At 59.2% G+C, this 56,228-nt stretch carries 57 protein-coding genes and 3 tRNA genes (2 of these 60 running past the window's edge); 27 read left to right on the forward strand and 33 right to left on the reverse strand.

Annotated features, from left to right (window positions below; translation table 11 throughout):
* The 3 genes in view from bioD to GOB81_RS01700 are tightly spaced (each overlapping or abutting the next) and all read right to left on the reverse strand, a layout consistent with a single transcriptional unit that may run on beyond the window.
* Nucleotides 1–166 carry the 5' end (the start) of a dethiobiotin synthase gene (gene bioD / locus GOB81_RS01690; protein WP_173568621.1) on the reverse strand. It extends 1,307 nt beyond the left edge of the window, so 166 of the gene's 1,473 nt are visible here — the first part of the coding sequence; its start codon is at nt 164–166; the stop codon falls past the left edge of the window.
* Complete coding sequence (locus GOB81_RS01695) at nt 159–788, reverse strand: alpha/beta fold hydrolase (RefSeq protein ID WP_173568622.1); 630 nt, start codon at nt 786–788, stop codon at nt 159–161. Before GOB81_RS01695 ends, bioD begins: the two co-directional genes overlap by 8 nt.
* Nucleotides 788–1,978, reverse strand: a complete 1,191-nt coding sequence (locus GOB81_RS01700; RefSeq protein WP_173568726.1) for an aminotransferase class I/II-fold pyridoxal phosphate-dependent enzyme — start codon at nt 1,976–1,978, stop codon at nt 788–790. The genes GOB81_RS01695 and GOB81_RS01700 overlap by 1 nt, the downstream gene beginning before the upstream one ends.
* A gap of 119 nt (nt 1,979–2,097) precedes the next feature.
* Between GOB81_RS01700 and GOB81_RS01705 the strand changes: the two genes are divergently transcribed.
* A complete protein-coding gene (locus tag GOB81_RS01705; protein ID WP_173568623.1) occupies nt 2,098–3,372 on the forward strand; it encodes an adenosylmethionine--8-amino-7-oxononanoate transaminase in 1,275 nt (424 codons plus the stop codon).
* Between the two features lie 37 nt (nt 3,373–3,409).
* On the opposite strand, the gene GOB81_RS01710 is transcribed toward GOB81_RS01705, so the two are convergent.
* The 6 genes from GOB81_RS01710 to GOB81_RS01735 form a co-directional block, all read right to left on the reverse strand.
* Nucleotides 3,410–3,880, reverse strand: coding sequence for a molybdenum cofactor biosynthesis protein MoaE (locus GOB81_RS01710; protein ID WP_173568624.1), 471 nt, complete (start codon nt 3,878–3,880; stop codon nt 3,410–3,412).
* A gap of 4 nt (nt 3,881–3,884) precedes the next feature.
* The gene (locus GOB81_RS01715) at nt 3,885–4,148 is read right to left on the reverse strand and encodes a MoaD/ThiS family protein (RefSeq protein ID WP_173568625.1); all 264 of its coding nucleotides are present in this window, start codon (nt 4,146–4,148) and stop codon (nt 3,885–3,887) included.
* 166 nt (nt 4,149–4,314) lie between these two features.
* Entirely contained in the window at nt 4,315–4,941 is a 627-nt protein-coding gene (locus GOB81_RS01720) for a hypothetical protein (protein WP_173568626.1), read from the reverse strand.
* 143 nt (nt 4,942–5,084) lie between these two features.
* Complete coding sequence (pgsA, locus tag GOB81_RS01725; RefSeq protein WP_173568627.1) at nt 5,085–5,693, reverse strand: CDP-diacylglycerol--glycerol-3-phosphate 3-phosphatidyltransferase; 609 nt, start codon at nt 5,691–5,693, stop codon at nt 5,085–5,087.
* A 116-nt stretch (nt 5,694–5,809) separates the two neighbouring features.
* Nucleotides 5,810–7,717, reverse strand: coding sequence for an excinuclease ABC subunit UvrC (gene uvrC / locus GOB81_RS01730; RefSeq protein WP_173568628.1), 1,908 nt, complete (start codon nt 7,715–7,717; stop codon nt 5,810–5,812).
* Between the two features lie 294 nt (nt 7,718–8,011).
* On the reverse strand, nt 8,012–9,073 hold the full coding sequence (locus tag GOB81_RS01735; protein WP_173568629.1) for a dipeptidase: 1,062 nt from the start codon (nt 9,071–9,073) through the stop codon (nt 8,012–8,014).
* Nucleotides 9,074–9,201: 128 nt separating this feature from the next.
* Here GOB81_RS01735 and GOB81_RS01740 point away from each other — a divergent pair, with 128 nt between their 5' ends.
* The gene (locus GOB81_RS01740; protein WP_173568630.1) at nt 9,202–9,996 is read left to right on the forward strand and encodes an exodeoxyribonuclease III; all 795 of its coding nucleotides are present in this window, start codon (nt 9,202–9,204) and stop codon (nt 9,994–9,996) included.
* Nucleotides 9,997–10,884: 888 nt separating this feature from the next.
* Here the strand turns inward: GOB81_RS01740 and GOB81_RS01745 are convergent.
* Nucleotides 10,885–11,601 (reverse strand): response regulator transcription factor, encoded by a 717-nt coding sequence (locus GOB81_RS01745; protein ID WP_173568631.1) that lies wholly within the window; start codon nt 11,599–11,601, stop codon nt 10,885–10,887.
* A 300-nt stretch (nt 11,602–11,901) separates the two neighbouring features.
* Between GOB81_RS01745 and GOB81_RS01750 the strand changes: the two genes are divergently transcribed.
* Entirely contained in the window at nt 11,902–12,438 is a 537-nt protein-coding gene (locus GOB81_RS01750; protein WP_173568632.1) for a L,D-transpeptidase family protein, read from the forward strand.
* Here GOB81_RS01750 and GOB81_RS01755 read toward each other — a convergent pair.
* Nucleotides 12,416–14,245 carry a cation:proton antiporter gene (locus tag GOB81_RS01755; RefSeq protein ID WP_173568633.1) on the reverse strand — a complete coding sequence of 610 codons (1,830 nt, stop codon included), beginning with the start codon at nt 14,243–14,245 and terminating at the stop codon, nt 12,416–12,418. The genes GOB81_RS01750 and GOB81_RS01755 overlap by 23 nt on opposite strands.
* A 210-nt stretch (nt 14,246–14,455) precedes the next feature.
* Between GOB81_RS01755 and GOB81_RS01760 the strand changes: the two genes are divergently transcribed.
* Nucleotides 14,456–14,746: a putative quinol monooxygenase gene (locus tag GOB81_RS01760; RefSeq protein ID WP_173568634.1), complete on the forward strand. Its 291-nt coding sequence runs from the start codon at nt 14,456–14,458 to the stop codon at nt 14,744–14,746.
* Nucleotides 14,747–14,799: 53 nt separating this feature from the next.
* Here the strand turns inward: GOB81_RS01760 and GOB81_RS01765 are convergent, their stop codons facing one another.
* The 3 genes from GOB81_RS01765 to GOB81_RS01775 all read right to left on the reverse strand — a co-directional run bounded on the left by GOB81_RS01765 (nt 14,800) and on the right by GOB81_RS01775 (nt 17,535).
* Nucleotides 14,800–15,027: a hypothetical protein gene (locus tag GOB81_RS01765; RefSeq protein ID WP_173568635.1), complete on the reverse strand. Its 228-nt coding sequence runs from the start codon at nt 15,025–15,027 to the stop codon at nt 14,800–14,802.
* A gap of 41 nt (nt 15,028–15,068) precedes the next feature.
* The gene (locus GOB81_RS01770; protein WP_173568636.1) at nt 15,069–15,704 is read right to left on the reverse strand and encodes a D-sedoheptulose 7-phosphate isomerase; all 636 of its coding nucleotides are present in this window, start codon (nt 15,702–15,704) and stop codon (nt 15,069–15,071) included.
* Nucleotides 15,705–15,786: 82 nt separating this feature from the next.
* Nucleotides 15,787–17,535 carry a glycosyltransferase family 2 protein gene (locus GOB81_RS01775; protein ID WP_338421287.1) on the reverse strand — a complete coding sequence of 583 codons (1,749 nt, stop codon included), beginning with the start codon at nt 17,533–17,535 and terminating at the stop codon, nt 15,787–15,789.
* Between the two features lie 466 nt (nt 17,536–18,001).
* Here GOB81_RS01775 and GOB81_RS01780 point away from each other — a divergent pair, with 466 nt between their 5' ends.
* A complete protein-coding gene (locus tag GOB81_RS01780; protein ID WP_173568638.1) occupies nt 18,002–19,465 on the forward strand; it encodes a glycosyltransferase family 4 protein in 1,464 nt (487 codons plus the stop codon).
* On the forward strand, nt 19,465–20,835 hold the full coding sequence (locus GOB81_RS01785) for a glycosyltransferase family 4 protein (protein ID WP_173568639.1): 1,371 nt from the start codon (nt 19,465–19,467) through the stop codon (nt 20,833–20,835). The genes GOB81_RS01780 and GOB81_RS01785 overlap by 1 nt, the downstream gene beginning before the upstream one ends.
* 48 nt (nt 20,836–20,883) lie before the next feature.
* Here GOB81_RS01785 and GOB81_RS01790 read toward each other — a convergent pair whose 3' ends face one another.
* Entirely contained in the window at nt 20,884–21,873 is a 990-nt protein-coding gene (locus GOB81_RS01790; RefSeq protein ID WP_194299738.1) for an adenosine kinase, read from the reverse strand.
* Nucleotides 21,874–21,944: 71 nt separating this feature from the next.
* On the reverse strand, nt 21,945–22,397 hold the full coding sequence (locus tag GOB81_RS17945) for a hypothetical protein (protein WP_173568640.1): 453 nt from the start codon (nt 22,395–22,397) through the stop codon (nt 21,945–21,947).
* A gap of 4 nt (nt 22,398–22,401) precedes the next feature.
* On the opposite strand from GOB81_RS17945, the gene GOB81_RS01800 reads away from it, so the two are divergent.
* Entirely contained in the window at nt 22,402–22,905 is a 504-nt protein-coding gene (locus GOB81_RS01800) for a bactofilin family protein (protein ID WP_173568641.1), read from the forward strand.
* A 128-nt stretch (nt 22,906–23,033) separates the two neighbouring features.
* Here GOB81_RS01800 and GOB81_RS01805 read toward each other — a convergent pair whose 3' ends face one another.
* Together GOB81_RS01805 and rnd are read right to left on the reverse strand one after the other, a co-directional pair.
* Nucleotides 23,034–23,765 carry a GcrA family cell cycle regulator gene (locus GOB81_RS01805; RefSeq protein WP_173568642.1) on the reverse strand — a complete coding sequence of 244 codons (732 nt, stop codon included), beginning with the start codon at nt 23,763–23,765 and terminating at the stop codon, nt 23,034–23,036.
* Between the two features lie 135 nt (nt 23,766–23,900).
* The gene (gene rnd, locus GOB81_RS01810; protein WP_173568643.1) at nt 23,901–25,097 is read right to left on the reverse strand and encodes a ribonuclease D; all 1,197 of its coding nucleotides are present in this window, start codon (nt 25,095–25,097) and stop codon (nt 23,901–23,903) included.
* Nucleotides 25,098–25,200: 103 nt separating this feature from the next.
* Here rnd and queF point away from each other — a divergent pair, with 103 nt between their 5' ends.
* The gene (gene queF / locus GOB81_RS01815; protein ID WP_173568644.1) at nt 25,201–25,671 is read left to right on the forward strand and encodes a preQ(1) synthase; all 471 of its coding nucleotides are present in this window, start codon (nt 25,201–25,203) and stop codon (nt 25,669–25,671) included.
* Nucleotides 25,672–25,906: 235 nt separating this feature from the next.
* Here queF and atpC read toward each other — a convergent pair whose 3' ends face one another.
* From atpC to GOB81_RS01850, 7 genes are all read right to left on the reverse strand, one after another.
* The gene (gene atpC / locus GOB81_RS01820; RefSeq protein ID WP_173568645.1) at nt 25,907–26,314 is read right to left on the reverse strand and encodes an ATP synthase F1 subunit epsilon; all 408 of its coding nucleotides are present in this window, start codon (nt 26,312–26,314) and stop codon (nt 25,907–25,909) included.
* Between the two features lie 28 nt (nt 26,315–26,342).
* Nucleotides 26,343–27,821, reverse strand: coding sequence for a F0F1 ATP synthase subunit beta (gene atpD, locus GOB81_RS01825; RefSeq protein ID WP_173568646.1), 1,479 nt, complete (start codon nt 27,819–27,821; stop codon nt 26,343–26,345).
* Nucleotides 27,822–27,880: 59 nt separating this feature from the next.
* Nucleotides 27,881–28,762, reverse strand: coding sequence for a F0F1 ATP synthase subunit gamma (locus GOB81_RS01830; RefSeq protein ID WP_173568647.1), 882 nt, complete (start codon nt 28,760–28,762; stop codon nt 27,881–27,883).
* 16 nt (nt 28,763–28,778) lie between these two features.
* Nucleotides 28,779–30,314 (reverse strand): F0F1 ATP synthase subunit alpha, encoded by a 1,536-nt coding sequence (gene atpA, locus GOB81_RS01835; protein ID WP_173568648.1) that lies wholly within the window; start codon nt 30,312–30,314, stop codon nt 28,779–28,781.
* Nucleotides 30,314–30,904, reverse strand: a complete 591-nt coding sequence (locus GOB81_RS01840) for a F0F1 ATP synthase subunit delta (RefSeq protein WP_338421288.1) — start codon at nt 30,902–30,904, stop codon at nt 30,314–30,316. Before GOB81_RS01840 ends, atpA begins: the two co-directional genes overlap by 1 nt.
* A gap of 222 nt (nt 30,905–31,126) precedes the next feature.
* Entirely contained in the window at nt 31,127–32,557 is a 1,431-nt protein-coding gene (locus GOB81_RS01845; RefSeq protein ID WP_173568649.1) for an MFS transporter, read from the reverse strand.
* Between the two features lie 100 nt (nt 32,558–32,657).
* A tRNA-Gly gene (locus GOB81_RS01850) sits at nt 32,658–32,731 on the reverse strand.
* 285 nt (nt 32,732–33,016) lie between these two features.
* Here GOB81_RS01850 and GOB81_RS01855 point away from each other — a divergent pair.
* The 3 genes from GOB81_RS01855 (at nt 33,017) to nusG (ending at nt 33,983) form a co-directional block, all read left to right on the forward strand.
* A tRNA-Trp gene (locus GOB81_RS01855) sits at nt 33,017–33,093 on the forward strand.
* A gap of 155 nt (nt 33,094–33,248) precedes the next feature.
* Nucleotides 33,249–33,443: a preprotein translocase subunit SecE gene (gene secE, locus GOB81_RS01860; protein ID WP_173568650.1), complete on the forward strand. Its 195-nt coding sequence runs from the start codon at nt 33,249–33,251 to the stop codon at nt 33,441–33,443.
* 9 nt (nt 33,444–33,452) lie between these two features.
* Nucleotides 33,453–33,983, forward strand: coding sequence for a transcription termination/antitermination protein NusG (gene nusG, locus GOB81_RS01865; protein ID WP_173568651.1), 531 nt, complete (start codon nt 33,453–33,455; stop codon nt 33,981–33,983).
* Between the two features lie 165 nt (nt 33,984–34,148).
* Here the strand turns inward: nusG and GOB81_RS01870 are convergent, their stop codons facing one another.
* Nucleotides 34,149–34,616, reverse strand: a complete 468-nt coding sequence (locus GOB81_RS01870; protein WP_173568652.1) for a DUF2501 domain-containing protein — start codon at nt 34,614–34,616, stop codon at nt 34,149–34,151.
* Nucleotides 34,617–35,141: 525 nt separating this feature from the next.
* Here GOB81_RS01870 and GOB81_RS01875 point away from each other — a divergent pair.
* The 6 genes from GOB81_RS01875 (at nt 35,142) to GOB81_RS01900 (ending at nt 41,327) form a co-directional block, all read left to right on the forward strand.
* Entirely contained in the window at nt 35,142–36,164 is a 1,023-nt protein-coding gene (locus tag GOB81_RS01875) for an aspartate-semialdehyde dehydrogenase (RefSeq protein ID WP_173568653.1), read from the forward strand.
* 267 nt (nt 36,165–36,431) lie between these two features.
* The gene (gene sdhC / locus GOB81_RS01880; RefSeq protein ID WP_173568654.1) at nt 36,432–36,908 is read left to right on the forward strand and encodes a succinate dehydrogenase, cytochrome b556 subunit; all 477 of its coding nucleotides are present in this window, start codon (nt 36,432–36,434) and stop codon (nt 36,906–36,908) included.
* Between the two features lies 1 nt (nt 36,909).
* A complete protein-coding gene (gene sdhD / locus GOB81_RS01885; protein WP_173568655.1) occupies nt 36,910–37,329 on the forward strand; it encodes a succinate dehydrogenase, hydrophobic membrane anchor protein in 420 nt (139 codons plus the stop codon).
* 85 nt (nt 37,330–37,414) lie between these two features.
* Nucleotides 37,415–39,226, forward strand: a complete 1,812-nt coding sequence (gene sdhA / locus GOB81_RS01890; RefSeq protein ID WP_173568656.1) for a succinate dehydrogenase flavoprotein subunit — start codon at nt 37,415–37,417, stop codon at nt 39,224–39,226.
* 27 nt (nt 39,227–39,253) lie between these two features.
* Nucleotides 39,254–40,036 carry a succinate dehydrogenase iron-sulfur subunit gene (locus GOB81_RS01895; RefSeq protein ID WP_173568657.1) on the forward strand — a complete coding sequence of 261 codons (783 nt, stop codon included), beginning with the start codon at nt 39,254–39,256 and terminating at the stop codon, nt 40,034–40,036.
* 166 nt (nt 40,037–40,202) lie between these two features.
* Nucleotides 40,203–41,327, forward strand: a complete 1,125-nt coding sequence (locus GOB81_RS01900) for an acyltransferase family protein (protein ID WP_173568658.1) — start codon at nt 40,203–40,205, stop codon at nt 41,325–41,327.
* Nucleotides 41,328–41,420: 93 nt separating this feature from the next.
* Here GOB81_RS01900 and GOB81_RS01905 read toward each other — a convergent pair whose 3' ends face one another.
* A complete protein-coding gene (locus GOB81_RS01905; RefSeq protein ID WP_173568659.1) occupies nt 41,421–41,768 on the reverse strand; it encodes a zinc ribbon domain-containing protein YjdM in 348 nt (115 codons plus the stop codon).
* A 96-nt stretch (nt 41,769–41,864) separates the two neighbouring features.
* Nucleotides 41,865–42,983, reverse strand: coding sequence for a THUMP domain-containing class I SAM-dependent RNA methyltransferase (locus GOB81_RS01910; RefSeq protein ID WP_173568660.1), 1,119 nt, complete (start codon nt 42,981–42,983; stop codon nt 41,865–41,867).
* 320 nt (nt 42,984–43,303) lie between these two features.
* On the opposite strand from GOB81_RS01910, the gene GOB81_RS01915 reads away from it, so the two are divergent.
* Together GOB81_RS01915 and GOB81_RS01920 are read left to right on the forward strand one after the other, a co-directional pair.
* Nucleotides 43,304–44,668: a sensor histidine kinase gene (locus GOB81_RS01915; protein ID WP_173568661.1), complete on the forward strand. Its 1,365-nt coding sequence runs from the start codon at nt 43,304–43,306 to the stop codon at nt 44,666–44,668.
* Nucleotides 44,669–44,739: 71 nt separating this feature from the next.
* Nucleotides 44,740–45,402 carry a protein-tyrosine phosphatase family protein gene (locus tag GOB81_RS01920; protein WP_173568662.1) on the forward strand — a complete coding sequence of 221 codons (663 nt, stop codon included), beginning with the start codon at nt 44,740–44,742 and terminating at the stop codon, nt 45,400–45,402.
* A gap of 15 nt (nt 45,403–45,417) precedes the next feature.
* Here GOB81_RS01920 and GOB81_RS01925 read toward each other — a convergent pair whose 3' ends face one another.
* Nucleotides 45,418–47,040, reverse strand: a complete 1,623-nt coding sequence (locus GOB81_RS01925; protein ID WP_173568663.1) for an ABC-F family ATP-binding cassette domain-containing protein — start codon at nt 47,038–47,040, stop codon at nt 45,418–45,420.
* Nucleotides 47,041–47,306: 266 nt separating this feature from the next.
* On the opposite strand from GOB81_RS01925, the gene GOB81_RS01930 reads away from it, so the two are divergent.
* Both GOB81_RS01930 and GOB81_RS01935 read left to right on the forward strand, forming a co-directional pair.
* On the forward strand, nt 47,307–48,689 hold the full coding sequence (locus GOB81_RS01930; protein WP_173568664.1) for a TadE/TadG family type IV pilus assembly protein: 1,383 nt from the start codon (nt 47,307–47,309) through the stop codon (nt 48,687–48,689).
* Between the two features lie 185 nt (nt 48,690–48,874).
* On the forward strand, nt 48,875–49,063 hold the full coding sequence (locus GOB81_RS01935) for a hypothetical protein (RefSeq protein WP_173568665.1): 189 nt from the start codon (nt 48,875–48,877) through the stop codon (nt 49,061–49,063).
* A 93-nt stretch (nt 49,064–49,156) separates the two neighbouring features.
* Here GOB81_RS01935 and GOB81_RS01940 read toward each other — a convergent pair whose 3' ends face one another.
* The 3 genes from GOB81_RS01940 to GOB81_RS01950 all read right to left on the reverse strand — a co-directional run bounded on the left by GOB81_RS01940 (nt 49,157) and on the right by GOB81_RS01950 (nt 51,658).
* Nucleotides 49,157–49,468 carry a hypothetical protein gene (locus GOB81_RS01940; protein ID WP_173568666.1) on the reverse strand — a complete coding sequence of 104 codons (312 nt, stop codon included), beginning with the start codon at nt 49,466–49,468 and terminating at the stop codon, nt 49,157–49,159.
* A 120-nt stretch (nt 49,469–49,588) separates the two neighbouring features.
* Complete coding sequence (locus GOB81_RS01945; RefSeq protein WP_242009994.1) at nt 49,589–50,719, reverse strand: AI-2E family transporter; 1,131 nt, start codon at nt 50,717–50,719, stop codon at nt 49,589–49,591.
* Nucleotides 50,720–51,052: 333 nt separating this feature from the next.
* A complete protein-coding gene (locus GOB81_RS01950) occupies nt 51,053–51,658 on the reverse strand; it encodes an NUDIX domain-containing protein (protein WP_173568667.1) in 606 nt (201 codons plus the stop codon).
* A gap of 121 nt (nt 51,659–51,779) precedes the next feature.
* On the opposite strand from GOB81_RS01950, the gene GOB81_RS01955 reads away from it, so the two are divergent.
* From GOB81_RS01955 to GOB81_RS01965, 3 genes are all read left to right on the forward strand, one after another.
* Nucleotides 51,780–52,979 carry an MFS transporter gene (locus tag GOB81_RS01955; protein ID WP_173568668.1) on the forward strand — a complete coding sequence of 400 codons (1,200 nt, stop codon included), beginning with the start codon at nt 51,780–51,782 and terminating at the stop codon, nt 52,977–52,979.
* Nucleotides 52,980–53,112: 133 nt separating this feature from the next.
* On the forward strand, nt 53,113–53,709 hold the full coding sequence (locus GOB81_RS01960) for an LOG family protein (RefSeq protein WP_173568669.1): 597 nt from the start codon (nt 53,113–53,115) through the stop codon (nt 53,707–53,709).
* 101 nt (nt 53,710–53,810) lie between these two features.
* Nucleotides 53,811–53,887: transfer RNA gene (locus GOB81_RS01965), tRNA-Pro, on the forward strand.
* 197 nt (nt 53,888–54,084) lie between these two features.
* Here GOB81_RS01965 and GOB81_RS01970 read toward each other — a convergent pair.
* Complete coding sequence (locus tag GOB81_RS01970) at nt 54,085–54,291, reverse strand: hypothetical protein (RefSeq protein ID WP_173568670.1); 207 nt, start codon at nt 54,289–54,291, stop codon at nt 54,085–54,087.
* A gap of 291 nt (nt 54,292–54,582) precedes the next feature.
* Between GOB81_RS01970 and GOB81_RS01975 the strand changes: the two genes are divergently transcribed.
* The 3 genes from GOB81_RS01975 to GOB81_RS01985 all read left to right on the forward strand — a co-directional run.
* Nucleotides 54,583–54,744 carry a hypothetical protein gene (locus tag GOB81_RS01975; protein ID WP_173568671.1) on the forward strand — a complete coding sequence of 54 codons (162 nt, stop codon included), beginning with the start codon at nt 54,583–54,585 and terminating at the stop codon, nt 54,742–54,744.
* A gap of 292 nt (nt 54,745–55,036) precedes the next feature.
* Entirely contained in the window at nt 55,037–55,267 is a 231-nt protein-coding gene (locus GOB81_RS01980; protein ID WP_173568672.1) for a hypothetical protein, read from the forward strand.
* A 220-nt stretch (nt 55,268–55,487) separates the two neighbouring features.
* Nucleotides 55,488–56,228, forward strand: the 5' portion of a protein-coding gene (locus GOB81_RS01985) for an FkbM family methyltransferase (RefSeq protein WP_173568673.1). Its footprint extends 72 nt past the window's final position; only the first 741 of its 813 coding nucleotides appear in the window; it begins with the start codon at nt 55,488–55,490; its stop codon lies off the right edge, out of view.

Raw genomic sequence — 56,228 nt, forward strand, 5'->3', positions numbered from 1 at the left:
CGTGCCCTTCCAGAGCGGCCGAGATGCGTTCGATCAGCCTTCGGCCCACAAGCCTCTGAACAGTCGCGGCGCTGTCGTAATCCTGCGCCGCATTGAAACGGGCCGCGATAACCGCCCTCTCACGGGCAGTCTGTTCGTGCCTGCTGCGGAAACCTGGATCAGACATCCGCCATCTCACTGATAAAACGCGCACACAGCGCGGGATTGCTTAACGGCAACAGATGACCGCCCTTCTCCGACCAGCGTATCCGACCGGATGGCATGGAAGCCGCCGTCATGTCAGGTGTGACGATGGCGTCATCGCGGCTCGCCAGAAACGCGTGGATACGGCCCTTTTCGACGCGACCATCGCCATCCCGCAGGAGCTGCAATCCCTGAGCCAGCCGTTCCACAGAGAGATCGTCTTCCGGTAACGGATCTTCAACGGGCACACCGCAATTCGCCCTGAACTGCCGGAGAACATCTTCCGCATTACGCTCCAGTCCGGCGAGCATCCGGTCAAGGACACGCGGCGCAACGCCTGCGGGGAAATCAGTGGCCCGACTGAAGCGTGTGAAACCGTTGATACCCAGAATCCGGCTTCCCATGGGGAGAGGTTTCTGCATGAGCAGCCACAGCAGGCCCAGCGAATGACCGACAGCCAGCAACGGCTCGTCCTCCGGGAGCGTGATTGCCGGAGGCCCGAAAAAACCAAGATCGAGTGCCAGTGTCTCATGAGGCAGTTCGTCCCGGACGGCATCCCACATCGCAGGCGAGAAAGCCCATCCATGCACAAGAACGATCCGCATCACTCCGCTCCGGTCACGCGCAGGATCGCCTCGGCCAGATGCTCCACCTCCGCGGCCGTATGCGCGGCGGACAGAGTCACGCGCAGCCGGCTTTCCCCTTTCGGAACGGTGGGGGGGCGAATGGCGACGGCGAGCATCCCTTCCGCTTCCATCCGGGCGGCGGCCTCCAGCGCCACAGCCGCTTCTCCCATCATGACCGGCACGATCTGAGTGGCTGAAGCACCGGGGTCGAGGCCAGCGGCTTTCAGACGGGCGCGGAGAGCCTCGCCATGCTGTGCGACCCGGACACGCTCATCATCCAGCGTCGGCAGCAGGTCCAGCGCAGCATCTGCTGCCCCCAGAACGGCAGGCGGAAGAGCCGTGGAATAAATGAAGCCGGAGGCCGTGTTGATCAGCCAGTCGCACAGGGCGCGCGAACCCGCGATATAGGCTCCCATGCCGCCGAGCGCCTTACTGAACGTACCCATGATGAGAGGTACATGCCCCTCGGCTTCGCTGGCCAGTCCCGCGCCGTGGGGACCGAGCACACCGGTGGCGTGTGCCTCGTCGAGACAGAGAAACGCTCCGAACCGGTCGGCCAGAGCCGCAAGGCCGGGCACGTCCGCACGGTCGCCATCCATGCTGAACACACTTTCGGTCAGGATCAGCTTCAGGCCCGGCTCATTTGCCCGCGCCAGCAACAGACTTTCCAGATGCGTCAGATCGTTATGACGGAAACGGATCTGCCGCACGCCAGCCGCCAGACAACCCTGATGCAGGCTGGCATGGTTCAGCCGGTCCGTGAACACGAGCGGCGGGGCGCCGGACTGCTCCACCGACAGCCGCGCCAGCGCCGGAACCAGCGAGGCATTGGCCTGCCAGCCGGAAGCGAAGAGCAGGGCCGCTTCCGTCCCTTTCAGTCGCGCCACCTTCGCCTCGACCTGTTCATGCAACGGACGTGTGCCGGTGACGAGGCGAGAGGCCCCGCTGCCCGCGCCGAAGCGTTCGGCCCATTCGGCGGCGCGGCTCCGCAACAGCGGATGCCCGGACAGGCCGAGATAATCGTTTGAGGAAAAATCGATGACGACGGAACCGTCAGGGCGCTGGAAACGCGCTGGACCCACGGAAATAAGAGGGCGCAGTACACGCCTGCGATCCTCTGTCTGAAGAGTGGCGAGGGCCTGCCGGAAAAGAGTGTCGAAGCGCGTCATGGGACGAGTGTGGTGCCGGACGGCGGGCATGGGGTCAATCATTCACATGCCGCTTCCGGTCCCCGCCCGATCAGGCGATACTTCCGGGAAAGACATCCGCCCGTTTCAAGGATCATCGCGTGCCCGAATCCGACCCGCTTAATCCAGACTGGTATCAAACCGGCCTGTCCCATATCTGGCTTCCCTATTCCCAGATGAAGACAGCGCCGAAGCCGCTTCTGGCCCGTTCGACGGCAGGCAGCCGCATCACGCTGCAGGATGGCCGATCCCTTGTGGATGGGGTGGCGGCATGGTGGACGGCCTGTCACGGCTACAATCATCCCCACATCCGGTCCTGCGCGGAAGATCAGCTGGCGCACATGCCCCACGTCATGTTCGGCGGCATGGTGCATGAACCGGCCCTGCGCCTGTCCAGCCGCCTTGCGGCCATGCTTCCGGGCGATCTGGACCACGTGTTTTACACGGATTCCGGCTCCGTCGCCGTCGAGGTGGCGATGAAGATGGCGATCCAGTATCGCCTCAACCGCGGAGAGTCGGAACGGACAAAACTGCTGGCGTTCCGGGGCGGCTATCATGGCGACACGCTGGCCACGATGGCGATCTGCGACCCGGAAGAGGGCATGCATCACCTCTTTGCGGGCGTGATGCCGACGCAATATGTGATCGATCTGCCGCAGGACACTGCGACAATTGCCGCGTTCGAGACGTTCCTCGACGCCCATGCCCATGAAATCACCGCCATCGTCGTCGAACCGCTTGTTCAGGGCGCGGGGGGCATGCTGTTCCACAGGCCGGAAGTTCTGCGTCGCCTGCGCGACGCCGCCGACCGGCGTGGAGTGCTGCTGATTCTGGACGAGATCTTCACCGGCTTTGGGCGGACGGGAACGATGTTCGCCTGCGAACAGGCCGGGATCGTGCCGGACATCATCACGCTGTCAAAGGCCCTGACCGGCGGCACCCTGGCGCTGGCCGCCACCGTGGCGCGGCGTCACGTCTATGAGGCGTTCCTGTCGGACAATCCGGAACATGCGCTGATGCACGGACCGACCTTCATGGCGAACCCTCTGGCCTGTGCCTGCGCCAACGCCTCGCTGGACCTGTTCGAGCAAGAGCCGCGGCTGGAGCAGGTCGCCGCCATTGAAAGCGCCCTGCACGAGCAACTGGAGCCCTGCCGCGCCTTGCCCGGCGTGAAGGATGTGCGCGTCATGGGCGCGATCGGCGTGGTGGAAATGGACAGGATCGCCGACCCGGCGGCTCTGCGGACACGCTTCATTGCGGAAAATGTTTGGATCAGGCCATTCCGCAATATCGTTTATCTGACACCGGCCTTTACCATTCAACCGGAGGAGCTTCAGACGCTTACGAGAGCCATTTACCGGGTAATCAAAGGATAACTCTGCTCATGGCAAGAGGATGCGCTGCGTACGCGGCTTACCAGCCCGCTGCCGCTGCCTCATCCTCGCTGCGGCTTTCAACCCACAGGCGCTGACCATCGGTGAATTCCTCCGCCTTCCAGAACGGGGCGCCTGTCTTGAGACGATCAATCAGGAAATGCGTGGCGTCCAGAGCCGCCGCGCGGTGAGCCGCGGCCGCCAGCACGAGGACAATCGGCTCGCCCACCAGCAATCGTCCCACCCGATGGATGACCGTGCAGCCGATGAGGGCGAAACGGCTGAACGCTTCTTCGGCAAGAACCGTAAGCGCGTCCTCGCACATGCCCGGATAATGTTCGAGTTCGAGTGCGACGAGACCATTGCCTCCGCGCACGATCCCCATGAAGGAAGAGATGCCGCCAGTGCCGTCTTCCAGACCGAGCAATCGCGCGGTTTCATGACCGACATCGAACGGATCAGACTGCACCCGCACCTGAATCCGTCCTGCCGTGTGCGCGGCTCCTGTCATGGCTTTATCCCCCTGTCATGGGCGGGAAGAAAGCCACCTCGTCGCCTGCATGAACGGGTGTCGACAAATCGCCCAGCACCCTGTTGACGGCGACCCGCACGCGGCCCGGCTGGGCAAACACGTCTTCCAGCGTCTCATCCTGACGACGACGCTCAGCAAGCAGGTCTCCGACCGTGCTGACATCAGCTGTCAGCGGCACAGTTTCGCTGCCGCGACCGATCCGCTCCCGCAAAGCGGCAAAGTAAAGGATCGTCGCTGTCCCGCTCATTGTGGGTCATCCTTGCATTGTAGAAGGGGTCACGCAGGCAGGCGTCCCGTGCCTGAGACACGCATACCGCTCCAAGCGGTCACCGGGAACGGAAAATCGTCAGCAATATGCGCTGCTGATCCGCACGTTCCGGATTATTGGCGGCAGATGGGCCACCTGTGGTCCCTTACTGACCGGCCGGCTGCGCAAGAAGCGGCGTGACGGGCACGATCACTGCCTTGCTGTCATGGGCGTCCGCAGAAGGTAACGACTTCGCACCCACAGCCTTCGCGTTCTTTGCCGGAGCGGTCGCATGGTGCAGCGTCGAAGACCGCACAGTGCTGATCGATCCGTCCGGATGAATGAGCGTCGTCGTGCCATCTCCGTTCGGAATCTCGATGGTGGACGTGTTCATCTTGCCCGCGCCGTATTTCTCGGCGACATCCGGCTCTACGCTGGGGAGAGCAGCCTTTGCACCCGCGCCGGAGAAGGAATCATCCACGTCTTCGCCGATCGCGAGCTTGCCACCATCCGGGAGGTCGCTTTTGCTGCTTCCCAGTATCGTGTCGTGATCGGAAGCCACATCTGACAGGGATGGCAGAGGGCGGGGCGCACCGGGCCAGATATTACCGCTTTCCGGCAGAATCGGCGTTTCCGAAGCGGCATAGCCTTTCACGCGGCGCAGCGTTTCCGACTCTCCACCCGGCAGATTGGGATTCGCACCGGGCAATGTCGCCGTGTCAGTAAGCCATTTATCAAAGCCCGAACAACCGCTCAACACCAGTAATGACGCCACAAGAGCGGCTTTCCGCATTAGTCTTCCCCGTCCAGATGGCTCGTTTCGGCCTGCTTGATACAAGCCTGACAGCCTCAGGTAAATTACAGCTTACCTAAAACCCGCCTTCTTTCGCACCCTTATGGCACGAGAAGGACGCGGCGTGGCGAACAGGTCACGGATCAACCTGCCGGGTCAGGGGATTTTTTGCCGACATTACTTGCCCGCTCCACATGGCGAAGCCCGGCGACCAGATAGTCCCATCCCGTGATGAGCGTCAGAACGGCCGCAACCCACAGCATGATCGCCCCGATAAGCCCGACCGGCAGCCAGGGCATGCCCAGAAGCACGCCCGTGCTGTCGCCCGCGAGAAGGAACCCGATGGCGGTCATCTGGAAACCTGTTTTCCACTTGGCCAGCCGCGTGACCGGCAGGCTGATGCGGGTTCCGGCGAGATATTCACGCAGGCCGCTGACAAGAATTTCACGACAAAGTATGACAACCGCAGGCCACAACGCCCCGTAGGGCATCTTGCCGAGCCCTGCGAGCACCATCAGAGATGCCCCTACGAGCAGCTTGTCCGCGATGGGATCGAGCATACGTCCCAGATCGGACTGCAACTGGCGGGACCGCGCCAGATGGCCGTCAAAATAATCCGTCACCGCCGCCGCGATGAACAGCAGACAGGCAGACGCTGCCGCCTCCGGTCGGTTGAGAGCCACAAGCACAACCAGAACGGGAATGGCGACGATCCGCGACAAAGTCAGGAGATTCGGCAGATCGGTTATCATGAGGACCACGATACTCCACTTTGACGCGGACAGGAACGGCGTTGCGCCGCATGCACCGCAGTATTTGCCTTCATGGAGATGGCGCTTTCATGACCATTTTTCCAGTCACCCCTGCGCTAGGCGGCAGGCGTCCAGTCCGGATGGAAATGCCCGTAGACCGTACGGGCCGTCTCCCGGTTCACTCCCGATACCCCCTCCAGTTCAGCAAGACCCGCCTGACCGACACTGCGCGCAGAGCCGAAATGGTTGAGGAGCGCCCGTTTTCGCGCTGGCCCGACACCGGGAATCTCGTCCAGTTCAGACTTGATCAGCGACTTGGAGCGGCCAGCCCGGTGCGTGGTGATGGCGAACCGGTGCGCTTCGTCACGCAGGCGCTGAAGGTAGTAGAGCACCGGATCGCGCGGTTCGAGCTGAAATGGCGGTGCGTCCCCAGTATGGAACCATTCCCGACCGGCATTCCGGTCCGGGCCCTTGGCGATCGAGACCAGCTTCACGTCCGTCACACCAAGCGAATCCAGCACGCCACGCACGGCGGAATATTGCCCCGCACCGCCGTCGATCAGCAGCACGTCCGGCCAGTCGACTGACTTCTCCCGCCCCTGCTCCGCGGCTTCCTTGAGGGCGCGTCCGAACCGGCGCTCCAGCACCTCCCGCATCATGCCGAAATCATCGCCCGGCGTGATGCCGCTCTTGATGCTGTATTTCCGATAGGAGCGCCGGTCGAAACCCTCCGGCCCCCCGACGATCATCACACCATAGGGATTCGTCCCCATGATATGGCTGTTGTCGTAGACCTCGATGCGGTTCGGGGGCGTATCCAGCTTCAACACCGTCGCCACCCCTTCCAGCAGCTTTGCCTGCCCGGCCGTCTCGGCCAGCTTCCGCTCCAGCGCCTCGCGGGCATTGGTTTCGGCGTGCTCGATGACCTCACGCCGCTCGCCCCGCTGCGGACGCAGGATTTCCACCTTGTGACCGCGCTTGATGCCCAGCGCCTCAGCCAGCAGAGATGCCTCCGTAAGATCCCGGTTTACCAGCAGCAGCCCGGGCGGCGGCTTATCGTCGTAAAATTGGGCGAGGAAGGCCGCCAGAATGTCGGAATCCGTCTCGTCTTTCGTGTGAGCCGGATAGAAGGCCCGGTTGCCGTTGTTGCGGCCGCCGCGAATGAAAAACACCTGAATGCAGGCCTGCCCCGCCGTTTGCCAGACCGCGATGACATCCGCATCCCGGATGCTCGCGGGATTGACCACAGTGGAGTCCTGCATGCTGGACAGTGCCCTGATGCGATCGCGCAGCACGGCAGCCCGCTCATAATCGAGCCCCTCGGCGGCCTTCTCCATCTCGGCGGCAAATTCCGCCTTCAGGGGAGCGCCTTCCCCGGCGAGGAACTCCTTCGCCTGCCTGACCAGATGCTCGTAGTCCGGCTCACTGATCCGATCGACACAGGGTGCGCAGCATCGTTTGATCTGGAACAGCAGACAGGGTCGCGTGCGGGACGCGAACATGGAGTCCGAGCAGGTCCGCAACTGGAACACACGCTGCAGGATGATGATGGTCTGATTCACGGCCCATGCCGAGGCGAACGGTCCCCAGTAGCTCGCGCCTTTCTCCATCTTGCCGCGATGCTTGGCGAGTTGCGGAAAGGCATGCTGCTCGGACAGCATCAGCCAGGGATAGGTCTTGTCGTCACGCAGCAGGATGTTGAAGCGCGGCTTCATGCGCTTGATGTAATTGGCCTCAAGCAGCAGCGCCTCGGCCTCCGTGTGTGTCGTGACGATCTCCATGGAGGCCGTCTCCGACACCATCCGGCGCAGGCGCTCGGGCAGGCGGGAAAGCTGCGTGTAGGACGTCACGCGCTTCTTCAGCGCCCGCGCCTTTCCGACGTAGAGCACATCCCCCTTCGCGCTGATCATCCGATAGACCCCTGGCGAAAGCGGCATGGTCTTCAGGGCAGCCTGAATCACCTCCACTCCCGTCACCGGGGACTCCGGCATTTCCGCAGTCGCTCCAAGGGTTTCATTCGTCATGGAAGTTTCATCCACTGAACATGTGGATAACTCTGTGGAACGGAAGATGACAGATTGATGGACGGCGCGGTTTTCCGCCCTGAATCTTGGATTGCATAATTTTTAAGCATACAATTCAACTTATTGATTTCACTCGTTTTTATCACGGGAACATATTTCCCATAGCGGCGAATCGCCAAAAATGGATGGCTATACAGGGAGTCAATCCCGGACGTGGACAAAATCGACAGTCCCGGGCGAATTGCCTTCTGACGGCCCGGTCCTGCTTTGTTCACACGAGCGAATCCGACGTTCTCAGGCTCCCGTCGCCGCCGCCGCCTCTGCCTCTCGGAGCAAACGCCGGAAGTTACCACCCCAGAACGCCTGAATTTCACTGCGATCATAGCCGCGTCGCATCAGCTCCGCCGTCAGGGCCGGTGAGGCCGCCGCATTTTCCCAGCCGTCAAGCTGCCCCCCACCATCGAAGTCCGAAGAAATCCCGACATACTCCGGCCCGAGCCGCTTCACGACGTAATCGAGGTGGTCCATGTAATCGGCCACCGTCGCCTTCCGTCCGGCCAGTTCCGCGCGGGAACGCAGGAAGCCCCCGATGGCCGTGATCTGGATGAGGCCTCCGCTGGCCTTCAGCGCATCAAGCTGCACGTCATCAAGATTGCGCGGGTGGTCGCAGAGCGCCTTCACGCAGGCATGTGTCGCCACAACCGGCACGGAGGAGACTTCCACCGCCTGCAGCATGGTGGCCCGCGCCGTATGCGACACATCCACCAGCATCCCGAGCCGGTTCATCTCGGCAATCGTCTCGCGGCCCAGAGCGGATAGCCCCCCATGACGTGCCTCCGGATCGCCAAGCCGACGGCTGGGCTGGCCGGAATCCGCCAGTGCATTGTGGCCGTTGTGGGTCAGGGTGACGTAGCGGGCACCGAGCGCGCGAAACTTCGCCAGCATGCCGATATCGTCGCCCATGCCGTAACCGTTCTCCACGCCGGGCACGACCGCCAGCACGTCTTCACGATAAGCCGCTTCGATCTCATCGACGGTCGGGCAGACACGGGCGGAGATGCCGTTCCGCGTCCCCTGCATGCGGCTGATCGCCTCCAGCATGGCGAGGGTCTGCGCCTGCGCCGCCTTGTGCCCCTCCGCATCCACCGTCCCCTGCGCGATATAGGCGACGAAGCACCCTGCCGAGAGATGGCCGCGCTTCATCTTGGGGAAATCGACGAAGCGATCCGGCGTATCGAGAAACGCATCGTCCCGGTCAGGCCAGGGGATGTCGATATGGCTATCGAGCGTGAGCAGCGAATTGTGGAGGGCGAGCGCCTCCGCGGAGAGGGCCGGACGGCTGGGATCGGATGTCATGGGATGGAAATCGGGTCCATGTCGGGAGTTTGCAAGAGCATCAGTGTGCCCTGCCCGACACGGTGGTGGCCAGACCTGTCCGAATCCCCCTTGCCTCAGCCCTTCGTTTGAGCGATCCACCACGCCCCATGCGTATCGTGACCTGGAACATCAACTCTCTGCGTCTCCGTCTGCCGCTGCTTGCGGAGATGGACCGGCAACTGCGTCCTGACGTGATCTGCCTTCAGGAAACAAAGGTGCCGGATCCGCTGTTCCCGGCCGAAGCGCTGACGGAACTCGGCTATCCGCATCAGGTTCGTCGCGGCATGAAAAGCTATAATGGCGTGGCGATCCTCTCACGCCATCCGCTTGCCCCGGTTCCGGACACCCCCGACTGGTGCGAGCGCGGCGACTGCCGTCATGTCTCCGCCCGTGTTGCAGGTGAGCATGGACCTGTCGAAATCCACAATTTTTATGTCCCGGCCGGCGGTGACATTCCGGACGAAGACGAGAACCCGAAATTCGCCCATAAGCTCGCGTTTGTGGATCAGGTGACGGAGTGGTTCCAGACCCATCACCGTAAACGCACCGTGATTGTGGGCGACCTGAACATCGCCCCGCTTGAGCACGACGTGTGGAGCCACAAGCAGCTTCTGAAGGTGGTCAGCCACACACCGCCCGAGACCACGCGGCTCGACGCCTGGCGGGACACCGGCTTCGTGGATGCGATGCGCCATTTCGTGCCGCCCACCGAAAAGCTCTACACATGGTGGTCCTACCGCAACCGCGACTGGAGCGCTTCAAATAGAGGGCGACGACTGGACCATATCTGGGTCACGCCAGACCTGAAGGATGCGCTCCACGGCATGCAGATCATCCGTGAGGCACGTGACTGGGCTCCTCCGTCAGATCATGTGCCCGTGATGATAGATCTGGGAGCGTAATAGCCCCCTGTTCTTGCGGTTTGCGGAACCACTTTGGGACAGCCTTTTACTCTGGGTGGCACTCGTTTCATTGCCCGGCTTCAACATCGCTTTCGATACGAATTATGCCCACCCGCGTTGAAGCTGGCACAGGGGTAGACAGCCTTTAGGCTCCCTACCCACCCCCAAAGGCCGCAACCTTTAGAACTCGGCATATTGATCAACAGATTGGGGTGAAGGGGCCTGCGGCTCCTTCCGGGTTCGGGGAGCGCCCGACCTTATTCTTTATGTCGGTCAATCTTTATCCGGGCAGGCCTGACAGACGGCAGGAACCTGTCCGGATTTCGTCGCATTGAATATGGCGGCACAAGACATCATCGTTGTTGACGTCCCCGAAGCCGCGAACCGCGGTAAAATTCTAAAATATATCGAAAACCGGGAAACACGCAGGTTTCAGCCTCGGGTAAGGCTGCTGAGAGACAAAGGCACTCTCCACGCTTCGTGGCTAACACTGTGTTTCCCAAGATTTGTCGGAAAACATACGGCTGGCAACGCCAATGCATCTTTCGAGCATGCGGAAGAGGTGACTTTCGTAACCATTGGAAGATGTCACGTTCCCATGGATTTACTGGAATGACCGCATCGACAACGGTCTTTCTGACAAACGCAAAAAGAGCCCCGAAGCCTTAAAGGTTGCTTCAAAAGCTCTCTGCTAGCAATCCGACGCATTTTCCTCACTCGGATGCTCACCGCCCTCATTCATGGCCGGTTCGCCTTCAGTGCTTAAAGCTCATGCCTATTGAGCGAGCCCTCATGGGTGGTGTCGCTCAGCAGAAAACTTTGAAACAGCCGCTTATAATCCAGACAAAAAAACCGCTCTTCCTTGTCGGGAGAGCGGTTTTCAGAAAATCAGGCAGCCGGAGCGCCACCTTCAGGATCGAGGCGGTATCCACCGCCTTCCGTAATCAGCAGCGTGGCATTGGAAGGATCGGGCTCGATCTTCTGCCGCAGACGATAGATATGCGTCTCGAGCGTATGCGTCGTCACGGCGGCATTGTAGCCCCAGACCTCGTTCAGCAACACCTGGCGCGGCACGGGACGCGTGCCGGCGCGGTAGAGGAACTTGAGGATGGCCGCTTCCTTTTCCGTCAGACGGATGCGCTTGTTGCGCGTGGTCTCGACGAGCAATTTCGCGGAAGGGCGGAAGGTATAGGGGCCGACAGTGAAGACCGCGTCCTCACTGTTCTCGAAAATGCGGAGCTGGGCGCGCAGACGCGCAAGAAGCTCGGCAATGCGGAAAGGCTTGGCGACATAATCGTTCGCGCCCGCATCCAGACCGCGCACGATGTCGGCTTCGTTGTCCGAACCCGTCAGCATGATGATCGGCATGCGGATGCCTTCACGGCGAAGCTCGACACAGAAATCCCGGCCGTCACCATCAGGAAGAGTGACGTCAAGGATAATGGCGTCGAACCGTGCATCCGGCGCACGCAGGGCATCCCACGCGGCGGCGACGGAATCAGCCTCCACAGCAAGGAACTCACCATCGACCTGAAGCTGCTCGACAAGCATCTGCCGCAGCGTCTGGTCATCATCGACGATCAGGATAGGACGTGCGCCCGACATTGATTACCTCTTCTTTTTAGGGGCTCAGTAAGCGCCCTTCCCCGCCGCGACAAGAGGGAGCCGATCCATCCACTGTTTTCGCCACGGAAAAAAGTGTCTGACCCGAGGCCTCACGGCGTTGTGACAGACTGGCATGAAACGGAGGATAACACCAATTCCAGTCCGCCATCATTGCGCTATAAGACGCAGCCCTCTCCTGAAGAAGAGGATCGGATCGCGTATGATCGGACTCCACTCCGGACATTTAGCGGTTCTCTCCCGAAAACCATAAATCCGCCCGGAAGCTGGATCCTGTCCCCCATGATACATGCGACACTCATCCCTGAAAGCGGCTGCACTGCACAACTGCATTGCGCGAACCTGATTCTTCCGGCCGTCATCGGTGCGGCCGGCATCACGCTGCACAAGGAAGAAGGCGATCACGCCACGCCGGTCGGCACGTTGAAACTGCGCAAGATTCTCTACCGCGCGGACCGTGTAGGCCGCCCGCAGACAGGGCCTGCCACCCCGGATGGAGCGCCTCTTCTGGTGGAGCCCATCAGCCGCCATGACGGCTGGTGCGACGACCCCGCCCACCCGGATTACAACAGGCAGATCACCCTTCCTCATCCTGCCCGGTATGAGACGCTATGGCGGGACGATCACCTTTACGACATCGTCGGAGTTCTGGGTTACAACGATGACCCTCCGGTCCGTAATCGTGGATCGGCGATCTTCCTTCACCTTCAGTCGCCGGACAAACGCCCCACGGAAGGGTGCATCGCCCTCACCGAAGTGGACCTGCGGCTTGCGCTGGCGATGGGGCTTGCATCCATCACAGTTCAACCTCCGCTTTAGGCTCCGGAACGGCTGGCGGCACAAAGGCGATCATCACATCTCCCGGCGTCGGGGGAGCATGCATTGCCTCCTCCGCCGACCGGATCGAGAATCCGCTTCCCGGCCGTAATGTCAGAAAATCCAGCCGCTCGGCATCATGTCGCGAAAGCCCCGCCTGCGTGCCTTCGGTGACGGGAAACGCCATGAAGCGCCATCCATCCTGATACAGCGTGTCCAGCAGCGTGAAATTCCACTCGGGTTCACCCAGAAGCTTGCCCCGGGCATCGCGGCTGAGACCACGATATTCATCGAGCTTCTTCACGCCCGGACTGACCTGATAAACACGGGCACGCCCGAAATGCGGTGCGAGATGGGCGCACACCATGCCGTTATAGATCGCGTCGGGCGTGGCGGCGATCAGGTAATCCGCGGGCCGCTCTTCCAGACTTTCCGATCCGGCCTCGGAGAGCATCTCAGCATGCATGACCGTCACCCCCGCCCGCTTGGCCGGGATCAGCGCACGCGCCGCCGTATCGACCAGTGTGACGGGTGTTCCCGCCCGCGTCACGACTTCCGCAAGATTGCTCGACCATGGGTTCGCTCCGATGATCGCCAGAGCCGGCACATTGGACAGCGTGAGATTCAGCCCCCTCGCCAGAGGACGCAGCGAGAAACCGTGCAACAGCATGGTCGCCGCGATAACAGCAAAGACCGCTGGCATGACGAGCTCCGCCCCGGCGAAACCAGCCTCGGTGAGACGAATACCGGAGACACCGGCAACAGCGGCGGCCACGATACCCCGGGGTGCGATCCACCCCACGAAGATGCGCTCGCTTCCGCTCAGGCCGCTTCGCAGCGTGGCAAGATAGATCCCCAGCGGGCGGACGATGAAAATCGTCGCGCAGGTGAGCGCCAGAATGGACCATGACAAACGCGCCAGAACCACACGCTGAAGATCGGCCGTCAGGAGGATGAACAGCAGCGAAACAATGAGAACGACGAGGCTCTCTTTCATCCGCTGTAACTCACCCAGACCCGGCACGCGCATATTGGCGAGCGCCATGCCGAACACCGTCGCCGCCATCAGTCCGGCGCCGTCCATGAACAGTGACCCGAGGCCAAAGACCGCCAGCGCCAGCGTCAGCAGGAGCGGCATCTTGAGCGTTTCCGGCATGAGGTCGCGGACGAACAGCTCTTTCACCGCCCAGCCGCCACCCACTCCCAGCCCGATCGCGACGATCATGCTGATCAGCACATGGGGAATAATGGTGATGAAGTAGGCCGAAGTCCCTTCATCGGGCTTCATCAGCAGGATTTCGAGAACCAGCGTGGCGAGAATGGCACCGACCGGATCGTTGAGAATCGCCTCCCACCGCAGGAAGGCCGCGATACGCGGGCGCAGCTTGGCCTGCCGCAGCAGGGGCAGCACGACAGTAGGCCCGGTCACGACAACGATGGAGCCGAACAGGAACGCGGGGCCCCAGCCCAGACGCCCTACATAATGGGCCGCCATTGAGCCGAGAAGCCAGTTGATCGGCAGCGCCACAAGCGTGAGGCGAAGCACCCCTTCCCCGGCCACACCGAGCTGGCGGAAATCGAGCGCCATGCCTCCCTCGAACACGATCAGCGCCACGGCGAGCGAGACGATGGGGTGGAAGAGCGGGCCGACCAGCGTGGATGGATGGAGAATGCCGAGCCCCGGCCCAAGCACCAGTCCCAGCACGAAAAGCAGGACGATGGCGGGAAGACGGAAGCGCCAGGCGACCCACTGAGCGGCCATGCCACCGCAAAAAACGAAAAAGACGAGCAAGATCGCATCCTGACTCATCGTGTGATCTCCACGCCCGCTCGCTCCATTTTGTCTCCCGTCTGGTGAAACCTGTCCGCACGCAGGTCAGAAACCTGCATGGGCATTATACTTTACGATGCTCAACACGCCACTCCCGGCGGGTCACTTGGCCCGGAGCGTGATCCCGGTCACACTGACCGGACGCCGCACCATCTTCTTATCCACCGATTCCATTTCCGGAGATCCCTCATGTCGCAGATTGAAGTTGTCGCCATCGTTCAGGTAAAGCCGGGTGCTGAAGCCGCTGCCGCAGCCGCCATGAAAGCCTGCACCGCCCCTTCCCGGGCCGAAAGCACCAATCATGGTTACACCCCGCACCGCGACCTCGAAGCACCGGGAACGCTTGTCTTCATCGAACGCTGGGAGAGCCGGGAAGCCCTTCAGGCGCACATGGAAACACCCCACTTCAAGGAAATGGCCGCGATCCTTGAGCCGCTGCTTGCCGCGCCCCTTGCGATTCACATTCTTCAGCCGCTCTGAGCGATTGACCAGGAGGAAGGAGGTCGGCAGCAGGCCTCTTTCCCACCTCCGTTTCAGCGGAACCGATTCAGCCACTGCCCCATCAGCGATCTCAGACGCCAGAAACGGCTATGCACATGCTGCGTTTCCAGCTCCGTGATCCGCTCTTCCAATCCCTGAATATGCCGGGCCTGCGCCGCGTTGCGCTCAAGCAGATCGGTCAGCCGACGCTCCAGAAAGGCTCTTTCCTCGGCCGGATCGACCGTTGGCACGGCAAACGGCTTATCCGCTTCGTCCGGCATTCCCACCCCTTCCCCTACGAGCAACCTCGGCAAACAGCTGCTCAGACGCCGACCGGACGCGGACACAGGGCGCGCTCGACCAGTCCGCAGACGATATGGGCCGCAGTGATGTGCAACTGCTGGATAACGGGCGTCCAGTTGGCCGGAACTGCCAGCGTCACATTGCAGTGCGCGCCCTGCACACCCGCATGCCCGGTGAAAGCGGCTGTCACCAGCCCTGCCTCCCGCGCGGCCTCGAACGCCCGCAGGATATTGGGGGAACGCCCCGAGGTGGTGATGCCGAGAAACACATCGCCGGGCCGCCCCAGCGCCATGACCTGACGCGAAAAGATGTCGGCAAAGCTGTAATCATTACCGATGGCAGTGATGGCGGACGTATCGGTCGTCAGGGCAACTGCACTCAGGGGACGGCGATCGTACATCAGACGCGCCGTGAACTCGCCCGCAATATGCTGGGCATCAGCGGCGCTGCCACCATTTCCGGCCACAAGCAGCCGACCGCCATTTTCGAGAGACGTGACGATGTGCGCCGCCATGGCGAGCATGACCTGCTGAGACTCCTCGTGATGCGCGAAGGCGGCCATCGCTTCGGCGGACTGACGCAGATAGTCCGTCATGAAGCCCCGATCGGCGTGCACGCTGTCCACGCCCATATCCCCGTCCGTCCTGTCACCCATCACTCGTTCCCCATTGGCAAATGCCGAAGGTTAAATCCCGGATGTCTCTAAACCATTTCCATCTCGCAGCACACCGTTTGCCCTATTCACGCCATGTGGCAGCCTCCGCCAGCAGCAGGTCATGATCTGTCACCCGCAGAGCCGGATTGAGCGTGGGATCCTTCCCCATCAGCGCATGCCACCGCCCGACGAGGCGGGCCGTTTCGCCCCAGTGCTTCACCACCTGTTGCGGCGTGGCGTCACGCCCGCGTGTCCCTCCATCAAGATGCGTGAGCGTTGCGTGAGGCGTCCACACAACGCGCCATCCTGCGGCAATCGTGCGTAGACACAGATCAATGTCGTTGCAGGAAACGGCAAACTCTTCGTCCAGTCCGCCAACCTGCACGAAGAGGCTCCTGCGCATCAGCAGGCAGGCACCCGTCACGGCGAGCAGATCGCGCTGAACAGCCAGAACGTCGAGATAGCCGGCATCCGCCGCAGCCGCGCCGCGCAGGAGATGCGTCGCCCCGTCGCGTGTCACGACGATACCCGCATGCTGCACTGTATCGTCGGGGTAGAGCAGCCGTGCCCCCACAACCCCCACGCCGGGACGCAGGATCTGACGCACCATGTCCTCAAGCCAGTCGGAATGACGCACGAACACATCGTCATTGAGGAAAAGAACCAGATCGCTTTCGCTGCCCGCGACCGCTTCATTGTTCAGTCGCGCCCAGTTGAACACACCATCATCGCGAAGCACGGTCACGCAAGGATACGCGGCTATCTCTTCCAAAAGTGCCAGCGTTTCCGCTTCAACGCTGCCATTATCGACAACAAGCACCTCTAGCCGCGCATAGTCCGTATGATGCAGCACTCCATCCAGACAGGCGCGCAACAGATCGGGTCTGTCGCGTGTGGGAATAATGACCGTCACGGACGGCATTCCCTTTGGCAGCGGATACTCCACCCGCAGTCGCTGTGAACCGTCCGGCATCGGCGGCACCCAGAACGACACCAGCAACCGGACATCTGGGCGGTGTCGGGCCAGATGATCCGAAGCAACTTCTTTAGCGCGTGCACGCGTCAGTTCCGGAACTTCCCGCCTCAGCAGGCGATGGAAAAGAATGCCGGACGAATGACACACTCGTCGGCGATCAATGCCTTCGACAACCGCCAGTTTCAGGGCGTAAAGCCACGTCTGCCGGTCACCGTCGGAAAGCACCCTGACGTCCGGCAGCACCTCCTGCACGCGCTGGCGAGAGAACACGGCGAAGTCCCCCACGGTATCGCCGAACAGAAGTTGGTCGTCACTCCATGCTGCTTTCAGTCGAGCGTGAACATGGTTGCCGTTTTCATCAATCCGGTCTTCATCAGTAAAAAGCAGAACCGTATCCGGGGTAAATCGCAAGGAGTCTACGATGCGATCCAGCGCCCCCGCCTCCAACCGATCTCCCGGTTCGAGAAACGCAAGCCAGGGAGAATTGCCTGCCAGAAGACCAGCATCCTCCTGAATAAGATCACCGACGATTTTTTCTTGCCGCATGACGCCTGCAAGCATCCTGAAGCTGTCAGCATCCGTCGTGACATGAAGCCTCCAGCCAACACCGGCCTGCCCTGCCAGTGCGTGAAGTGTCTGCACTGCATCGCGTAAGCTGTCCGGGGCGACCACCATGTAAAAATCGAAGGCGGGTGCGTTTTCCGTTCGTGGCGCGTGGCGTGACACCACCGCCGAGGCGTCTTCCCTCAAGCAGGTCCAGAGCGCATAGGCACTGTCATCAGCAGGAGGTGCACCGTTTGGATAAAGCAGGTAAAAAGGTTCGATGCAGTCAAGATTTTCTGGAAATGAAGCCACAAAACCCAGAGCCTCAGCCCGTGATCGGCATTTCTGTAACAATAGTCGCTGACGCGCAGTGGATCTCTGATGGGGAGTGCTGCTCAGCACGGTTGTGATGAAGCCCTCCGAAAGAGAATCGCCAGGACCGCATCGCCTCCGAAACTCTTCCGATAACGACACCACCTGAGCCAGACACAACAACATGGCTGCCGTCACATCTCCGCTTGTCGGGTCCGTTACATATGGCAAATAATGACGGATTGCCTCGGGTTCAGGGTCCCGTCCCAGACCACAACGAAAGACCACGCCGATTGCACGAATGGCCGCACATCTCTGAAGCGCCGTCAGCTGACTATCACACGCACCACCCGTCTCAATTTTTCTATTTTGTGTCAAATATCTTTCCTGATGCGGTCAGGTTGACGAATGCTCCATAGGCGGCGATGGATGATCGTACGCCAAGACCAGACTGACATGGAACCCCATGACACGCACATCTTCTGTTTGCACGATCTGGGTCGATGTCGACGATTTCTTTCATTATGCAAGAAACAACCCGCGACCCAGCGGCATTCAACGTGTGGTCCACGAAATTCTGTCGGTGCTGGAAGCACGTGCGGCACTCCGGCAGGAAGCGGCACATATCCGCTTCGTTCGGCGTGGCGCTGGTGACGAGCCTTTCGCCGAAGTCTGTTTTTCGGAAATATCCTCTCTGTTCGAACGACTTTCGGGATCACCCCTTCCCTCGACCGGACCGGACGAGAGCCCGCGCGAACGGCTTCCCCTGATTGCAGCAGCAAGTTCCTTCGAAACACTCCGAAGAACCCTGATCCGCAGCTTCGAGGCACTCCCTCCCGACACAGGCAATCTGCTCCTTGCAGCAGGCGTCTCCCAGGTCCGTGCCCTGCGTTTGCTGCGTCGCTTTCTGCGCCCCCGTCACCCCCAACCGGTTATCAGCACCGATGCTGTTTCAGCCAGTCAGGCAGCCAGCACCCCCGTTCCTTTGGCATGTGCCCCACGAAAAGACGACATACTGCTTATTCTCGGCGCAGCATGGTGCGATCCACTTTTTGGCGAGCGGCTCCGTCTCGCCCGCGAGCGCTATGGCGTTCGTCCCGTACAACTGATCCATGATCTCATCCCGGCCCGACGTCCTGAATGGTGCCACCCCTCCCTCGTGCGCGACTTCCGGCACTGGCTCGAAACCAGCCTGCCGCAATGTTCTGAGATTCTGGCAATCAGTTCCGCCACTGCTCACGATGTCGGTTGTTATGCCCGGGAGCATTTCATTCATCTGTCCGCCCCTGTGCGCGTGATGCCTATGGGATGCGGGTTCAGCGATATGAACGCCACTCTGGAAACCACCTGTCCCGGTCTCCCTGCGCCCGGCACCTACATTCTGTTCGTATCCACTCTCGAAGCCCGCAAAAACCACGGATTTCTGCTGCGTGTCTGGCGGCGTCTTCTAAGCGAAACCGGGAGTGAACCGGTGCCCACACTGGTTTTCGCAGGACGGATTGGCTGGCTGGTGACAGACCTCCTACAGCAGCTCGATAATGCCGACTGGTTGCAGGGTAAAATCAGACTGATCGCCGACCCGACCGACACCGAACTGAAACATCTTTACAAGAACTGCCTTTTCACGGTTTTCCCCTCTCTGTTCGAAGGATGGGGGCTTCCCGTCACAGAAAGTCTGGCGATGGGAGCCCCATGCCTAGCCTCTGACGTCACATCTATCCCGGAAGCAGGAGGGCGGTTCGCACGCTATTTCGATCCGGACAATGTTCAGGACGCAGCAGATAAAATCCGATCGACGTTTCAAAATCAAGATGCCCTCGCCGAATGGAAAAACATGATCAGGACAGAGTTCCGATCTGCCTCCTGGGAGGCCGCGGCGGACACCCTTCTGGATGCATGCGCGGCCGCAGGTCGACGGGGGGAACTCTGATGCCTTCCACACTCTGGATCGATGTCACCGACCTTCTGCTTTATCTCGGCCAGCATGATCGCCCAAGCGGGATTCAGCGAGTTGTGTTCGAACTGGGCAGCGCGCTCGCAACGTCCGATCCAGAACGAGTCGGCTTCGTACGACGCTTTGCAGGACCAACGGATCTTGAAACCGTTGCATGGGAAGATATCGAAAATCTATTCGCCTCCGTCACGCAGGACACCTCACGAACACGCCGCACCCAGGGGCTTCTGAAAGCCACCACCATTGCTCCGTTTAATCCTCCCGAACAGCGCCTTGCTCTGCTGGGAGCATCGGTTCGCGCCCAGGCCGATGTGTTGCGTCAGTTCGGACGACTGGCAGGAAGAATTGCCCGGAGCGTCACTCACACTGTCGGCAATCACCACAGCAAGGGCAGAAAGACCTCTTCCCGTCCACCTTCCGGACACCTTCTTTCTGAAATAGCCCGTGCAGGGGACATGTTTTTTACACCGGGCTCCCCCTGGGAACTGGATGATTACGCGGAGACCGTCCGCTGGCTTCGAGACAACCACCGCATGACGTTTGGTCTCCTCGTCCACGATGTGTTTCCGGTTTTTCATCCGGAATGGTGTGCTCAGGGCGTCATCACGACCTTCACGACATGGCACCGGAAAATCCTGCCCCTCGCCGACCATGTCTTCACTCTCAGTTCGGCGACGGCCCGTGACCTGACCACGTATGCAATGCAGGAACGGATAGGCATGCTTTCACCGCCGATCCGCATAGGAGCGGGCATCACTTTTCGCAAACATGCTTCTGAACAAAATAATTTTCCTCATCTTCCTGCGGCGGGAAGCTATGTGCTGTTTGTCTCCACACTGGAAGCCCGCAAAAATCATGCCCTGCTGTTCCGTGTCTGGCGACGTCTCGTGGAAGAACGGGGCTCCGAGAATGCGCCAACGTTGATTTTCGCGGGACGTTCAGGCTGGCTGGTGTCCGATCTGCTTCAGCAACTGGACAATGCGAACTGGCTGGATGGAAAAATCTGCCACATTCCCAGCCCCACAGATGCAGAGCTTGCGGCTCTCTACGAAGGATGTCTTTTCACGATTTTCCCTTCTCTTGCCGAAGGGTGGGGTCTGCCGGTCACGGAGAGCCTGCTGTTTGGACAGCCCTGTCTAGCCTCGGGAACGACTGCGATCCCGGAAGCAGGAGGCACCTTCGTGCGTTATTTCGATCCGGATAACGCAGGGGATGTCCTGCGCGTGATTTCCGAAACCCTCGACGACCCGACTGGCCTAGCCATCTGGCGTGAACGAATCCGGCGGCAGTTCATTCCGCCGGACTGGTGCGATTCTGCCCGCATCATTCTCAATCGGCTGCACTGAAAACCCGGACAGGAGAAAACGCCTCCTCCTGTCCGACAGATTGCCTACTCAGAAACCCATGTCTTTCCATGGATTGGACAACGGCCTTGCGCCGTAATGCGAGATCACCTCGGAGGCGGCCAGAGAAGCAAGACGCCCACACTCCTCGAGTGTCCGGTTCGAGGTCAGGCCGGCAAGGAAACCCGCAGCGTAAGCATCCCCGGCGCCGGTTGTATCCACGACCTGCGTCGGCACTGGTGCGATCACGATCTGCTCACCACCCCGGATAATGACGCTGCCTTTTTCCGAGCGCGTCAGGGCGGCAAAACTGGTGTCCTCTGCGGCATGACGCGCTGCCGTCTCGAAATTTTCCGTCTGATACAGGGCGCAGATTTCGTTTTCGTTGGCGAACAGGATGTCGATGTGTCCCTTCACCAGATCAAGAAAGGCTTCGCGATGACGCCCGACACAGAACGGGTCTGAAAGGGAGAGCGCCACCTGACGACCGGCCTTGTGCGCCATCGAGGCGGCACGGCGGAATGCTTCCTGCGCATGCGGAGGATCGAAGAGATATCCTTCGAGATACACGATGGAAGAGGCGTTGATGACATCGGCCAGCACATCGTCGGGTGTGAACTGCGTACAGGCGCCGAGATAGGTGCTCATTGTCCGCTGGCCATCCGGCGTGATCAGCACGATGCAGCTGGCAGTGGAAAGATTGGCACCCAGACGTCCATCCAGCGGACGCGAAGGAAACGTGACGCCACAGCCCCGGATGTCCTCGGCAAACGCCTTGCCGGCTGCATCTCCGGACACTTTACCCAGATAGGCGACACGTGCGCCAAGCTGCGCGGCCACCACGCAACTGTTCGCCACCGATCCGCCGCCGGTTTCACGTTCGACCTGCACGGCCGCGCGCAATGCACCGGAACGATCCTCGTCAATGAGGGTCATGCTACCGGGCACAAGTCCCTGCTTGTCGAGGAAATCGAAATTTACCTTTGCGAGCACATCTGTGATGGCATTTCCGATGCCGCAAAGGTCATAGAGGATGGTCATTGGCGTTATCCCGCGTCTTGAAAGCTCTCCCCGTCTATCGCCAATGAGAGGAGGCCGTCCATGCCCATCCGTTACCATATTTTAACCCACAGCCGGATGGTCGCTTCAAAAGCGTTCACCTTGCAAAAAACGGCCATGAACGCCCTTGTCCCCCGGTTCCTTATGCGTATAACCGTGGGAGAGAACGGCTGACACTGGACCGCTCCGGTCTTGTAATACAAGGCACGGAAGGTGTTGGCGGATATTTTGGCCGCCTGGCGGCCCAGACACGAGTGACGGGGTTTTTTCTTGCTGTTCAAGAGACACAAACCTAACGCCGCCAAGTCCCCGCAGAACGGAAAGCCGGCGCCGGCTCCGAACGCTGCCGGGGTATCGCGGCCTGCTGTTTCCGGCTCTCCCGAAAGCAAGACAGCGACGTCAGACGCCGCCGGGCACGGAGCCATCTTTTCGCCCAAGACAGCCGATACGACGGACAGGGCGGGCGCCAGCGCCGCTGGTTTTTCCACACCTTCAAAGGATTCCACATCTATGGGCCGTGCTCCCTTTCCTCCCACCCCCGGCACACCGGGTTCCCCCGCTCCGGCTGGCGGCCCTACCCCGACGAATCCCTCCGCCGCTGGCCCGGGACTGATGCCCGGTCACCGTCCGTCTGCCGCCACGGCTCCACGCGATGACCGTCGCACGCTCGTCGTAGGTCGCGGCATCAGCGTTCAGGGTTCCGTGCAGGATGCCGAGCGTCTGGTCGTGGAAGGAACAGTCGAGTCCAGCATGATCAATGCGAAAGAGCTGTCCGTTGCTCCCGGCGGTCTGTTCCGCGGTGGCGTGGAAGTGGAAGACGCAGAGATCGCGGGCACGGTCGACGGCACGCTGACCGTACGTGGTCACCTGACGGTTGCCTCCACTGGCCGTCTCCTCGGCAAGGCGACATGCAAGCGTCTGCGCGTGGAAGATGGCGGCCAGATCACCGGCCAACTCGAAATGCTGTCCGATAAGGACGCGGCTTCTGCACCCAAGAGCACCCCCGCTGCCTGATGCGGCATTGCGCTGCGTGTAATGAAAAAAACCCGCTTTCGAGCGGGTTTTTCTTTGACCATTTCCCATCAACCACAAAAAAGCGGAGAAGAAAAATTCTTCTCCGCTTTGATTTTACAGTTTGATACTCAGCTCCCGCTGTCGCGCCGATCTCTCAGTTTGACGTAAGCCAGAGCCGCATGCTCTGCGCAGTAAGGCTTGCCTGGCAGCGGTGTGGCACCACAAAAATGGAAACCCGGCATTCCCGGATCACCCAGTGGCCAGCAGCAACTCGCACTGCGCCGACGAGGTTCCATAGCGGAAGCCAGACGCTGCACCGCTGAACGGGGAACGGGAGTCGCTTTCCTCTGTGGCGCAGCAGGTGCCTGTACCCTGACGGCAACCGCAACATCCGCTTTAGCAGAGGAAACAGTCGCTACCTGCTTCACCGGCTCAGGTCGTTTTTCGCTTACGACCGGGGCACTGCTCGGCTTCGATACACTGTCCGCTGTCATCACGGCTGCGGGTTGCGAGACCGTTTCGCGGTCTACCGAAACAGCCTTAGCCGATGCAGCCACCTGTTCAGCAGGCGCTACCGAGACGACATCAGGAACTGAGGGAATACCCGAAACCGCTTCGACTTTTACTGGCTTGCGCGGAGAAGGTGCTTTTGGTCGTTCACCACCCTCAGCACTCTTCTTGACCGTGCCTTTCCCATCCTGCCGCCGAATCGGCGAAGGACGCGGCGGAAGTGCCAGTCGATGGGCCTTTCCAACAACAGCATTCTTGGTGATACCGAGTTGTCGTCCGATCTCAGCCGTTGACAGTCCTTCCTGCCATAAGGCCTTGAGACGGGCGATTGTCTCGTCTGTCCACTCCATTGAGGCGCCTCTCCATTATTGGCCGCTATCGGCCAATTTAAATTCTGAGGGGAAAATAGGTCCTTCGGCGTTCACACTCAAGGAAGGCTTGGCAGAAAGCTGGGGACAAAGACCGCTTTAGCGGGAAATGACAGGTTATTCCGTACGAAGCAGCTTCAGCCGACCGCCCTGCACCCCGAGAGAAAGCCTGCCCTCACACAAAGCCAGCGCTTCCTCACCGAAGACGTCCCGGCGCCAGCCGGTCAGCAAGGGCCCCTCCTGATCCTGCCCCAGAGCGAAAGCATCCAAATCGTCTGAATTCGCCACCAGTTTCGGCGCGACATTATGCTGTTCGCACTGATGCGTCAGAAGCACTTTCAGGAGAGCGACCAGCGCAGGTGACGACCGGGGGCCTTCAGACCCTTTCCCATTGTTGCGGGATACTTTCGGCAAATCGGCATCAGGCAATGTGGAAGCGGATTCCACAACCGTGAGAAGCTCTTTTCCCATTCGGCCTTCAGCAAAGCCGCGCGTGACCCCACGTACTCGCGCCAGAGCTTCCGTCGTTTTCGGCACCGTCGCTGCAATTTCCAGCAGGCTCTCGTCCTTGAGCATCCTCTGACGCGGAACATTCGCGTTCTGGGCTTCCAACTCACGCCAGGCCGCGATGGCACGCAGGATGCCAAGCATCCGACGGTTATTGGTCCGTGCCCGCAGTTTTTCCCATTGTTTTTCAGGATCAACCCGCAACCGGTCGGGATCGGACAAGGCGGCCAGTTCGGAACTGACCCAGGCCCCTCTTTTCTCGCGCTCAAGCTGCTCGACCAGCGCTTCATAGACCAGACGAAGATAAGTCACATCCGCGGCTGCGTAGGCAAACTGAGCGGGAGAAAGCGGACGCACCGACCAGTCCGTGAAGCGATGGCTCTTGTCGATGGTCGCGCCAGTCAGCGCGCCGACCAGGTTGTCATAGCCCACCTGATCGCCATATCCGGCGACCATTGCCGCGACCTGCGTATCGAACAGCGGTTCCGGCAACCGATCGAACAGATGCAGGAAAATCTCCGCATCCTGCCGGGCGGCATGAAACACCTTCACCACATCGCGGTCGTCAAAAAGTTCAGCCAGAGGAGAAAGATCGAGTTCCGGCGCAAGTGAGTCGATCAGGACGACTTCATGCTCGCCCGCGATCTGAATGAGGCAGAGTTCGGGCCAGTACGTTTTTTCCCGCATGAATTCCGTGTCGACCGTGACAAACACCTCTTTTCTCAGGCGTTGGACGGTCTGTGCGAGATCGTCGGTGGAGACGATCAGACGGGGTTCAGGGAAGGTGTGTTTCCGACTTTTGGCCATTCCTGTTCCATACACAGGACAAAGGGCCAGCGGAAGATGTCAGCTTGACGTCGCAAGGCCCAAAATGACACATGCGTTCAAAAGATCCTCATGGAGCAGACGGATGACGAAACACGCTGAAGGCACAGAGGCACTCACTCAACTCGGAAAAAATGCCGCCATTCCAGCATCCCCGGAGCAGGCGCGGCTCGAACGGGTACCTGCACCTCACAAAGGTAAGATGTATGTCGTCCGCTTCACAGCCCCGGAGTTCACCTCGCTGTGCCCCGTCACAGGGCAGCCCGACTTCGCCCATCTGGTGATCGACTACATCCCTCGCGACTGGATCGTCGAAAGCAAATCCCTGAAGCTCTATCTCACCAGCTTCCGCAATCATGGCGCTTTCCATGAGGACTGCTCCGTGACGGTCGCGGAAACCCTTGTCAAACTCCTTGATCCTGTCTGGCTGCGGATTGGAGCCTACTGGTACCCACGCGGCGGCATCCCGATCGACGTTTTCTGGCAGACCGGCTCGCCCCCGCAGGATGTCTGGATACCGTCACAGGATGTGCCCGGTTATCGCGGGCGCGGCTGATCCTCGGGGCCAGACAAAAGAAAGACCGCCTCTTTTCCAAACCGGGAGCCGTGGGATATTTCACCACCGCAACTGGACAGAAAGCACGTCTTTTTGTGGAGTATGAGGCAAATACCCAGAAAGAATGCAACCCACGTTGCTGGCGGCCTGTACAATGGGCACGCGCGCAAAAAAAATGCCTGATCCGCATTTTACGGATCAGGCATCAGCACTTTGGGTTTTAGAAACGAAAAGATTAGTTGCCCGCGCCCGCATCAATCTCCGCACGCACAGACTGAATCTTCGACATCAGCCCTTCAAGACGCGCAGAATCTGACTTGTCAGCAGCTTCCCATGCCTCGGTAAGCTCTTCCAGACGCGCCGTCGCCGTATCGACGGAGATTTCCGTAACCGGCACGGCATCATCCGCAAGAATGGTGCATCGCGTCTGCGTCATGTCGGCAAAGCCGCCGCCGACGAAGTAACGGTCGGTGGGGGTTTCACCGTCATAAAGAGTGACGGTGCCTCCGCGCAGAAGAAGCATCATGGGGGCATGCTCGGGCATGGCGGCGATATCGCCTTCCTCGCCCGGCATCACCACCATGTCTACATCGCGGGACACCAGAACCTTCTCCGGGCTGATGATTTCGACCTTGATCGGCATTCTGTTGGTCCCTTCCGACGTCGGCGACTTACGCCGCTTCCTTCATCTTCTCAGCCTTGGCGACGGCTTCATCGATGGAGCCAACCATGTAGAAGGCGCCTTCCGGAAGATCGTCATACTCACCGGCAACGATCGCCTTGAACGAACGCACCGTGTCTTCCAGAGACACCAGCTTACCCGGCGCACCCGTGAACACTTCGGCGACGTGGAACGGCTGGGACAGGAAGCGCTGGATACGACGCGCACGGGCAACAAGCTGCTTGTCGTCTTCCGAGAGCTCATCCATGCCGAGAATGGCGATGATGTCCTGCAGGGACTTGTAGGTCTGCAGGATGCGCTGCACGTCACGAGCAACCTGGTAGTGCTCTTCACCGACAATCTTCGGATCAAGCGAACGGGACGTGGAGTCCAGCGGATCCACAGCCGGATAGATGCCCATTTCCGCGATGGAACGGTTGAGAACCGTCGTTGCGTCAAGGTGAGCAAAGGTCGCAGCAGGAGCCGGATCGGTCAGATCGTCGGCAGGCACGTAAACGGCCTGAACGGACGTGATCGAACCCTTCTTCGTGGAGGTAATACGCTCCTGCAGGGCACCCATTTCCGTGGCCAGCGTCGGCTGATAACCCACGGCTGACGGGATACGACCCAGAAGAGCGGACACTTCCGAGCCAGCCTGTGTGAAGCGGAAGATGTTGTCGACGAAGAACAGAACGTCCTGACCTTCCTCGTCACGGAAATACTCAGCCTGCGTCAGACCCGACAGGGCGACACGGGCACGGGCACCCGGCGGCTCATTCATCTGGCCATAAACCAGCGCCACTTTGGAGCCTTCCGTCGAGCCGTCTTCATTCACCTTGATGACGCCTGCGTCCTGCATTTCGAAATACAGGTCGTTACCTTCACGGGTACGCTCACCGACACCCGCGAACACGGACACACCACCGTGCGCCTTCGCGATGTTGTTGATGAGTTCCTGAATGATAACCGTCTTGCCGACGCCAGCGCCGCCGAACAGACCGATCTTGCCGCCCTTCAAGTAGGGGCAGAGCAGGTCAACAACCTTTATTCCTGTGACAAGAATCTCGGAAGCGCCAGCCTGCTCCTCGAAGGAAGGAGCCTCACGGTGGATCGGGGCACGTCGCGTCGTGCGGATCGGGCCCTTTTCGTCGATGGCTTCGCCGATCACGTTCATGATGCGGCCGAGCACTTCCGGGCCGACCGGCACGGAGATCTGCGCGCCTGTATCAATGACTTCCTGTCCACGCACCAGACCGTCGGTGGTGTCCATGGCAATGCAGCGCACTTCGTGCTCGCCGATTTCCTGTGCAACTTCGAGCACAAGAGTGTGGCTGCCGAGCTTCACGTGGAGAGCGCCGAGAATCTTGGGCAGTTCGCCTTCAAACTGGACGTCAACGACGGCGCCGCGAATCTGAGTGATACGGCCGACATTGTTCGACGAACCCGAGGCTGAAGACTGGGCCGGGGTCTGAGTGGTGGTGTCCGACATGGGATCAGCTCCTGCGGGCAAAACGGTCTGAATGATACGGGATCGGGTGGAGGCGGATATCAGACCGCCTGCGCACCCGAGATGATCTCGATGAGGTCGTTGGTGATGTTGGCCTGACGTGTCCGGTTGTATGTCTGGGTCAACCGGTCGATCGCCTTGCCAGCATTTCGGGTCGCGTTGTCCATGGCGGTCATACGCGCACCCTGCTCACCGGCTGCGGACTCAAGCAAAGACGCATAAATCTGCACCTGCAGGTTACGCGGCAGCAAACGCTCCAGCAGCACCTGCTCGTCCGGCTCGAACTCATACTGAGCAGCGTTCGGATCAGGCTTCACTGCGGCCTCATCCAGTCCCAGCGGAATAAGTTGCAAGGGCGTAGGCACCTGCGACATCACATTGTGGAACTGGTTGTAGATGATTGTGCAGACATCGAACTGGCCGGCCTCAAGAAGAGCCGTAATCTTCGCACCGAGATCGCTCGCCGCAGAAAACGGGATTTCCTTGCCGCCAACACCGATGACATGATCCACGATCAGGTCTGTATATTCACGGACCAGATAGTCATAGCCCTTGCGACCGATCGGCAGCAGTTTGACAACCTTGCCTTCAGCCTGAAGGCGACGGATCGTCAGACGGGTCGTGCGGTTGATGTTCGAGTTGAACCCACCCGCAAGACCACGGTCACTGGTGATCGGCACCAGCAGATGGACACGGTCATTGCCCGTGCCCGCCAGCAACTGCGGAGCGCCATCCTGACCAGCCATCGCTCCGGCAAGCTCACCGAGCATGCGACGCATGGCGGCCGCATACGGACGAGCCGCTTCGGCGTGCAACTGGGCGCGGCGGAGTTTCGCCGCCGCGACCATTTTCATCGCGCTCGTGATCTTCTTCGTCGATTTGACGCTTCCGATCCGTGCGCGGAGTTCCTTCAGGGAGGCCATGAGCGGTTACTCGCGATCAGGCTGCGAAACGACGGTTGAAGTCCGTAAGGAACTCGCCAATCTTCGTCTCTAGATCCTTGGTGATCTGACGCTCGGTGCGCAGACCCTGAATGATGTCTTTTGCAGGACCACGCAGTTCAGCAAGCATCTTCGTTTCCCAGGGCACGACCTTATCAACGGCAATGCCATCAATATAGCCACGTGTGCCTGCGAACAGAACCACCACCTGCTCCTCAACGGCGAGCGGTGAGGATTCCGGCTGCTTCAGCAGTTCGACAAGACGTGCACCGCGAGCAAGCTGCTTCTGTGTCGCCGGATCGAGGTCGGAAGCGAACTGCGAGAATGCAGCCATTTCACGATACTGAGCCAGTTCCAGCTTGATCTTGCCGGCAACCTGCTTCATCGACTTGATCTGTGCGGCGGACCCGACACGGGACACCGAACCACCGACATTCACAGCCGGACGCACACCACGATAGAACAGATCCGTCTCAAGGAAGATCTGGCCGTCGGTGATGGAGATCACGTTCGTCGGAATGTAGGCGGCAACGTCGCCAGCCTGCGTTTCGATGACCGGCAGGGCCGTCAGCGAACCGGCGCCATTCGCGTCGGACATCTTCGCGGCACGCTCAAGCAGGCGAGAGTGCAGGTAGAAGACGTCACCCGGATAGGCTTCACGTGCTGGCGGACGACGCAGCAGCAGCGACATCTGACGATAGGCAACAGCCTGCTTTGACAGATCGTCGTAGCAGATCAGGCCATGCATGCCGTTGTCGCGGAAGAACTCACCCATGGCGCAGGCCGCGTAGGGAGCCAGATACTGCAAGGGAGCCGGATCGGAAGCCGTTGCAGCCACCACGATGGAGTAAGCCATCGCACCCTGCTCTTCGAGCGTGCGGACAAGCTGAGCAACCGTGGAGCGCTTCTGACCAATCGCAACATAGATGCAGTACAGCGACTTCTTGTCGTCGCCGAGGGCATTCACGTCTTTCTGAGCGAGAATGGTGTCGAGCAGAATGGCTGTCTTGCCGGTCTGACGGTCACCAATGACCAGTTCGCGCTGACCACGTCCGATCGGCACAAGCGCGTCGATCGCCTTGATGCCGGTCTGCATCGGCTCGCTGACGGACTGGCGCGGCATGATGCCGGGCGCCTTGACTTCAGCCGGCGTCATCTTGACGTCGGTGAGCGGCCCTTTGCCGTCAATCGGGTTTCCGAGGCCGTCGACAACGCGTCCCAGAAGGCCCCTGCCGACCGGAACCTCGACAATGGCACCGGAACGGTTGACCGTGTCGCCTTCACGAATTTCGTTATCGGAACCGAAGATAACGACACCAACATTGTCGTTCTCAAGGTTCAGTGCCATGCCTTTCTGGCCAGCGGACGGAAAGTCGACGAGTTCGCCAGCCATCACGTTCTGCAGACCATAGACACGGGCGATACCGTCACCAACGGTCAGGACCGTTCCTGTCTCGGCGATTTCAGACGCTGTGTCGAATGAAGCGATCTGCTGCTTCAGGATATCCGAAATCTCGGCGGGACGGATTTCCATCACGCGGCTCCCTTCATGGCATAGTGCAGGCGAACAAGGCGGGATTGCAGGCTGGTGTCAACAAGGCGCGGACCGACACGCACCACAAGACCACCAAGGATCTCGGGGTCGACGCGCTCCTGAAGGCTGACACGCGAATATCCGGCTTCGGCGAGCTTACCCTGCAACTGGGCACGCTGCGCCATCGTCAGCGGCTGAGCACTGACGACCTCAGCCGTGATCTCGCCGCGACGGGCGGAAGCCACGGCGGCGAAAGCCGCAAAAATCTGACGCAGATGCGGAAGCCGACGATTGTCAGCGATCACACCCACGAAATTGACGATCAGGTCGCTGAAACCCTGCTGCTTGGCAACAGCAAGAACCGCTTTGCGGGCATCCCGGATATCCAGGCGCGTATCCTGCAAAACGGCGCGGAAGGGCGCGCTCTCATCAATGAGTCGGGCGAAGGCATCGGCCTGGGGCAGGACCTCGTCGAGCTTCAACTTCTCGGTGGCAAGCTCGTAGAGTGCGGTCGCATACCGCCCCGCGAGACCACCTGTCCCAACCAGGGACTGAGCAGCGGATCGGGTACTTGTTACGGCAGTGGCCACTGTCGGCTGTTTCCTTCTGCGTTCCCCAAGGGCGCCGACAGGCGCGGTCCCCGGTCCGATTCTTTACCCGGACCCGATGGAGCGCCCGGTCGCATTTGTTATTCCGGCGGCCTCTAGCATGGAGTTTTCGGGGGCGCAACCGAACAGATGAACGGAAATCAATCTTCTGCCGAATCTTTCAGTTCAGCAATAACAACCGTGAGGTGCGCCCTCGAGCCTCCCTCACGAAAAACTCTCGGCAACCCTTCTCGCGCTGGCCTGAGCCGATGCACTCGTCGCGATCAGACCGACAAGAATAACACCGCAGCCAAGCATCACAGCAATCCAGCAGACCGTATGACTCAACCCGAGGAACACTGGCGCAAAAGAGCGCTCATCGCCCGCAACCGTAGCCCCTGCCCCCCTGACGCTTCCGGCCACCGCCACGCCGAGAGCCGCTCCGATCTGGCGACTCGTCGACGCCACGGCTGCGGCGAGCCCGGCCTGGCGTCGCGGCATCCCCGACACGGCTGCGTTGGTGATTGGCGCATTGCACAATCCAAATCCGCCGCCAACGAGCGCATAAGCCGCCGCGAGCCAGAGTGCAGAGGAATCCGCCGTGAGCTGCGCCAACATCCATGCTCCGCCGGCAAGCCCGACTCCCGACAGCACCAGAGGCACGCGCGCCCCCCGACTGGCGACCAGCCGCCCAGACAACGGGGCTGCGATCACCACAGCCGCCGCAAACGGCATGAGTTTCCACCCGGCCGCACTCGGACTGAAGCCGCGAATCTGCTGAAGATAGATCGTGCTCAAAAACAGCAGCGACGAGAAAATAGCGAAACACAGGATCGCCAGAACTGTGGCGGATGAGAACGGAATGGATCGCAGGAAGCCGAGATTCAGCATCGGGCTGGCAATCCGCCGCTCCACCCCCACGAAAACAATTATCCCAACAAGCGCCATAATCAGCAGACCGATGATGACGGGACTATCCCATCCGAAGTCGGGACCTTCAATCAGCGCCCCGACCAGTGTGAGAGTCGCAAGCGCGGCCAGCCCCTGTCCCGCAGGATCGAATCGCGAAATGACGGATGAACGCGATTCCGGCACGAACCGCAGGGTCATCAGCATGGCGATCAGCCCGATCGGCAGATTGATCCAGAAAACCGCTCGCCAACTCAGGGAATCAGCAATGAAGCCGCCTATAGCCGGGCCGAGCGCGAGCGCGACACCGGACATCATCCCCCATAATCCGATCGCCTTTGCCCGCTCGGCTGGCTCCAGGAAGGTATTGGTGATGATGGACAATGCGACCGGATTGAGCATTGCGCCGCCGACACCCTGCAATATCCGCGCGGCAATCATCTGAGCCGGGGTCGCGGCCAGACCGCAGAAAGCCGAGGCCACACAGAAAATCGTGATTCCGGAAAGAAACACCCTCCTCCGGCCAAACCGGTCCGCCAGTGAACCTGCCGCCATGAGAAGTGCCGCGACCGTCAGGGTGTAGGCATCCACAATCCACTGGAGGCTCGCGATGCTGGCCCCGAACGCCTGACGGATCGAAGGCAGGACGACGTTTACAATGGTGACATCCATCATCACCAGTAAAAGGCTCAGGCAGCAGGATGCCAGCACAAGCCAGCGGCGTCCTTCGGTGACAGGCTGGGACATAGAGAATTTCCGACAGTGTGACAGGAGCGTCATTCACGGATGAACGCTAAGCACGCCATGTTGGCTGAGCGGCTATCACATTATGATTTTCGGGGAAAAATGGAGCGGGCGAAGGGAATCGAACCCTCCTAAGAAGCTTGGAAGGCTACTGCATTACCACTATGCTACGCCCGCATCCTGCCGCTCTTATATAGTTTCCCCAATCGTGAAGGCAAGTCTCTATCGCACTTGGCGATTATCGAGCAGGACGGCCTTTTCCCGATAAAATAATTTTGTCGGATTTCCCCGTTTTTCCGCCGGTTGTCGTGGGCAAAGCGCAAAATGGAAGGGTGTTCCGCAATGACACCCTCTTGACTTTGGGACCGCAACATATTCTTTTCCGCCCCCTGCGCCCGGTTCAAGTAGTGAGCGGTGGACATGGCTTCGGTCCTGGCCTCTGTTCTCTTCGGGTGGTGCCGCAGGGGTGTAGCTCAATTGGCTAGAGCGCCGGTCTCCAAAACCGGAGGTTGTGGGTTCGAGACCCTCCACCCCTGCCAACACAGCCTGAATTCAGTATCGGTGGATATCCCCTGATCTGGGCGAGGGTGGCGCGGATTGACCGGCATCTGCCGGTTTCTGGCGAGTGTTACCGGTTTGCCGGATTCGGACCGATGAGGCCGGCGCAGGGCAGACCGAGAGAGAAGGTTTTTTCGTGTCTGCCAGTCCAGTCAAATTTCTCCGGGATGTGGAGGCCGAGGCCAAACGGGTCACGTGGCCCTCACGGAAAGCGACGCTGGTGACCACGGGCGCCGTGCTCGCGATGGCTACGCTCGCTTCCATTTTTTTCTTCGTCGTCGATCAGGTCATTGGACTTGGCGTTCGCGAACTTTTCGGGCTGGGAGGCTAGAGGACGGACATGGCCAAACGTTGGTACGTCGTTCACGTCTATTCGGGTTTCGAGAAGAAAATCGCTACCCAGATCATGGAAGAGGCAGCCCAGAAAGGGTTGTCCGACCATATTGAGCAGGTTCTGGTACCTTCCGAAGAGGTAGTGGAAATCCGTCGGGGCCAGAAGGTCAATTCAGAGCGCAAGTTCTTCCCGGGTTACATCCTGGTGAACATGGAACTGACCGATGAAGCGTGGCATCTTGTAAAAGATACCCCGCGCGTTACCGGATTCCTCGGCTCCAAGACACGTCCGAGCCCTATTCCGGCGGCTGAAGCCGAGCGGATCATGAAGCAGGCTCAGGAAGGCGTTGAGCGTCCCCGCTCCTCCGTCACATTCGAGATTGGCGAGCAGGTTCGCGTCGCGGATGGTCCGTTCACCTCCTTCAACGGCATTGTCGAGGAAGTGGATGAGGACAAGCAGCGCCTCAAGGTCAGTGTTTCCATCTTCGGGCGCTCGACGCCTGTCGATCTGGAATACGGTCAGGTCGAAAAACTCTGATCGCGATTTTCTTTTCGCTCTAGAAAAAGCCTCCGCTTCAAAGCGGGGGCTTTTTTATTGCCTGTTCATCTTCCCCTCAGGTCTTTCCACAAAAAAACGCGCGGATCATACCGATCCGCGCGTTCCTTCAGAACTGATATCTGTCCGTTATGTCGGACAGCCCGATCAGATCAGAGAAGACGCCTTGCTCTCAACTGCCTTGCAAAGCTTCTTGCGAGCCTTTGCCTTCAGGGTGGACAGCGAAAGCTGGTTGCCGTTTCCAACCTGAAGAAGCCCCTGCTGACCGGATGCGTAAGACGTATCGCCGGTCACGGCTGACTGGCCGCTCAGTGTGCTGAGTGTGGATTTCGCTGAAGAGACATTGCTCACCAGATTGTTCTGCACGCAGTAGCTGAGAACACCAGCGACATTGCCGCTGCTGGCCGACGAAAGGGAAGGAACGCCCATGGCGCCCAGCAGGCCGGAGGTGGAGCCGGTCGTGGACGATGAGGTCGTGCTGCCCAGCGCGTTCTGCATTGCGCCCTGCTCGGCACCCTGAGCAATACCGCTGAGGGACTGAGCCTGAGCAACGGAAACACCGGCGACCGAGAGCCCACAGACAAGAGCGAGAGCGCCAAAACGACGAATGGCCATAAAACTTCCTTTCAACTGACTTGCTCGATGAATTATAAATCCATCAAGCTTTTAGACACTGTTAAACGGCAATGCGGCAGGAACGCGGCGAAACCGCTTCACTTCCGGTGTCAGCGGATGCGTTCCGGTCGCGACGCATGGCTCAACAGATGTGCGGGCACCAAGCCACGGCCACCCTTCCCACGCAAGCGGGACGGCACACAGCGCACGGCAAATGTCCGCCGTGGTGCGCGCGTCATGACCCCGCAGTCTTTTGGCAGAGGGACAGGCCCACCGCCGTTTTGCAGCCGGGCGTTGCTTATTCTGGTCCCGCCTATCCATCATTCAATCGAATGGCAGCGTTTCACCCCGCACATCCGTCAGACCGTACAAGAGGGGACGCCCTCTGGCGATCACAAAAATGCGACCCTACTTCTTCCCTGAAGCCCTCAGCAGGAGATGCGATAAATCTTCCACGCTCCGGGTTCCTGCTATATGTGCCGAATCGCAACTCCATGACGAACGTGGATCAGGAGAGGAACTGAAATGGGTTATCGCGTAGCGGTCGTCGGCGCGACAGGCGCTGTCGGACGCGAAATACTGAAGACCTTGCAGGAACGTGAGTTCCCCGTCGATGAAATCGTGGCGTTGGCTTCGCCGCGCTCGACCGGACGCGAAGTGTCCTTCGGTGACCGGACTCTGAAGGTGCAGAACCTTGAGACGTTCGACTTCACGGGCTGGGATGTTGCCCTGTTCTCACCGGGCGCCAGCGTGTCGGCCATTCACGCTCCCCGCGCCGCGAAGGCCGGGTGCATCGTGATCGACAACACGTCCCATTTCCGCATGGAGCCGGACGTGCCGCTGGTCGTGCCGGAAGTGAACCCGAACGACCTGAAGAAGGCGAAGCGCGGCATTGTCGCGAACCCGAACTGCTCCACCATCCAGATGGTCGTGGTGCTGAAGCCGCTCCATGACCTGTTCACGGTGAAGCGTGTCGTCGTCTCGACCTATCAGGCCGTGTCCGGCGCGGGCAAGGACGGCATGGACGAACTGTTCACCCAGACCAAGGGTACGTTCGTCAACGATCCGCCGAAGATCGAGCAGTTCCAGAAGCAGATCGCGTTCAACTGCATTCCCCAGATCGACCGCTTCATGGATGACGGCGCCACCAAGGAAGAGTGGAAGATGGCCGTCGAAACGAAAAAGATCCTCGACCCCGAGATCTCCGTGATGGCTACCTGCGTGCGCGTGCCGGTGTTCATCGGCCATTCGGAGGCGGTTGCGGTGGAATTCGAGGAACCGGTCGACCTCAAGAAAGCACGCGAAGTGTTGCGTGAGGCCGAAGGCGTGATCCTGCTCGATGAGCGCGATGACGGTGGCTACGTGACGCCCATCGACTGCGTGGGGGAAGACGCGACCTATGTGTCGCGCCTGAGAATCGACCCGACGGTGCCCAACGGACTCGCCTTCTGGTGCGTCGCCGACAACCTCCGCAAGGGCGCGGCCCTGAATGCTGTTCAGATCGCCGAAACCATGATTGCACTCGACCTGTTGCCCAACCGCAACTAAGACGCGGCACGGTCACGCGGGTTTGATCCGCGTGACCGACCAAACGACTGTTTTAGGCGATTCAACCCGCGCTGGAACAGTATAGGCTCCCCTTTCCGGCAGGGATTACCTCCCCCGGCAGGACAGCGTTCCCATCAAACGCGGCATCCCTCTCGGTCTCGTGTTTCCCCGTTGAATTGACCCCGAAAACCCTGCGGCGTAGGACCGATTTCGGAATGACGCCGTCTTCTGTGCGGCGTTTTACGTGGACAAGATGACGAGGCGACGATGCAGGATGTCCGGGAAGCGCTCTATGTCGGGAGCCGAAGCGACGGCGCTCTAATCCGACGACCGATGTCACCGCATCTTCAGGTCTACAAAATGCGCCTGTCGATGTTTCTTTCCATCTCGAACCGAATCACCGGCGTCGTGGCGACCGGCGGCTCCGCTCTTGGAGTTTTCTGGCTGGCGGCCCTTGCGAAAGGCCCAAAGTCTTTTGCCAGCGCCCGCAAGGTGACAGGCAACCCGCTGGGCCAGCTGGTCCTGTTCGGATGGATCATCTCTCTGGTCTGGCACACGGTTGGTGGCCTGCGCCACTTCATCTGGGATGCCGGTCGTCGCTACGACAAGAAAGAACTGAACGAGGATGGGCGGGTGGCACTGGGCGTCATCGCCGGTGTGGGCGTCACGCTCGCGACGTCCCTGCTCGGCATTTCCTGCTGTCGCGCCCGTCGTCGCGCCAAGCTGCTGAAGAAGGCTTCCTGAGATGAACGCAACGTCTCCCACGCATCACACCGTGATGCGCTCACAGCTGGGTCGTGCCCGTGGTCTCGGTTCGGGGCATTCAGGCACCGATCACTGGATCGTCGAGCGTGTTTCAGCAGCAAGCCTGCTGCCGCTTTCCGGCTGGTTCGTCATCCAGATGTTCCGTCTGGGTGGTGAGGACTATGAAAAGGTTGCCAGATGGGGCGGCAAGCCGGTCAACGCGACCCTGCTTGCGGCTCTGGTGGCCACCAGCTTCTACCATGCGGAAGTCGGTCTTCAGGTGATCGTGGACGATTACGTTCACGGCAAGGCGCACGCCCCCGCGAAGCTGCTCGTAAAGATTGGCACCGGCCTACTCGGCCTGCTCGGCATCTTTTCGGTGCTGAAACTGGCCCTCGGTCGCACTGCCGCAAAAGGCTGATTGCCGCTGACCGGCGCGGCCCTGTGGTCTCCGCCGGTTTTTCTGATGCACTGACTGGTCGCAAGACAACGGGAGCGCCGTCACTATGAACGCTAATTCCTCTCCTTCCCGGGGGGCCTACCGCATTGTCGATCACGCCTATGACGTGGTCGTGGTCGGCGCCGGCGGGTCGGGTCTCCGCGCAACGCTCGGTATGGGCGCCGCAGGTCTTTCCACCGCCTGCGTGACCAAGGTTTTCCCCACCCGCAGCCACACCGTGGCCGCTCAGGGTGGCATCGGCGCCTCCCTCGGCAACATGGCCGAGGACAACTGGCGCTGGCACATGTACGACACCGTCAAGGGGTCTGACTGGCTGGGCGATCAGGACGCGATCGAGTTCATGTGCCGCGAGGCGGTCCCCGCCGTGCACGAACTCGAGCATTTCGGCGTCCCGTTCTCACGCACGGAACAGGGCAAGATCTACCAGCGCCCCTTCGGCGGCCACATGAGCGACTACGGCAAGGCTCCGGTGCCCCGCGCCTGCGCCGCCGCCGACCGCACGGGCCATGCGATCCTGCACACGCTGTATCAGCAGTGCCTGAAGCATAACGTCGAGTTCTTCGTCGAATATTTCGGCATCGACCTTATCATGGACGACGATGGCGCCTGTCGTGGCGTGATGGCGTGGTGTCAGGATGACGGCACGATCCATCGCTTCAACGCGAAGATGGTCGTTCTGGCGACGGGCGGTTACGGTCGTGCCTACCAGTCCTGCACCTCGGCCCATACCTGCACGGGCGATGGCGGCGGCATGGTCATGCGCGCCGGCCTGCCGACACAGGACATGGAATTCGTGCAGTTCCATCCGACCGGCATCTATCCGGCGGGCTGCCTGCTCACCGAAGGCTGCCGTGGTGAAGGCGCTTACCTCACCAACTCGGAAGGCGAGCGCTTCATGGAGCGTTATGCGCCGACGGCGAAGGATCTGGCGTCTCGTGACGTCGTCTCCCGCGCCATGACGGTTGAAATGCGTGAAGGGCGCGGCTGTGGTCCGAAGAAAGACCACATGATGATGCATCTTGAGCATCTCGGTTCCGACCTGCTGCACGAGCGTCTGCCGGGCATCATCGAAACTTCCCGCATCTTCGCCGGTGTGGACGTGACGAAGGAGCCGGTGCCGGTTCTGCCGACCGTTCACTACAACATGGGCGGCATCCCGACGAACATTCATGGCGAAGTGGTCCGGCCGACGGCCGACAATGTGGATGCGGTCGTTCCCGGCCTGATGGCTGTGGGCGAAGCGGCCTGCGTGTCCGTGCATGGCGCGAACCGCCTCGGCACCAACTCGCTGCTCGATCTGATCGTCTTCGGACGCGCCGCTGCCAAGCGGGCCGCCGAGATCGTCAAGCCGACTGATTTCGTGAAGCCGCTGCCAGCCGGTGCGGGCGACAACGCTCTCGACCGCCTCGATAACCTGCGGCACGCCAAGGGCGGCACGCGCGTATCGGAAGTGCGTGATCGCCTCCAGCGCGACATGCAGATGCATGCGGCGGTGTTCCGCACCGAGGAGAGCCTCAAGGAAGGCTGTGACAAGATTCAGGAGATCTGGAAAGCGAAGGAGGATCTCTCCGTCGCCGACCGTTCGCTGATCTGGAACAGCGACCTGATGGAAGCGCTCGAGTTCGAGAACCTCCTTGCCAATGCAACCGTCACACTTGAAAGCGGACTGGTCCGTCATGAAAGCCGCGGCGCGCATGCCCGCGACGATTATCCGGATCGCGATGACAAGCAGTGGATGAAGCACAGCGTGTCCTGGCTGGACAACAAGGGCAGCACGAAGATGACGTATCGTCCGGTGCATATGAAGACACTGACCGATGAGGTTCAGGTCTTCCCGCCCAAAAAACGCGTCTATTAACCCACCGTCAGAAGAGGGAGACTGAACATGGTCGAACTGAAACTTCCGCGGAACAGCACGGTGGGCAAGGGACAGTTCTTTCCTGCCCCCGCTGGCTCCAAAAATGTGCGGACTTTCAAGATCTATCGCTGGACACCGGATGACGACAGCAATCCGGTGATGGATACTTACGAAATCGACATCGACAGCATCGGGCCGATGGTGCTCGATGCACTCATCCACATCAAGAACGATGTCGATCCGACGCTGACGTTCCGCCGTTCCTGCCGTGAGGGCATCTGCGGTTCCTGTGCGATGAACATCGACGGCGAGAACACGCTCGCGTGCCTCAAGCCGGTGCGGGACATGCAGGGCGACATCCTCATCAATCCCCTGCCCCACATGCCCATCGTGAAGGACCTCGTGTCCAACCTCGACGGCGCATATGCCCAGCTGCGCTCCATCGAGCCGTGGATGAAGGCCGACAGCGCACCGCCGCCGGATGGCGAGCGTCTCCAGTCACCGGAAGAGCGCGCCAAACTGGACGGCATGTGGGAGTGCATCCTGTGCTTCTGCTGCACCACGTCGTGCCCGTCCTACTGGTGGAACGGCGACCGGTACCTCGGTCCGGCCACGCTGCTTGCGGCCTATCGCTGGATCGCGGACAGCCGTGACGAGCATCAGGGCGACAGGCTGGATGCACTGGAAGATACCTTCAAGCTCTATGCCTGCCGCACGATCATGAACTGCACGCAGACCTGCCCGAAGGGTCTGAATCCGGCAAAAGCCATCGGCCGGATCAAGGAATTGCAGGTCGAGCGCAAGCTCTGATCCCCATCGCCCTGCACTCACGAAAAACGCCGGAAGGGAAACCTTCCGGCGTTTTTTAATGGGAATACTCTCACTGACCATTCTCCCGACGCATTTTCGGGTATGAGTTCGGTATTCAGGCGCAACAGGCAGGGCACGAGAGCAGATGTATTCAGGGCAGAAAGGCATGTTCGCGTCCCGACCAGCAGCGGGGTCTGTCCGCTTCGAAGCGCTCCAGTCCCTGCGCGGACTCGCCGCGCTGACCGTGGTCATACGGCATGTTCTGGCCTGCTATCCCATTCCGGACCATCTGACGACTGTCATCGTCTTCTTCTTTTTCAACTCCCCTGCCGCCGTGACCCTCTTCTTTGTGCTGAGTGGTTTCGTCCTGACCCACTCGCTGGAACGGCAGTCGCTGACACTCCCCACGCTCCTCACCTTCTGGACCCGACGCGTTTTCCGTATTCTTCCCTGCGTGATGGCCGTTTCGCTTCTCAGCTATCTGTATATACGCTCGCCTCTTTCAGCCTGGCCCATCGAGGGCAGCGATCCATTCATGACCGGCCTCCTGCCGCATGACATGCCCCTCTCGCCGTTCCTGTTTCTCAAATGCATGCTGTCGCTTTCGGGTGCTCTGGTGCCTCAGAACTGGACGGTCATGGTCGAACTGATCGCAGCCCTGTTCTTTCCTTTCCTGTGGGTCGCCAGCACGAAAGGGGCACGCGCCTTCCTGCCTCTGGCAATCGTGACGCTCCTGCTGGCCGCATTCGCCCCCGCAGGCGGAAAAGGACTGCCCTTCATTTATGCGTTCAGCTTCGTGGCCGGAATGGTGGCCTACAGGGCATGGCAGAACACGACAGTCACGCTCACCGGCGTCGGACTACTGCTGGCTGCTGTCGGCATGTCCTTACCGACCACTGTCCTGACAGAACCGGAAACACTGGGCGCCGTTTTCAGTTCACCCCGACTTGTCATCCCCGAAGCGGTCTTCTCGGCCCTGCTGCTGTTCGGACTGGCCCGGGGGGGAGCCGTCGCCCGCGCCCTGTCCTGCCGTCCACTTCTGTGGCTGGGGAATATTTCCTACAGCATCTATCTGCTGCACTTCCTGATCATTGCCATCGCCGGGCGACTGCTCTCGCCTCTGCTGCCGAACCTCTCCATGACGGCCCGCGAAGGACTCGTGCTGGGTCTCACCCTGATCCTCGTGCTGCCGCTGAGTCATCTGCTTTACGAGACCGTGGAAAAACCCGTGAACCGTCTGGGGCACCGCGTGGCTTCGCTGCTGTTCAAGCCGCGTTCACACACGGCCTGACAGACAGGACCCTCGACACGCCCATCATGTGTGCAGGAGTGACCTCCTGACTTTCGGCGACGATCACTTTCGCCGAAAGTCAGACAATAGCCCTCAGGATTTTTTCACGAATTCCGACTTCAGGTTCATGGCGCCAAACCCGGGAATCTTGCAGGCGATGTCATGGCCATCCGTGCCATCGACAAGGCGGATGCCTTTCACCTTGGTTCCGCCCTTCACCACCTGCGAAGATCCCTTGATCTTCAGATCCTTGATGACCGTCACGGTATCGCCATCGTCCAGTTCGTTGCCGTTGGCGTCCCGAATGACACGGACGCCCTCACCTGCCTCGCCGGACGCTTCCCCACTCCATTCATGGGCACATTCCGGGCATATCCACAGGGGGCCATCCTGATAAACATGCTCGCAACCACACTGCGGGCAAGTCATGCTGTCGCTCATCCCGATTTCTCCATCTTTCCGATCGACACAGAATGCGCCGGTCCAGACGCACGCATGACAAACGGGAGCGCTTCACACAACCCGTGAGGGGTGTCTTCAGGGAAGTGGTGCGGTCTGGAACAGCGTCACCCGCAATCCGCCATGCGGGACAGGCGCAGGTGGCGGCAGGAAAGGCAGGCCGGTCGCATGGGCCAGCCCGCTCTCTGTCGTGACAATGCCGACGCGCCAGCCGGAGAAACGCGCCAGCAGGGTCTGGCCAAGGGCACGGTAAAGCGGAATGAGTGATTTTTTGTCGCCGATCCGCGTTCCATATGGCGGATTGGCGATGACAAGTCCGACCGGACCTTCCGGCGGTTGCAATTCACTGATCGTCGCCCGTGCGAATGTCACGAAGTCAGTGATTCCAGCCCGCGCCGCATTGGCCTCACTCATGGCGACAGCCCCCTCGTCGCGGTCACTACCGTAAAACCTGACCGATGGAATCCGCTCACTTTTCACCGTCCGCATCCGCTCCCATGCTTCCGCATCGAACGTCGCCAGTTTTTCAAAGGCGAAATGCCGGGACCGGCCGGGGTTAAGACGCGCTGCAATTTCCGCCGCTTCGAGAATGAAGGTGCCTGAGCCGCACAGAGGATCAACCACCGGTTCCTGACCGCTGTAACCGCACTGGCGCAGGAACAGGGAGGCCATCGTCTCGCGTATCGGGGCGCGATTCACCGCCTCCTTGTGACCACGCCGATGCAGGAGGTCACCCGACGTGTCGACACTCAGGGTGCAGACATTCTGGTCGAACCGGGCTCGCACCAGAACGCCGTCGTCGTTATCCGCGTGCGGCGCTCCGATCGTTTCGTGAATGGCCCGGGTAATGCGTTCGGCAGCCGCTCCCGCGTGATAAATTCGGGAGGTCGCGCAGGTGGCTTCCACCCGAAAAGGAACCTCCGGACGCAGGATGTCCGCCCAGGCCACCTGCCGGGCACGGTGATCGAGCTGCGCGAGATGCGTAACATGAAACGAATCGATCCGGGCCAGCACACGGCTGGTGCCACGCACCCAGAGGTTCGCCCGCCAGACTTCCGGCCATCCACCTCTGATGGTCACCCCTCCCGGCACAACGGAAGGAGATCTGAATCCCTTATGGCGCACTTCATCGCACAGCACGGCTTCGAGGCCGGGAACGGTGGCGAGAAAGATCTCGAAGGTGGTTTTCCCTGTCATCACGCTTCCATGACAGGAAGAGAGACCGACGGCAAACCGGAACGTATCGAACCCGATATGGAACTTTCATCTGCCGAGATTCTTATAAGCACGCGTGAGATCATGCGCATTCCACTATTGAGACCTGAATGAAAATACACAGGCAACAAAACAGAGATATTCATACTATTCTTCTTTGAATTTTTCATTCAGTATTTACATCTCACAAATACATAATGAGGATAGAAAGTTTTACAGAAATTGATTTTTATGCCATCTATCTGAAAAAGTGTACATCAAACAGCGTGTACGGATCGGCATGTGTGCGCAAGGCTTCCTCAATGAATACAATTGACGCTGTCATTTCCGCAGCAAACTGCGAAGCCTTTGATTTTTTACCTGATCTGATCGGGATCGTTCGTCCCAACGGCTCATATATCTATTTCAACAAGGCATGGCGAAAGCATACCGCCAATACAGCGCAGGATTTCGCTTCTCCTGAGTGGATAAAATGCGTGCATCCGGCGGACCGCCGGGATGTCGAAACCGCTATCCAGCTCTCTTATGGAAACGGGCAACCACAGGAGACCGAGTTCCGCATCGAAGCGCAGTCTTCCAACCCACAATGGTTCCTCCTTCGCACCGCTCCTCATGCCGATGAGGATGGTCGGGTTCTTTTCTGGCTGCATATCCTCACCTGCCTGCACAAAGAGAAGGCAGACGACCTCGCGCTCCGGCACACTGCCAGAATGCGCATGGAAATGCTGAACGTCAGTACCGATTGCATCAAGCTCATCAACACAGACGGAACCCTCGCCCACATGAACGAGGCAGGGTGCACGGCACTCTGTGTGCCGCAGGATTCGGATTTCGGGATGGACTGGCTCGGGCTGCTGCCGCCGGAGATCGGCGAACCGGGGCGTGAGGCGCTGAAAAAAGCCAGGAACGGTATCTGCAACCGGTTTTTCGGCATCAGCCAGACCCCGGGTGAAAGTCCGCGTTACTGGGACAACATGCTGACACCTCTCCTGACCCCTGCGGGCGAAGTGGAGGCCATCCTGTGTGTGTCGCGAGACGTTACGGCGGCTCATCATGACGAACAGCGGATCGGGATGCTTCTGCGGGAAGTCAGCCACCGTGCACGAAACATGCTCACCGTCATCCGCGCCCTGATGCGTCGTACCGTTCCTGATCCGCACGAAGAATTCGTGTCGATTCTGGATAAGCGCATCACCTCCATCGCCCGCAGTCAGGACCTGCTTGTTCAGGATCACTGGACAGGCGCGACGGTCCAGCATGTGGTCGTCGCACAGACTGTCACGGTCGGGGACGAGCGGTCACAACGCCTGCACATCGACGGCGATCCGACCATCAAACTCCGCCCTGAAGCCGCCGAGAAAATCGGTCTGGCCATTCATGAACTCACTACAAATGCCGTCAGGCATGGCGCTTTTTCGAATCCCGTCGGCACGGTCTCCGTCGCGTGGAACATTGAAAAACAGGATGGCGAGCGCTTTTTCCGGATGCGGTGGAAAGAAGAGGGGGGGCCACCCATTTCTGAGCCACTGCGAAAAGGGTTCGGCACGGCGCTGATCGAGAGGAACCCACGCGGCGTGAACGGTGCCGTCGTCGTCTATCGCGCAGAACCGGATGGCATCCTGTGGGAGTTCACCGCCCCCACTTCAGGCGCCCTCACCTTCTCCTGAGGCCAACCCCCTCCCTTGGAGAGTCGGACGCCCCTCTCTATAGTCCCGCCCTTCACAAATGGAGCGACCTTGTGTTTGAAGGAAGTCTGGCCTCGGCAAGCGGCCGTCGCAAAGCCTGGATGGACAGCCTGTTCGTGGATCACGCGGTCTTCCGGCTGGTGTGGACCAATTTCCACACAGTTATTCCGGGCAAGGTCTATCGCTGCAACCATCCGACGCCTGCCCGGCTTGCCGCCGCAAAACGTCGGCTGCATCTGAAAACGCTGGTCAATCTGCGCGGACACCGGAAGTGCGGGTCCGACGCGCTCTCCCGCACGGCTGCAAACCGGTTGGGCCTTGAGCATGTCGACATGGCTTTCGAAAGCCGAGGAGCGCCCCATCGTGACCGTATCCTGCGGTTTGAGGCGCTCTACCGCTCGCTCGATTTTCCGATGCTGATGCACTGCAAATCCGGCGCGGACCGGGCCGGGCTGGCAGCCGGGCTGGTCGTCATGTTTGAAGGTGGCACAACCGACGATGCCCTGCGCCAGCTTTCATGGCGCTTCGGACATTTCAACAGCTCAAGAACCGGGATTCTTGATGCTTTCTTCTGGCTTTATCGCAATGAAGCCGAAGGCCGCATTCCGTTTCTGGAATGGGTTGAGCATCATTATGACGAAGCGGCTCTCAAAAGAGATTTCGTCGCGGGCAAACTCGCCTCATTCGTCACGGACAAGGTACTGCGGCGGGAGTAACTCCCGCCCCTCGTCTTATGCATGTAGTCCAGGCGCTTCGCGTCCGGTGCGGGTGACATATTCCGTGTAGCCACCATCATAACGATGGATGCCTTCAGCGGTCAGTTCCAGAACCCGGTTGGACAGGGCCGCAAGGAAGTGCCGGTCATGCGAGACGAACAGCATGGTGCCTTCATATTTTGACAGGGCATTAATCAGCATTTCCTTGGTGCCGATATCGAGATGGTTGGTCGGCTCATCAAGCACGAGGAAATTCGGCGGATCGAACAGCATCAGCGCCAGAACAAGACGCGCCTTTTCACCACCAGACAGAACACGACAGGGCTTTTCGATATCATCGCCGGAAAAACCGAACCCACCTGCCAGCGCCCGGAGTGAGCCCTGATTGGCGAGAGGAAAAGCGTCCTCAAGCGTTTCGAAAATCGTGCGGCCGCCGTCGAGAAGATCCATCGCGTGCTGGGCGAAATAGCCCATCTTCACGCTGCCGCCACGTGTCACTGTTCCAGCGTCCGGTTCTGTCGTACCGGTGACGAGCTTCAGCAACGTCGATTTACCAGCACCATTCACACCAAGAACGCAGCAGCGCTCCTGCCGACGGATCATGAGGTCCAGCCCCTCATAGATCACCTTGCTGCCATAGCTCTTGTCCACACCTTTCAATGTCACGACGACATCTCCTGAACGTGGCGCTGGGGGAAACTCGAATGACAGGGTCTGGCGACGACGCGGTGGCTCGACGCGGTCGATCTTTTCCAGCTTCTTCACACGGCTCTGCACCTGCGCAGCATGAGAGGCTCGGGCCTTGAAACGGTCGATAAAGGCAACTTCCTTGGCAAGCATGGCTTTCTGGCGCTCGAACTGCGCCTGCTGCTGCTTTTCATTCTGCGCACGCTGCTGTTCGTAAAACTCGTAGTCACCTGAAAAGCTTGTCAGATTGCCACCGTCGATCTCGATGACCTTATTGATCACGCGGTTCATGAAGGCGCGATCATGCGAGGTCATCAGCAGCGCGCCGTCGTAGCCCGCAAGGAACTGCTCAAGCCAGATCAGACTTTCGAGATCAAGATGGTTGCTTGGTTCATCAAGCAACATCGCATCCGGACGCATGAGCAGGATACGGGCGAGCGCAACGCGCATCTTCCAGCCGCCGGACAGTTTGCCGACATCGCTGTCCATCATCTCCTGACTGAAACCGAGGCCATCCAGAACCTCGCGCGCCTTCCCTTCGAGCGCGTAGCCGCCGAGTTCCTCGAACCGGGCCTGCACTTCCCCGAAGCGTTCCAGAATGGTCTCCATCTGGTCAGCCTGTTCAGGGTCGGCAAGGGCCATTTCCAGTGTGGCCAGCTCCGATGCCACGGTGGAAATCTCTCCCACGCCGGCCATGACTTCGGCCACAGCGCTCCGGCCAGCCATCTCGCCGACGTCCTGACTGAAAAAGCCTATGGAAAGGCCACGGTCGGTGACAATATTTCCCTCGTCAGGCTCTTCCTGCTTCGTAATCAGACGGAAGAGCGTTGTCTTACCGGCACCGTTGGGGCCGACAAGGCCGATCTTCTCCCCCTTCTGGAGCGAGGCAGACGCCTCGATGAAGATCACACGCTTGCCGTTGTGCTTGCTGATGTTGTCGAGACGGATCATGGGTCCTCGGGCGGCCTGACTGGAGCAGCCGGATTACTAGCATGTCGAGAACGGTGCAAATCGGGAGCGATTAGCCGCCCTCCAGTTCTGCGCGCAAAGCCCGTAGTTTCGGTCCTGCACCCTGAACACATGACGACAGCTCACGAATGTTACTTTATATATCTAAATGTAACTAAGTTATTCTTAATAATATATAAAATGCGTACTTCTACACCCAATCACAGAGCGACAGGACACGCACGAACCAAGGCGAAAAGGAATTAAGGTTGCTCAGACGATTTCTTTCATCACGGGAAGGCAGTGTCGCTCTCATCGTGCCTGCTGCGGTCGTCGCCATGACTATCGGCATTGCCACTGCCACCGATATCGCAACTCTGGTCAAAACACGCAACCAGCTTCAGAGCATTGCCGATGCCGCCTCCTTGCGTGGGGCTCAGGCGGCCAACAACGCGCTGGTTTCGGCCGGAACGAATGCCTCTGACGCCATCGCGCAGCAAACAGCCCAAACCACCTCCACGGCTGCCGTCACGGCAAACGCCGGTATCGCGGGCATTTCACCGATACCCACGACGACTGTTAATTATACAGCCGCGACCCAGTATTCAGGCAGCGTCACCGTTACCCTCACATCCACACCAAATCTTTTCCTGCTCAGCTTCGTCCCCTCTCTTGCGGCACCCCTCACAGTCACCTCCACCTCCAGCATGACTGCGTCAAACACTTATCTTCAGGTCATTTTTCTTGTCGATATTTCAAATTCCATGGCAGTAGGCGGCACGTCCAGCGCCATTACATATCTCGAAAACAGCAGTAATCAGTGTGCTTTCGCCTGTCACGATTCCAATGGATATTACGGAATCAGCCGGGCCTGTTCGATGACACCCGTCTTTTCCGGCTCAAAGCCACCATGCGATGTGCGGGCCGCAGCCAAAACGGCTGGCATCAACCTGAAGATCGATTACGTCACAGAAGCAATCGAAGCCTTCATGTCGCAGATCAAAGATTTTGCTGCTGACAATCCCGGATATATCTCCATTGGCATCAACACATTCGGAACCAATTTCAAGCAACTTCTGGCACCAACAACCGACATTGCAGCGGCCATCACGGCATCCTCATCTGTGGATGTCGAAGATGCCACGCAATACTTCAATGTCTACAACAATCCTAATCGCGGTTCGCTTGACTATGCTGATTACAATGGCGGCTACACCAAGATGACCAGCGCCCTGACTCAGCTTACCAGTCAGATAACCAATGTTGGAGATGGCTCAACTCCAACCACCATGAAGACATATGTAATTTTCATTTCTGACGGAGCTGAAGATGTCTACGACGCCACCTATTCTCCTTATTATCATAATGTAGATGTCAGTTATACGACGGCCTGTACAACACTTAAAAACAAAGGTGTTCAACTCTTCTCTATCTGGGTGCCTTACTATTCCGTACCTGGCAACGTGCTGTTCGACACATATATCAGCCCTTATACCGGGACAGGAAGCGGCACCATGCAGGGCTCCATGCAGGACTGCGCTTCCAGTTCGACGGACTATTTTCAGGCCGATGACGGGCTGGCCATCGTCTCGGCTTTCTCATCAGCCCTCAATGTCATCATAAATGACAGTTCGCTGCGGATATCGAAATAGAGACCATAAAGGTCGCTTTAATTGGGAAACACGATGACTCAGCATCGGACAGATCCCACCGCAAAAGGAAGGCGCTGCCTCCCTTGCGGCATCACACACGGAACAAAACTGGCAATATCATTCAGCGCCTCGCCATAGACCCTGTCCTTATGTCAGCACATCATCCTGTGATAGCGGCGTCTGCGGTGAACGGGATAACCACCCGCTCGACGGCCGTTAACAAGACCATTGTGAGCAGCATAGGCATTGATTTGCCCACGAAGATCAATCGCATTGTCAATATCGTCTTCGACACGGGCTGGCGTTTACGCAACACCCCTGCCTTTGGCAAGAAAGGCGCTTTCTGCGACTTCAACATTGTTGTCGGTCTGTAGCGCGCGCCACGAACTGGTGAGGGCCTGTGTTGCGGGATCTGCACCCACCAGCAACACAGGTCCTCACCAGTTCAAGCTGGAACAAGAAGCACCTTACCGCTCATTCTCGGTGGGCTGTTGTTTTTCCACAGACGTGGACGACTTCGGGGACGTGACCGTGCCCTGATTGGGGGGCGGAGTGGTACCAGGCTGCTCGGAAACGGTACGTGGATTGTTCCAGAGCTTTTGTGACGGTTCAACCCGCTTACCTGTTTTGGTCTTGGCCGATGCCGGACTTTTCCCGACCTGCGCGGCCGCTCCTTCAGCGGTCGGCGGCACACCGCTTTTACTTGTCGCCTGAGCAAAAGCAGCCTGAGAACCAACCGACAGGGCAAGGCCGAGAGAAAGAGCAAGAATACGTTTCATTTTCTGCTTCCAATGATACCAGAACAATCGAAAGCATAAACATTCGTTCAGAACATAAGTTCCTTTGGCTGTTTATTTATCCCGCGACAAAGACCATTGCGAGTTTTCTTCCTTCCCAATCTATGCAGCTTTATCCGAAACCTTTTCATGGACATTTTCATGCTCGGCATGCATCGCCCCCGGCCCTCCGATCATGTGCCCGATGGGTGTCAGGTAATCGACATGGTCGCAGATGATCTTGAACACGGCGAGCATCGGCACGGACAGGAACGCCCCTGTGATGCCCCACATCCAGTCCCAGAACAGCAGCGAGGCCATGACAAGAACAGGATTCAGGGTGAAACGGCGTGCCAGCAGCATGGGGGTGATGGTCTCACCTTCCAGCAGATGAATGCAGAGATAGATCGCGGGGGGTAACAGGGCGTGAAAGGCTGTCGGAAAGGTCAGGAGCGCCACGCAGAAATAGATCACCATTCCGCTAAACGGCCCGATGATGGGAATGTAGTTCAGAGCGAAGGCAACCACGCCCCACAGCAATGGGTTCGGCATCCCGACCGCCCAGCACTGGATGGTGTTCGCAATACCGACAAACATATTCATCATCGTGATGGTAGCGAGATAGATCGAGATGTTCCGCTCGATATGCGTCGCAATCTGCACGGCGCGACGCTTGTCGTTGAAGGTCGGCATGATCTCGACAAAGCGACGCAGGAGGCTGTCCCCCTGAGCGAGCAGGAAGAACAGCATGATGAAGAACGTGAAGAGCTGCCCCATGAAAGCCTGCGTGCCGAGCAGGAGGGAGGAGCCTAGCGGCATGAAGTCCGGAGCGACGGCGGAGGGCGCATGACTGCCGGGGGCCATGCCGAGCAGTTTCTGAACCCGCAGGCTGGTGTTCTGCAGGAAGTGGATCGGGTCATGCAGAAGAGCGAGATGTGACTGAACGAGCGTGATTTCTTCCGGCAACTGCGAGAGCCACCCGGCGGCTGGTACGGACACCGCCATGCCGATGGCGGTCAATCCGCCGAACATGCTGGCGATCAGCAGAAAAGCCACAATGGGTTTGGGAAGCCGCGTCCAGTGGGCGATGAGCCGCATGGGTGTGCCGAGCATCAGGTTCGTGACCACGGCCATGACCAGCGGCAACACGATCGAGGCGGCGAAGCGCAGAGTATAGAAGACGGCCAGAACTGTCAGGATGATGAGACAGACCTGATTGACCCCCAGACGGGCATGACGGACCGCCTCATGCATGCGGGCCTGCTGGGCACGCTCCGCAGCGGCGTCGTCTACGTCACCAGCGAACACGGAGGGAGGCAGGACGGAATGCTTCCCTGCGTCCCCCGAAGAAATACCATCGGGAGACGCGGCGCGCCTCGCACCCGTCACCATGCCACTGATATCGCCCTGCATCCCGCCCTCCACCATCCCCTGCCGTGCTTTCCCGGCGGGCAAGAGACCTTTTCCCGCAGAAAAAGAAGGGCGGAGAAACTGTTACGCTGTCAATTTCAGGGCAGCAGAGCGCCGCCTTTGCCGCAGCCCTGCCATTCGGACCACGTTACTCGACCGCTCGAAAGGGGTCGCTGTTCAGACAAGTCCCTGGGCACGGATCATGGTAAAGGTCGCCAGCGTCACCATGCAGGTGATTTCATTGTCGCGGACCATCCGTTCGAACTCGGCCAGCGGGAGAGTGTGGCAGGTAATGTCCTGTTCCGTCTCCTCAAGGGCGTTCGGCCCCTGCGTCAGGTCCGTTGCGAGGTAGACATGCCCGCGCTGGGTGGAATAGCCCGCTCCCTGATAGACGATGCCGACATGCTGCATATGACCGGCGATCAGTCCGGTCTCCTCGCGCAGTTCCCCGGCGGCGACCGCGTCGGGTTCCGCGTCTGGGCGGCTTTCCCACATCCCCATGGGAAACTCCCACATGCGGCGCCCCACGGGATAGCGGAATTGCTGAATCAGCGTAACGGTGCGGTTGTCACCCTCCCCGCCGACCGGCATGATAACAACGAAATCGCCACGCTCGACCACACCGTAAAGCCCGTCCTTGCCGTTAGGACGGCGAATGATGTCCTCACGTACTTTGGTCCAGGGATTTTCATAGGCGATGCGGCTCGACAGAGTGACGTATCCTCCGTCATCCGGCTGATCGGAAATGGACGGTGGGCGGCTGTGCTGCGGCTCGGTCGTCATGGCGGATTTCCTTGTTTGATAGTCATGCCGCCGAAACGGCAGCGGCTCCGGATCGTTAACAGGTTAGACCGCCTGCCCATTCTCTGGAACCGTCGCTTCCGCAACCCCGCCGGATACCTTAATGCCTCCCTCTGTCCACCCCGCATCTTCCGTCGTCGCCCGCATCCTTCCGATCCTGACGTTCATCGTTACCTGTTACACGGTGATCGGGCTCCAGATGGCGGTGGTACCGCTTTTCGTCCACAATACACTCGGCTACGGCACCGCCCTCGCCGGATTTGCAGTCTCGGCGCAATATCTGGCAACGCTCGCAACGCGCACATGGGCTGGCAACAAACTCGATTCGACCGGGGCGCGCGGGGTTGTCGTCACGGGACTGATCGTCGGCACATTGTCGGGCGTGATGCTGGTGGGTGCGGCGCTCTGCCCTTCCCTGCCGAAGCTTTCGCTTGGCCTCCTCCTGATGGGACGTGCGCTTCTGGGGTTCAGCGAAAGCTGGGTGGCGGTCGGGGTTATCGTCTGGAATCTGCAACGGGCCGGATCGACAAACGCGGCGACCGTTATTTCTTGGAATGGCGTCTGCTCTTACGGGGGCATTGCCGTCGGTGCACCGATCGCCTCACTGATCTTCTCCTCTCATGCGCCGCTCGGTGGCCTTATCGGTGTGGGGCTGCTTTCCGCAGTGCTGCTCGCCGTCGGCATTCCGTACGCAACCCGACAGGAAACGACTCAACCAACTCCTCCGTCGGGACCGAAACCGTCGTCTCTCAGTGTCTTCAGGGCCATCTTGCCCTACGGCAGCGCGCTGGGAGCAGCATCAGTCGGATTCGGCGCGATCGTCTCGTGCCTGGCACTCTATTACGATGCGCGTCACTGGTCGGGAGCGGCCATCGCACTGGCTATTTTCGGCAGCTTCTTCGTTGTCACGCGCTTTATCTTCTCTTCCTTCATCGACAGGATCGGGGGTCAGCGTGTGGCGATGATCTCCATGGCCGTCGAAACGATCGGCCTCCTCGCTCTGGCGGCTAGCCATTCGGTCTTTCTGGCCAATGTCGGTGCTGCCCTCACGGGGATCGGTTTTTCGCTGATTTTCCCGGCCCTTGGTGTTCTGGTGCTCAAACGCCTGGGTGAAGCCAACCGGGGCGTTGCGATCGGTGGGTTTTCCGTCTTTCTCGATCTTGCCATCGGCGTCTCCGGTCCGGGACTGGGGATGATCATTCCTCTGTGGGGTTTTCCGGCACTGTTCATGATCGCCGCCGCGTTCAGCGTCATCGGCTTTGTCGTGACCCTGACCTGTTCCAGAAAAAAACTCTCTATCTGAACGAGAAGTCTCTCTTTCCGCCCCACCGTGGCTTGGCGGAAAGACAGGGCTCTGTATCATGGCCGCACGAGTAATAAGGATCACGCCGGACTGCCAGTGCAGCGCTGACCACTTTCAGGGAGAATCCATCATCATGCCTGCCCGCATCGCTGCCGCCGCCGTGTTCTGCGGTTCCCGTTTCGGCAATCGTCCGGCCTACAAGAAAGCCGCTGAAGCCATGGGAGCGGGTCTCGCACAGGCCAACATCCATCTTGTCTATGGCGGCGGGGATGTCGGCCTGATGGGCACGGTCGCGGATGCTGCCATTCATGCGGGAGGGCGTGTAACAGGGATCATCCCCGAGTTCCTCAAGGCACGGGAAGTAATGCACCGCGGCGTCACTGAACTGGTCGTCACCGACTCCATGCATACCCGCAAACAGAAGATGTTCGCTCTGGCGGATGCGTTCCTTATTCTGCCGGGCGGGTTCGGGACCTTCGATGAACTGATGGAAATCCTGACATGGCGGCAACTGAAGCTACATGACAAGCCGATCATCGTCGTAAATGTCGAGAACTGGGCACGCTCGCTCATCGCCATGCTGAACGATGCGGTTGAGGAAGGGTTCGCCTCGCCTGAAGCCCGCTCGCTGGTGCAGATCGTACCGGACGTCGCCTCGGCTCTGGAATGTCTGGCGGCGTCCACCCGCACAGTCGTTGAACACGAAGAATGCGTCACCCGGAAGCTGTGAACGCGGCCTTATCAACCGAAAATAAATCCTATTGAAACGACGGTTCCGCGTTTTGCCTCTTGCCGCAAAGCGCGAGGGGCGCTATTAGGCGCCCACCCAATCGGAGTGTAGCTCAGCCTGGTAGAGCACTGTGTTCGGGACGCAGGGGCCGGAGGTTCGAATCCTCTCACTCCGACCAGGGTTTTCAAGACATAATAATAATGTGATCAAACCATTCCCCCACAGGGAATGGCCGCATTCTTATTGATTGAATGTCTGGAGCGCTATGCCGTTGCCAAGCAAAATTCCTGCTTCCTGTGACTTTCCCTTTCCATAAGACTGTCGCGGCCGCCTGCCATTCGTACTGCGACAGTCTTACGTGAACAGGTGAATCTGCTACCCCGCTTCTCCGTCGCTGGGCCCATCACCCTTCATCGCGGTTAGCACCGTCTCCGGCACATCCGCACTCGGCACCCCGAGATATCTGCACACTGCGAGCACCGTCGTCGCGGCGATCGTTTCCGGAGCGTCGGCCGGGCTGGTGATGGCACATCCCAATATGACGCTTTCTACCTTGCTGATGAGTTCGGGATCTTCAGACATGATGCATCCTCCCGTTGAGTATCCCTGCTTTCCAACGCATGACTCATCATCCGGATTTCTTAAAACATGCTCATATTCACGCAGGGTATCGACACATCGAAAGCTGTTCTGGAATCATCTGATAGCATCAGCCTTCTGCCGAATTGACTGCTTGGCCAAGAGTGAACATCCGGCTGTCACCATAGTCATAAGCCTCTTGCCAGTCACCCAGGACAGGTATTCACTCTCCTGATTGCGAGCATATGGAAAAACATGCTTCCATTCGAGAACAAGTCACCTCAGGAGGACATCATGAGCGAATACACCCTACAGGAAGTAAAGGATTCTGGCGGAACGATCGTGCGATGGGAAATCTACTTTCAGGATGAACTGATGCGTTCCTTTACCGATCAGGCCAAAGCCGAAGAAGTTCTCGCGGAATTACGCAGTAAAGAGAAATCTCCTTCGTTGTAATGGTGCGTCACCTCTTCGTGCAACCAGAACGCATCCAGTGAACACTGAATCATCGGAATGATGTTACTCATAGATTGCCCTTCACCATTTTCATTGATGAAGACGGTGAAGGGCGCGAGCTGTGGGTGAAGATCCTTCGCGCTCAGGATGTTCTGGACACTGGAGCCATGGGCACTTCAGCCCATTCAGTTGTGATGCAGGTTGGAGCCGAGACTTCGACAGCAACTCTGGTGACTGCATCAAGAGCACGAGAGGCCTCCGAACGGATCGCGCGCGGTCAGGACAGAGCCGTATGGCTCTCAACTGGAAGGGCATTGCAACCTTTCGGATCGGGCGTTCGAAACGCCAGCAGGTCGACTGGGGGAATGCGATGTTCCTGCCGCCCAGCCAGCTCGTTTTCAACCTAAGCGAAATAGGATTGCCCAAATTCGCTGCGCAGCCGCACGCGAACACCGAACACACCGTCACTACCTTGGCAATATTCACGGGTGCGGCACGCACTACCTGCACATCTGATGAATGATCCAAATTTTACTTCGGAATGTTATGAATCAAAAGAAAAAGAGAGAGGCTTCAGGAGCCTGAACTCCGAGGCATTGACCTTCAATAATGACTCGACAGAATCAAGGAGTAAACCAATTTAACTAAATATCACTTTTATATTACTTATGAAAATAAACTTTACATTTACATGGAGATACAAAGTAAGGTGGGACTGCAAGCAGGCTCAGGAGAGAAGCAACGTGGACGTTTCAAACCCTCACGCTCCATTGGCTTTAAGTTTCTGTGGTCGCAACTTTCTATTTGATCATCTGGACGGTAATGATCAGATAGGACACCAAATACAGTCAGGGGAATTTGAGTGTCCCCTTCCATTGTTTGTGATGGCATCGCTATGCAGGCTTGGAGGAGCATTTATCGATGTCGGAGCGAACAGCGGCCTTTATACTGTCCTCGCCTGCAAAGCGGCAGAAAATATTAATGTAATTGCTTTTGAACCATTTCCTGTTGCGATCAGATCTCTAAAAAGAAACATCGATATAAACGACATAGGAAACAGAGTTACTTTTTTCAATATGGGATTAAGTAACACCAATACGACATCCGTGCTTTATATTCCGGAAAATTCTACGGATATACTGGAAACAAGCTGCTCATTGGAAGCCGATTTTAAAGAAACACATAAAGGCACCCTTCAAATCGAAACAAGAACTCTCGACTCGCTCGCCATCAAGCAAAAAATATCTGTTATAAAAGTAGATATCGAAGGACATGAGCACGCCTTTCTGGAAGGCGCACAGGAAACAATTCTGCAAAACAGGCCCATAATTTTCATAGAAGTTTTAGATGGAGCCAAAAAAGAATTTCATCAGAAATTTCTTTCCACGGCTGGTTATAAAGACTTCAGGCTACGCCCTGAAATGGCGATCCTCGATTACGCTGTCCGTTTCGACGGGAAAGCCTGGAACCATGCTTTTGTTCCA

The organism is Acetobacter conturbans (genome assembly GCF_011516755.1).
GTDB lineage: Bacteria > Pseudomonadota > Alphaproteobacteria > Acetobacterales > Acetobacteraceae > Acetobacter > Acetobacter conturbans.

Coding starts and splice junctions, on each gene's coding strand:
- GOB81_RS01950 (WP_173568667.1), bottom strand. CDS start 51,658: ATGACGACCGAGCCGCAGCACAGCCGCCCACCGTCCATTTCCGATCAG.
- GOB81_RS01960 (WP_173568669.1), top strand. CDS start 53,113: ATGCCTGCCCGCATCGCTGCCGCCGCCGTGTTCTGCGGTTCCCGTTTC.
- GOB81_RS01740 (WP_173568630.1), top strand. CDS start 9,202: ATGCGTATCGTGACCTGGAACATCAACTCTCTGCGTCTCCGTCTGCCG.
- GOB81_RS01720 (WP_173568626.1), bottom strand. CDS start 4,941: ATGCGGAAAGCCGCTCTTGTGGCGTCATTACTGGTGTTGAGCGGTTGT.
- atpC (WP_173568645.1), bottom strand. CDS start 26,314: ATGCCGATCAAGGTCGAAATCATCAGCCCGGAGAAGGTTCTGGTGTCC.
- atpD (WP_173568646.1), bottom strand. CDS start 27,821: ATGTCGGACACCACCACTCAGACCCCGGCCCAGTCTTCAGCCTCGGGT.
- rnd (WP_173568643.1), bottom strand. CDS start 25,097: ATGGCCAAAAGTCGGAAACACACCTTCCCTGAACCCCGTCTGATCGTC.
- queF (WP_173568644.1), top strand. CDS start 25,201: ATGACGAAACACGCTGAAGGCACAGAGGCACTCACTCAACTCGGAAAA.
- GOB81_RS01760 (WP_173568634.1), top strand. CDS start 14,456: ATGTCGCAGATTGAAGTTGTCGCCATCGTTCAGGTAAAGCCGGGTGCT.
- GOB81_RS01785 (WP_173568639.1), top strand. CDS start 19,465: ATGCCTTCCACACTCTGGATCGATGTCACCGACCTTCTGCTTTATCTC.
- GOB81_RS01735 (WP_173568629.1), bottom strand. CDS start 9,073: ATGACATCCGATCCCAGCCGTCCGGCCCTCTCCGCGGAGGCGCTCGCC.
- sdhC (WP_173568654.1), top strand. CDS start 36,432: ATGCAGGATGTCCGGGAAGCGCTCTATGTCGGGAGCCGAAGCGACGGC.
- GOB81_RS01925 (WP_173568663.1), bottom strand. CDS start 47,040: ATGATCCGTCTCGACAACATCAGCAAGCACAACGGCAAGCGTGTGATC.
- GOB81_RS01780 (WP_173568638.1), top strand. CDS start 18,002: ATGACACGCACATCTTCTGTTTGCACGATCTGGGTCGATGTCGACGAT.
- GOB81_RS01970 (WP_173568670.1), bottom strand. CDS start 54,291: ATGTCTGAAGATCCCGAACTCATCAGCAAGGTAGAAAGCGTCATATTG.
- GOB81_RS01715 (WP_173568625.1), bottom strand. CDS start 4,148: ATGAGCGGGACAGCGACGATCCTTTACTTTGCCGCTTTGCGGGAGCGG.
- GOB81_RS01700 (WP_173568726.1), bottom strand. CDS start 1,978: ATGACGCGCTTCGACACTCTTTTCCGGCAGGCCCTCGCCACTCTTCAG.
- GOB81_RS01800 (WP_173568641.1), top strand. CDS start 22,402: ATGGGCCGTGCTCCCTTTCCTCCCACCCCCGGCACACCGGGTTCCCCC.
- GOB81_RS01895 (WP_173568657.1), top strand. CDS start 39,254: ATGGTCGAACTGAAACTTCCGCGGAACAGCACGGTGGGCAAGGGACAG.
- GOB81_RS01975 (WP_173568671.1), top strand. CDS start 54,583: ATGAGCGAATACACCCTACAGGAAGTAAAGGATTCTGGCGGAACGATC.
- GOB81_RS01980 (WP_173568672.1), top strand. CDS start 55,037: ATGGCTCTCAACTGGAAGGGCATTGCAACCTTTCGGATCGGGCGTTCG.
- GOB81_RS01915 (WP_173568661.1), top strand. CDS start 43,304: ATGAATACAATTGACGCTGTCATTTCCGCAGCAAACTGCGAAGCCTTT.
- GOB81_RS01875 (WP_173568653.1), top strand. CDS start 35,142: ATGGGTTATCGCGTAGCGGTCGTCGGCGCGACAGGCGCTGTCGGACGC.
- GOB81_RS01955 (WP_173568668.1), top strand. CDS start 51,780: ATGCCTCCCTCTGTCCACCCCGCATCTTCCGTCGTCGCCCGCATCCTT.
- GOB81_RS01900 (WP_173568658.1), top strand. CDS start 40,203: ATGTTCGCGTCCCGACCAGCAGCGGGGTCTGTCCGCTTCGAAGCGCTC.
- GOB81_RS01695 (WP_173568622.1), bottom strand. CDS start 788: ATGCGGATCGTTCTTGTGCATGGATGGGCTTTCTCGCCTGCGATGTGG.
- pgsA (WP_173568627.1), bottom strand. CDS start 5,693: ATGATAACCGATCTGCCGAATCTCCTGACTTTGTCGCGGATCGTCGCC.
- GOB81_RS01845 (WP_173568649.1), bottom strand. CDS start 32,557: ATGTCCCAGCCTGTCACCGAAGGACGCCGCTGGCTTGTGCTGGCATCC.
- sdhD (WP_173568655.1), top strand. CDS start 36,910: ATGAACGCAACGTCTCCCACGCATCACACCGTGATGCGCTCACAGCTG.
- GOB81_RS01905 (WP_173568659.1), bottom strand. CDS start 41,768: ATGAGCGACAGCATGACTTGCCCGCAGTGTGGTTGCGAGCATGTTTAT.
- GOB81_RS01755 (WP_173568633.1), bottom strand. CDS start 14,245: ATGAGTCAGGATGCGATCTTGCTCGTCTTTTTCGTTTTTTGCGGTGGC.
- GOB81_RS01765 (WP_173568635.1), bottom strand. CDS start 15,027: ATGCCGGACGAAGCGGATAAGCCGTTTGCCGTGCCAACGGTCGATCCG.
- nusG (WP_173568651.1), top strand. CDS start 33,453: ATGGCCAAACGTTGGTACGTCGTTCACGTCTATTCGGGTTTCGAGAAG.
- atpA (WP_173568648.1), bottom strand. CDS start 30,314: ATGGAAATCCGTCCCGCCGAGATTTCGGATATCCTGAAGCAGCAGATC.
- GOB81_RS01870 (WP_173568652.1), bottom strand. CDS start 34,616: ATGGCCATTCGTCGTTTTGGCGCTCTCGCTCTTGTCTGTGGGCTCTCG.
- GOB81_RS01790 (WP_194299738.1), bottom strand. CDS start 21,873: ATGACCATCCTCTATGACCTTTGCGGCATCGGAAATGCCATCACAGAT.
- GOB81_RS01940 (WP_173568666.1), bottom strand. CDS start 49,468: ATGAAACGTATTCTTGCTCTTTCTCTCGGCCTTGCCCTGTCGGTTGGT.
- GOB81_RS01745 (WP_173568631.1), bottom strand. CDS start 11,601: ATGTCGGGCGCACGTCCTATCCTGATCGTCGATGATGACCAGACGCTG.
- GOB81_RS01805 (WP_173568642.1), bottom strand. CDS start 23,765: ATGGAGTGGACAGACGAGACAATCGCCCGTCTCAAGGCCTTATGGCAG.
- GOB81_RS01750 (WP_173568632.1), top strand. CDS start 11,902: ATGATACATGCGACACTCATCCCTGAAAGCGGCTGCACTGCACAACTG.
- GOB81_RS01770 (WP_173568636.1), bottom strand. CDS start 15,704: ATGGGTGACAGGACGGACGGGGATATGGGCGTGGACAGCGTGCACGCC.
- GOB81_RS01910 (WP_173568660.1), bottom strand. CDS start 42,983: ATGACAGGGAAAACCACCTTCGAGATCTTTCTCGCCACCGTTCCCGGC.
- GOB81_RS01830 (WP_173568647.1), bottom strand. CDS start 28,762: ATGGCCTCCCTGAAGGAACTCCGCGCACGGATCGGAAGCGTCAAATCG.
- GOB81_RS01710 (WP_173568624.1), bottom strand. CDS start 3,880: ATGACAGGAGCCGCGCACACGGCAGGACGGATTCAGGTGCGGGTGCAG.
- GOB81_RS01945 (WP_242009994.1), bottom strand. CDS start 50,719: ATGCATGAGGCGGTCCGTCATGCCCGTCTGGGGGTCAATCAGGTCTGT.
- sdhA (WP_173568656.1), top strand. CDS start 37,415: ATGAACGCTAATTCCTCTCCTTCCCGGGGGGCCTACCGCATTGTCGAT.
- uvrC (WP_173568628.1), bottom strand. CDS start 7,717: ATGACGAATGAAACCCTTGGAGCGACTGCGGAAATGCCGGAGTCCCCG.